This is a genomic window from Blastococcus sp. SYSU D00669 (assembly GCF_054050715.1).
Genome location: NZ_JBJGZV010000023.1, coordinates 1 through 56408 on the forward strand (window position 1 = coordinate 1; position 56408 = coordinate 56408).

Annotated in this window: 55 protein-coding genes (1 of these 55 running past the window's edge); 29 read left to right on the top strand and 26 right to left on the bottom strand. The window is 74.8% G+C overall.

Features of this window, described 5'->3' with window-relative positions; genetic code table 11:
• Positions 1 to 87: 87 nt before the first annotated feature.
• The 5 genes from ACI8AF_RS16625 to ACI8AF_RS16645 form a co-directional block, all read right to left on the bottom strand.
• A complete protein-coding gene (locus tag ACI8AF_RS16625) occupies positions 88 to 1011 on the bottom strand; it encodes a GGDEF domain-containing protein (protein ID WP_456540843.1) in 924 nt (307 codons plus the stop codon).
• 114 nt (positions 1012 to 1125) lie between these two features.
• The gene (locus ACI8AF_RS16630) at positions 1126 to 2004 is read right to left on the bottom strand and encodes a GNAT family N-acetyltransferase (RefSeq protein WP_456540844.1); all 879 of its coding nucleotides are present in this window, start codon (positions 2002 to 2004) and stop codon (positions 1126 to 1128) included.
• Between the two features lie 62 nt (positions 2005 to 2066).
• Positions 2067 to 2540 carry an SRPBCC family protein gene (locus tag ACI8AF_RS16635; protein WP_456540845.1) on the bottom strand — a complete coding sequence of 158 codons (474 nt, stop codon included), beginning with the start codon at positions 2538 to 2540 and terminating at the stop codon, positions 2067 to 2069.
• A 23-nt stretch (positions 2541 to 2563) separates the two neighbouring features.
• Positions 2564 to 3517 carry a S1C family serine protease gene (locus ACI8AF_RS16640; RefSeq protein ID WP_456540846.1) on the bottom strand — a complete coding sequence of 318 codons (954 nt, stop codon included), beginning with the start codon at positions 3515 to 3517 and terminating at the stop codon, positions 2564 to 2566.
• Positions 3518 to 3609: 92 nt separating this feature from the next.
• Entirely contained in the window at positions 3610 to 4518 is a 909-nt protein-coding gene (locus tag ACI8AF_RS16645) for an alpha/beta hydrolase fold domain-containing protein (RefSeq protein ID WP_456540847.1), read from the bottom strand.
• Between the two features lie 80 nt (positions 4519 to 4598).
• Between ACI8AF_RS16645 and ACI8AF_RS16650 the strand changes: the two genes are divergently transcribed.
• A complete protein-coding gene (locus ACI8AF_RS16650; protein ID WP_456540848.1) occupies positions 4599 to 5174 on the top strand; it encodes a carboxymuconolactone decarboxylase family protein in 576 nt (191 codons plus the stop codon).
• 112 nt (positions 5175 to 5286) lie between these two features.
• A complete protein-coding gene (locus tag ACI8AF_RS16655; RefSeq protein ID WP_456540849.1) occupies positions 5287 to 7257 on the top strand; it encodes an amylosucrase in 1971 nt (656 codons plus the stop codon).
• A 9-nt stretch (positions 7258 to 7266) separates the two neighbouring features.
• On the opposite strand, the gene ACI8AF_RS16660 is transcribed toward ACI8AF_RS16655, so the two are convergent.
• On the bottom strand, positions 7267 to 7698 hold the full coding sequence (locus ACI8AF_RS16660; RefSeq protein ID WP_456540850.1) for an ester cyclase: 432 nt from the start codon (positions 7696 to 7698) through the stop codon (positions 7267 to 7269).
• Positions 7699 to 8005: 307 nt separating this feature from the next.
• On the opposite strand from ACI8AF_RS16660, the gene ACI8AF_RS16665 reads away from it, so the two are divergent.
• The 4 genes from ACI8AF_RS16665 to ACI8AF_RS16680 all read left to right on the top strand — a co-directional run bounded on the left by ACI8AF_RS16665 (position 8006) and on the right by ACI8AF_RS16680 (position 11994).
• Entirely contained in the window at positions 8006 to 9187 is a 1182-nt protein-coding gene (locus tag ACI8AF_RS16665) for a carboxylate-amine ligase (protein WP_456540851.1), read from the top strand.
• Position 9188: 1 nt separating this feature from the next.
• Entirely contained in the window at positions 9189 to 10457 is a 1269-nt protein-coding gene (locus ACI8AF_RS16670; protein ID WP_456540852.1) for an erythromycin esterase family protein, read from the top strand.
• A complete protein-coding gene (locus ACI8AF_RS16675; protein ID WP_456540853.1) occupies positions 10454 to 11143 on the top strand; it encodes an alpha/beta hydrolase in 690 nt (229 codons plus the stop codon). Before ACI8AF_RS16670 ends, ACI8AF_RS16675 begins: the two co-directional genes overlap by 4 nt.
• 74 nt (positions 11144 to 11217) lie before the next feature.
• Positions 11218 to 11994 (top strand): sporulation protein, encoded by a 777-nt coding sequence (locus tag ACI8AF_RS16680; protein ID WP_456540854.1) that lies wholly within the window; start codon positions 11218 to 11220, stop codon positions 11992 to 11994.
• An 18-nt stretch (positions 11995 to 12012) separates the two neighbouring features.
• On the opposite strand, the gene ACI8AF_RS16685 is transcribed toward ACI8AF_RS16680, so the two are convergent.
• Complete coding sequence (locus tag ACI8AF_RS16685) at positions 12013 to 13440, bottom strand: NAD(P)/FAD-dependent oxidoreductase (protein ID WP_456540855.1); 1428 nt, start codon at positions 13438 to 13440, stop codon at positions 12013 to 12015.
• Positions 13441 to 13576: 136 nt separating this feature from the next.
• Between ACI8AF_RS16685 and ACI8AF_RS16690 the strand changes: the two genes are divergently transcribed.
• The 7 genes from ACI8AF_RS16690 (at position 13577) to ACI8AF_RS16720 (ending at position 21695) form a co-directional block, all read left to right on the top strand.
• Positions 13577 to 14248 (top strand): alpha/beta fold hydrolase, encoded by a 672-nt coding sequence (locus ACI8AF_RS16690; protein WP_456540856.1) that lies wholly within the window; start codon positions 13577 to 13579, stop codon positions 14246 to 14248.
• A gap of 39 nt (positions 14249 to 14287) precedes the next feature.
• Positions 14288 to 15457 carry an ROK family protein gene (locus ACI8AF_RS16695; protein WP_456540857.1) on the top strand — a complete coding sequence of 390 codons (1170 nt, stop codon included), beginning with the start codon at positions 14288 to 14290 and terminating at the stop codon, positions 15455 to 15457.
• Between the two features lie 151 nt (positions 15458 to 15608).
• Positions 15609 to 17171 (top strand): sugar ABC transporter ATP-binding protein, encoded by a 1563-nt coding sequence (locus tag ACI8AF_RS16700; protein WP_456540858.1) that lies wholly within the window; start codon positions 15609 to 15611, stop codon positions 17169 to 17171.
• Positions 17168 to 18280, top strand: a complete 1113-nt coding sequence (locus ACI8AF_RS16705) for an ABC transporter permease (RefSeq protein ID WP_456540859.1) — start codon at positions 17168 to 17170, stop codon at positions 18278 to 18280. Before ACI8AF_RS16700 ends, ACI8AF_RS16705 begins: the two co-directional genes overlap by 4 nt.
• A 108-nt stretch (positions 18281 to 18388) precedes the next feature.
• Positions 18389 to 19444, top strand: a complete 1056-nt coding sequence (locus ACI8AF_RS16710; RefSeq protein ID WP_456540860.1) for a substrate-binding domain-containing protein — start codon at positions 18389 to 18391, stop codon at positions 19442 to 19444.
• Positions 19445 to 19512: 68 nt separating this feature from the next.
• Positions 19513 to 20676, top strand: coding sequence for a Gfo/Idh/MocA family protein (locus ACI8AF_RS16715; protein WP_456540861.1), 1164 nt, complete (start codon positions 19513 to 19515; stop codon positions 20674 to 20676).
• 11 nt (positions 20677 to 20687) lie between these two features.
• Positions 20688 to 21695 (top strand): sugar phosphate isomerase/epimerase family protein, encoded by a 1008-nt coding sequence (locus tag ACI8AF_RS16720; RefSeq protein WP_456540862.1) that lies wholly within the window; start codon positions 20688 to 20690, stop codon positions 21693 to 21695.
• Between the two features lie 101 nt (positions 21696 to 21796).
• Here the strand turns inward: ACI8AF_RS16720 and ACI8AF_RS16725 are convergent, their stop codons facing one another.
• The 4 genes from ACI8AF_RS16725 to ACI8AF_RS16740 all read right to left on the bottom strand — a co-directional run bounded on the left by ACI8AF_RS16725 (position 21797) and on the right by ACI8AF_RS16740 (position 24150).
• The gene (locus ACI8AF_RS16725; RefSeq protein WP_456540863.1) at positions 21797 to 22216 is read right to left on the bottom strand and encodes a hypothetical protein; all 420 of its coding nucleotides are present in this window, start codon (positions 22214 to 22216) and stop codon (positions 21797 to 21799) included.
• Positions 22217 to 22235: 19 nt separating this feature from the next.
• Positions 22236 to 22709: a cupredoxin domain-containing protein gene (locus ACI8AF_RS16730; RefSeq protein WP_456540864.1), complete on the bottom strand. Its 474-nt coding sequence runs from the start codon at positions 22707 to 22709 to the stop codon at positions 22236 to 22238.
• 177 nt (positions 22710 to 22886) lie between these two features.
• On the bottom strand, positions 22887 to 23807 hold the full coding sequence (locus ACI8AF_RS16735; RefSeq protein ID WP_456540865.1) for an alpha/beta hydrolase family protein: 921 nt from the start codon (positions 23805 to 23807) through the stop codon (positions 22887 to 22889).
• 1 nt (position 23808) lies between these two features.
• Complete coding sequence (locus ACI8AF_RS16740; RefSeq protein ID WP_456540866.1) at positions 23809 to 24150, bottom strand: hypothetical protein; 342 nt, start codon at positions 24148 to 24150, stop codon at positions 23809 to 23811.
• A gap of 56 nt (positions 24151 to 24206) precedes the next feature.
• On the opposite strand from ACI8AF_RS16740, the gene ACI8AF_RS16745 reads away from it, so the two are divergent.
• Positions 24207 to 24737 (top strand): helix-turn-helix domain-containing protein, encoded by a 531-nt coding sequence (locus ACI8AF_RS16745; RefSeq protein ID WP_456540867.1) that lies wholly within the window; start codon positions 24207 to 24209, stop codon positions 24735 to 24737.
• A gap of 2 nt (positions 24738 to 24739) precedes the next feature.
• On the opposite strand, the gene ACI8AF_RS16750 is transcribed toward ACI8AF_RS16745, so the two are convergent.
• The 3 genes from ACI8AF_RS16750 to ACI8AF_RS16760 all read right to left on the bottom strand — a co-directional run bounded on the left by ACI8AF_RS16750 (position 24740) and on the right by ACI8AF_RS16760 (position 28014).
• A complete protein-coding gene (locus ACI8AF_RS16750; RefSeq protein ID WP_456540868.1) occupies positions 24740 to 25246 on the bottom strand; it encodes a hypothetical protein in 507 nt (168 codons plus the stop codon).
• A gap of 40 nt (positions 25247 to 25286) precedes the next feature.
• Positions 25287 to 26828, bottom strand: a complete 1542-nt coding sequence (locus ACI8AF_RS16755) for a DEAD/DEAH box helicase (RefSeq protein ID WP_456540869.1) — start codon at positions 26826 to 26828, stop codon at positions 25287 to 25289.
• A 178-nt stretch (positions 26829 to 27006) separates the two neighbouring features.
• The gene (locus ACI8AF_RS16760; RefSeq protein ID WP_456540870.1) at positions 27007 to 28014 is read right to left on the bottom strand and encodes a GlxA family transcriptional regulator; all 1008 of its coding nucleotides are present in this window, start codon (positions 28012 to 28014) and stop codon (positions 27007 to 27009) included.
• A gap of 72 nt (positions 28015 to 28086) precedes the next feature.
• Between ACI8AF_RS16760 and ACI8AF_RS16765 the strand changes: the two genes are divergently transcribed.
• A complete protein-coding gene (locus ACI8AF_RS16765; RefSeq protein ID WP_456540871.1) occupies positions 28087 to 29403 on the top strand; it encodes an MFS transporter in 1317 nt (438 codons plus the stop codon).
• On the opposite strand, the gene ACI8AF_RS16770 is transcribed toward ACI8AF_RS16765, so the two are convergent.
• Both ACI8AF_RS16770 and ACI8AF_RS16775 read right to left on the bottom strand, forming a co-directional pair.
• Positions 29365 to 29574 carry a response regulator transcription factor gene (locus tag ACI8AF_RS16770; RefSeq protein WP_456540872.1) on the bottom strand — a complete coding sequence of 70 codons (210 nt, stop codon included), beginning with the start codon at positions 29572 to 29574 and terminating at the stop codon, positions 29365 to 29367. The genes ACI8AF_RS16765 and ACI8AF_RS16770 overlap by 39 nt on opposite strands.
• Positions 29575 to 29591: 17 nt before the next feature.
• Complete coding sequence (locus ACI8AF_RS16775) at positions 29592 to 29969, bottom strand: hypothetical protein (protein ID WP_456540873.1); 378 nt, start codon at positions 29967 to 29969, stop codon at positions 29592 to 29594.
• On the opposite strand from ACI8AF_RS16775, the gene ACI8AF_RS16780 reads away from it, so the two are divergent.
• Positions 29940 to 30164: a hypothetical protein gene (locus tag ACI8AF_RS16780; protein ID WP_456540874.1), complete on the top strand. Its 225-nt coding sequence runs from the start codon at positions 29940 to 29942 to the stop codon at positions 30162 to 30164. The two genes, ACI8AF_RS16775 and ACI8AF_RS16780, sit on opposite strands and share 30 nt — an antisense overlap.
• A 28-nt stretch (positions 30165 to 30192) precedes the next feature.
• On the opposite strand, the gene ACI8AF_RS16785 is transcribed toward ACI8AF_RS16780, so the two are convergent.
• The 3 genes from ACI8AF_RS16785 to ppk2 are packed head-to-tail and all read right to left on the bottom strand — an operon-like array spanning position 30193 to position 34337.
• Positions 30193 to 31797, bottom strand: a complete 1605-nt coding sequence (locus ACI8AF_RS16785) for a GMC family oxidoreductase (protein ID WP_456540875.1) — start codon at positions 31795 to 31797, stop codon at positions 30193 to 30195.
• Positions 31797 to 33335 carry an aldehyde dehydrogenase family protein gene (locus tag ACI8AF_RS16790; RefSeq protein ID WP_456540876.1) on the bottom strand — a complete coding sequence of 513 codons (1539 nt, stop codon included), beginning with the start codon at positions 33333 to 33335 and terminating at the stop codon, positions 31797 to 31799. The genes ACI8AF_RS16785 and ACI8AF_RS16790 overlap by 1 nt, the downstream gene beginning before the upstream one ends.
• Before the next feature lie 54 nt (positions 33336 to 33389).
• Positions 33390 to 34337, bottom strand: coding sequence for a polyphosphate kinase 2 (gene ppk2, locus ACI8AF_RS16795; protein ID WP_456540877.1), 948 nt, complete (start codon positions 34335 to 34337; stop codon positions 33390 to 33392).
• A gap of 42 nt (positions 34338 to 34379) precedes the next feature.
• Here ppk2 and ACI8AF_RS16800 point away from each other — a divergent pair, with 42 nt between their 5' ends.
• Positions 34380 to 37361 (top strand): sacsin N-terminal ATP-binding-like domain-containing protein, encoded by a 2982-nt coding sequence (locus ACI8AF_RS16800; RefSeq protein ID WP_456540878.1) that lies wholly within the window; start codon positions 34380 to 34382, stop codon positions 37359 to 37361.
• A 3-nt stretch (positions 37362 to 37364) separates the two neighbouring features.
• Here ACI8AF_RS16800 and ACI8AF_RS16805 read toward each other — a convergent pair whose 3' ends face one another.
• Together ACI8AF_RS16805 and ACI8AF_RS16810 are read right to left on the bottom strand one after the other, a co-directional pair.
• The gene (locus ACI8AF_RS16805) at positions 37365 to 37733 is read right to left on the bottom strand and encodes a hypothetical protein (protein WP_456540879.1); all 369 of its coding nucleotides are present in this window, start codon (positions 37731 to 37733) and stop codon (positions 37365 to 37367) included.
• Positions 37734 to 37943: 210 nt separating this feature from the next.
• Positions 37944 to 38225 (bottom strand): hypothetical protein, encoded by a 282-nt coding sequence (locus tag ACI8AF_RS16810; protein WP_456540880.1) that lies wholly within the window; start codon positions 38223 to 38225, stop codon positions 37944 to 37946.
• 205 nt (positions 38226 to 38430) lie between these two features.
• Here ACI8AF_RS16810 and ACI8AF_RS16815 point away from each other — a divergent pair, with 205 nt between their 5' ends.
• On the top strand, positions 38431 to 38775 hold the full coding sequence (locus ACI8AF_RS16815) for an STAS domain-containing protein (RefSeq protein ID WP_456540881.1): 345 nt from the start codon (positions 38431 to 38433) through the stop codon (positions 38773 to 38775).
• A gap of 3 nt (positions 38776 to 38778) precedes the next feature.
• On the opposite strand, the gene ACI8AF_RS16820 is transcribed toward ACI8AF_RS16815, so the two are convergent.
• A complete protein-coding gene (locus ACI8AF_RS16820) occupies positions 38779 to 40323 on the bottom strand; it encodes an acyl-CoA synthetase (protein ID WP_456540882.1) in 1545 nt (514 codons plus the stop codon).
• Between the two features lie 173 nt (positions 40324 to 40496).
• Between ACI8AF_RS16820 and ACI8AF_RS16825 the strand changes: the two genes are divergently transcribed.
• The 10 genes from ACI8AF_RS16825 to ACI8AF_RS16870 all read left to right on the top strand — a co-directional run bounded on the left by ACI8AF_RS16825 (position 40497) and on the right by ACI8AF_RS16870 (position 52086).
• Positions 40497 to 41282, top strand: coding sequence for an ABC transporter ATP-binding protein (locus ACI8AF_RS16825; protein ID WP_456540883.1), 786 nt, complete (start codon positions 40497 to 40499; stop codon positions 41280 to 41282).
• Positions 41283 to 41358: 76 nt separating this feature from the next.
• Positions 41359 to 42180, top strand: coding sequence for an ABC transporter ATP-binding protein (locus ACI8AF_RS16830; RefSeq protein WP_456540884.1), 822 nt, complete (start codon positions 41359 to 41361; stop codon positions 42178 to 42180).
• A complete protein-coding gene (locus ACI8AF_RS16835; RefSeq protein WP_456540885.1) occupies positions 42177 to 44054 on the top strand; it encodes an AMP-dependent synthetase/ligase in 1878 nt (625 codons plus the stop codon). The genes ACI8AF_RS16830 and ACI8AF_RS16835 overlap by 4 nt, the downstream gene beginning before the upstream one ends.
• Positions 44054 to 44941, top strand: a complete 888-nt coding sequence (locus tag ACI8AF_RS16840) for a branched-chain amino acid ABC transporter permease (RefSeq protein WP_456540886.1) — start codon at positions 44054 to 44056, stop codon at positions 44939 to 44941. The genes ACI8AF_RS16835 and ACI8AF_RS16840 overlap by 1 nt, the downstream gene beginning before the upstream one ends.
• 28 nt (positions 44942 to 44969) lie before the next feature.
• Entirely contained in the window at positions 44970 to 46145 is a 1176-nt protein-coding gene (locus ACI8AF_RS16845; RefSeq protein ID WP_456540887.1) for a branched-chain amino acid ABC transporter permease, read from the top strand.
• A gap of 75 nt (positions 46146 to 46220) precedes the next feature.
• Positions 46221 to 47546, top strand: coding sequence for an ABC transporter substrate-binding protein (locus ACI8AF_RS16850; protein WP_456540888.1), 1326 nt, complete (start codon positions 46221 to 46223; stop codon positions 47544 to 47546).
• A gap of 234 nt (positions 47547 to 47780) precedes the next feature.
• Entirely contained in the window at positions 47781 to 48998 is a 1218-nt protein-coding gene (locus ACI8AF_RS16855; RefSeq protein ID WP_456540889.1) for an acetyl-CoA C-acetyltransferase, read from the top strand.
• Positions 48995 to 49756, top strand: a complete 762-nt coding sequence (fabG, locus tag ACI8AF_RS16860; protein WP_456540890.1) for a 3-oxoacyl-ACP reductase FabG — start codon at positions 48995 to 48997, stop codon at positions 49754 to 49756. Before ACI8AF_RS16855 ends, fabG begins: the two co-directional genes overlap by 4 nt.
• An 89-nt stretch (positions 49757 to 49845) precedes the next feature.
• A complete protein-coding gene (locus ACI8AF_RS16865) occupies positions 49846 to 50232 on the top strand; it encodes a DUF6394 family protein (protein ID WP_456540891.1) in 387 nt (128 codons plus the stop codon).
• A gap of 12 nt (positions 50233 to 50244) precedes the next feature.
• Positions 50245 to 52086, top strand: coding sequence for a potassium channel family protein (locus ACI8AF_RS16870; RefSeq protein ID WP_456540892.1), 1842 nt, complete (start codon positions 50245 to 50247; stop codon positions 52084 to 52086).
• Here the strand turns inward: ACI8AF_RS16870 and ACI8AF_RS16875 are convergent.
• A complete protein-coding gene (locus ACI8AF_RS16875) occupies positions 52068 to 52910 on the bottom strand; it encodes a DUF1206 domain-containing protein (protein ID WP_456540893.1) in 843 nt (280 codons plus the stop codon). The two genes, ACI8AF_RS16870 and ACI8AF_RS16875, sit on opposite strands and share 19 nt — an antisense overlap.
• 122 nt (positions 52911 to 53032) lie before the next feature.
• On the opposite strand from ACI8AF_RS16875, the gene ACI8AF_RS16880 reads away from it, so the two are divergent.
• Positions 53033 to 53677 (top strand): hypothetical protein, encoded by a 645-nt coding sequence (locus tag ACI8AF_RS16880; RefSeq protein WP_456540894.1) that lies wholly within the window; start codon positions 53033 to 53035, stop codon positions 53675 to 53677.
• A 5-nt stretch (positions 53678 to 53682) separates the two neighbouring features.
• Here ACI8AF_RS16880 and ACI8AF_RS16885 read toward each other — a convergent pair whose 3' ends face one another.
• The 3 genes in view from ACI8AF_RS16885 to ACI8AF_RS16895 are tightly spaced (at most 11 nt apart) and all read right to left on the bottom strand, a layout consistent with a single transcriptional unit that may run on beyond the window.
• The gene (locus tag ACI8AF_RS16885; protein WP_456540895.1) at positions 53683 to 54816 is read right to left on the bottom strand and encodes a hypothetical protein; all 1134 of its coding nucleotides are present in this window, start codon (positions 54814 to 54816) and stop codon (positions 53683 to 53685) included.
• Entirely contained in the window at positions 54813 to 55943 is a 1131-nt protein-coding gene (locus ACI8AF_RS16890) for a hypothetical protein (protein ID WP_456540896.1), read from the bottom strand. The genes ACI8AF_RS16885 and ACI8AF_RS16890 overlap by 4 nt, the downstream gene beginning before the upstream one ends.
• Before the next feature lie 11 nt (positions 55944 to 55954).
• Positions 55955 to 56408 carry the end of a hypothetical protein gene (locus ACI8AF_RS16895; RefSeq protein ID WP_456540897.1) on the bottom strand. 653 nt of this gene lie beyond the right edge of the window, so only the last 454 of its 1107 coding nucleotides appear in the window; the start codon falls outside the window, past its right edge; the stop codon is at positions 55955 to 55957.

Below are 56408 nucleotides of genomic sequence, written 5' to 3' on the forward strand. Positions count from 1 at the left end.
CCCCCCCCCCCCCCCCCCCCCCCCCCCCCCCCCCCCCCCCCCCCCCCCCCCCCCCCCCCCCCCCCCCCCCCACCGCGGAGGGGGCCGTCAGCGGTGGCTGCGCTTGTGGCGGTAGAGGTCGGCGTCGGCGCGGGCGAGCACGCTGCCCAGGGTGTCCCCGGGGCGGACGCCGGCTACCCCGACCGACCAGCCGAAGTCGTGGCTGGCGTCGAGCCGCTCGAGGATCTCGGTGGCGCCGGCGGTGTCGGTGCCCGGCAGGCACAGCACGAACTCGTCACCGCCGTAGCGGCCGAGGAGGTCGGCGCGGCGCAGCTGCCCGCTCCACCGGTGCGCCAGGTCGCGCAGCAGCGCGTCCCCGGCGCCGTGCCCCTCGGTGTCGTTGACCTCCTTGAAGGCGTCGAGGTCGAGGATCGCGACGGTGAGCGGCTCGCCGGTGCGGCTGGCGTGGGCCAGGTTGCGCTCGGCCTCCAGCTCCCAGGCGCGCCGGTTGGCCACGCCGGTGAGCGGGTCGGTGGTCGCGGCGGAGCGCAGCGAGGCGGCCAGCCGGGCCAGCACCTCGGTGAGCACGAGGGTGGCGACCACGACCGGCACCCAGGCCGAGGCGAACCCGCCGGGCCGGGCGGCGACCGCGCCGGCGGTCGCGGCCACGACGACCAGCAGCACGTGCACGCGGGCGGGGCCGAGCCGGAAGAACCAGGCGGCGTACGTGCCGAGGGCGATGAGGACGGGACCGAGGCCGACGATGCCCACGGCGGTCGCCGAGCGCCAGGCCAGCAGCCCGATGAGCACGGCCATGCCGGCCGCCAGCACGTGCTGCGCGGCGGGTCCGACGCGCCGGCCGGCCAGCCACACCGCCGTCCCGGTCCCGAGCCCGACGGCGCCGAGCACCCACAGGAGGGTCACCGGGGTGCGCGCGTCCATCGGCCGCGCCGCGCCCGCCAGGCACAGCGCACCGCTGAGCGCGTACAGCAGCGACAGCATCCGCGTCGCCGCCGGTCGACCGGCGTGCATGACATCCCTCCCTCGCCGCGACCATCGGCACGTGGAGGGGGGTGGGTGCAGGACGGCGGCGCCCGTCACCCCCGGGAGGGGGAGACCGGCCGCTCCCACCGCGGGTGGTGCGGGTCAGCACGCGGAAGCCGGCGTGCTCGAGGAAGGCGCGGTAGGCCGCCTCCTCGGGGGCGCGGTAGTCGAGCAGCCGGTCGACGCGCCCAGCCGCAGCCACTCCGCGGCCTCGCCCAGCAGCCACGTGGCCAGCCCGCGGCGCCGGTGGGCCTCGGCGACGTGCAGGTTGCCGACGTCGGCCCAGCCGCGCTGCTGCACGATCCGGCCGGTGTCGCCGCCGCGGTCCTCCACCTCCACGTGGCCGACCTCCGCGCCGTCGAGCAGCCCGGTGAAGCGGGTGCTGTTGACCCCGAGCGTGCGGCGGGTGGTCAGGCCGGGGAGCGGGGGCGCCGGGCGCGGGAGGACGGCGACGTCGGCCAGGTACACGTCCTCGGTGCGGGAGCCGGGCCGGAACCCGGCGTCGCGCAGGATGCGCCGCACGTGCGGCCACTGCTCCGGCAGCCCGTAGAGGCCCGGTGCCGGGAGGGCGCCGTCGGCGTACTGCCGCCGGACCCCGGACCGGGTCAACCACGCGACCGCGGCGGCCGCCAGCGTGTCCCCGGCCCGCGCCGCGTCGGGCCAGAACGGCGCCTCGGGCCAGCAGACCGGCCAGCGGACCTCCCCGGCGTCGCGGTGGCCCTCGCCCACACCGGCGGTGCCGGCGTAGCGCACCAGGTGCGCGGCGGCGACGACCCGCCCGCGCTGCTCGGCGACGAGGGTGTGCCGCTCGGCCACCCAGGGGTCGACGATGAACTCGCCGGGCTCCGACTCGAGCCGGCTGAGCAGGGTGTTGACCGGGACGGCGAGGCCCGGCACCACCGTCGCCACGTGGGCGTTCACCAGGTCTGCCAGTTGATCGCGGTCGGCGCGCCGGAAGGGCCGCACCTCGACGGACGTCATGACCGGCCTCCGGAGGGCATGGGAACCGGGGGAGGCCGCTACCGGTGCGGGACGCCCGGACCCTACTGCGCCGCGGCGCCCTCCGCGATCCGCTTGATCGCGGCGAGCGTCGCCGGGATGCCCTCGTGCGCGGCCCGGGTGCGTTCGGCGATCTGGGCGTCGGCGTCGGCCCCGTAGCGCTCGGCGAACAGCGCGAGCCCGGCGGGCAGGAACTCCCACGACTCGGTCAGCTCGGTGCCCCCCTCGACCGGCCGGAAGGTGTAGCGCCACCGCACCAGGGAGCCGCCGACGACGAAGGCGAACTCGCGGCCGCGGTCGGCGGCCACCACCTGGCTGCGCGTCTCCCAGGTGCGCGCCGGCGTCTCGTTGCGGCCGGTGAACCAGTCGCCGACCCGGCCCGAGGCGCCGTCGTCCCACCAGCACGCGACGCAGACCGGGCTCCACTCGCCGGTGCGGGTCACGTCCGCGACGAGGTCGTAGAGCTCCTCCGGCGGGACGGCGACGACGGTCGATCCCTGGTGCGTCAGGCTGGGCACGCCCGCAGTCTGGCAGGCGGGGCTCAGCCGCCGGTCAGCTCGGTGGGCACGGTGATGACGTCGACCATCGCCCCGCGCCGGTACACGGTCACCGGCAGCGGCTGCCCGATCGCGTCGGCGAACAGCAGCCGCTGCAGGCTCTGCGCCTCGGCCACGGGCCGCCGGCCGGCCTCGAGCACCAGGTCGCCGGACTTCAGCCCCGCCCGGTCGGCCGGGGAGCCGGCCACGACGTCGACGATCCGCAGGCCCAGCCGCCGGCCGGTGCGCTCGGCCAGCTGGGCGGGCAGCGGCGCCGGCGTGCTGACCAGGCCCAGGTACGCCCGGCGCACCCGCCCGTCGGTGATCAGCGAGCCGACGATCCGCCGGGTGGTGTCGTTGATCGGCACCGCGAGGCCCAGGCCCCACCCGGCGACGGCGGTGTTGATGCCGACGACGCGGCTGGCGGAGTCGGCCAGCGCGCCGCCCGAGTTGCCCGGGTTGAGCGCGGCGTCGGTCTGGATGACGTCCTCGACCACGCGCGCGGTGCGGCCGTCGCGGGTGGGCAGCGACCGGCCGAGGCCGCTCACCACGCCCGCGGTCACCGAGCCGGCCAGCCCCAGGGGGTTGCCGACGGCGACCACCAGCTGGCCCACCCGCAGGGAGCCCGCGTCGCCCAGCTCGGCCGGGGGAGGGGTCGCCGTCCGCGCGCGGACGACGGCCAGGTCGGACAGGGGGTCGGCGCCGACGACGTCGACGTCGGCCTCGGTGCCGTCGCTGAACACGGCCCGGCCCCGCTTGGACCGCGCGACCACGTGCGCGTTGGTGAGCAGCAGGCCGTCGGGGGTGAAGACGACGGCCGACCCGGCCCCGGCGCGGCCGTCGGCGCCCGTGACCTGCAGGGCGGCGACGTGCGGCGTGAGGTCGGCGGCGACGGCGGTGACGATGCGGGAGTAGGCGTCCAGGGCCGCTTCGGTCCCGGGCTCGGGCAGGACGCTCATCGGGCGCCCCCTTCCGACGTGATTACGGGATTACACGACCAGTGAACGCCGCCGATCGCGTCCGCGGCACCCGTTCCGCTCCGGGTGAACAGTCACCCGAGCGCGACCCGCAGGAAGCGCTCGATCGCGTCCAGCGTCGGCCGCGTCTCCTCCCCGGTGCCGCGGGGCGACGTCGAGCGCACCACGGCCTCCGGGGTGCCGGGCGAGACGATCTCCTTGTCGTGCCCGACCCCCGGCACGGAGAAGAACGTCACCTCGGCGCCGGCTGCCGCCAACGCCGCGAACAGCAGCTCGCTCTGGTGGTGCGGCACGAGGGCGTCCAGCTGCCCGTGCGCGATGAGGAACGGCGGGGCGTCCGGCCGGGCGTAGGCGCAGGGATCGGCCGCACGGACGTCGTCCGGCCGGGTGCGGATCGGGAAGCCCATCAGCCGCGACTCGGGGGACCTCGGGTCGTCGTGGCACTCGGTGAGCCCCATGAGCTCGTTGAACGACCCGCAGGCACCGGGCAGCATGTGCGCGTCCATCTGCAGGAAGTCGGTCGGCCCGTAGAGGTCGACGACGGCCTGGACCGCGCTGGAGGCGCCGGTCTCCCCGAGCGAGCCCTCCAGGGGGTCGCCGGCCAGGCCGGCCATGGCGGCGGTCCAGCCGCCCGACGAGTCGCCCATGACGGCGAACCGGTCGGGATCGAGACCGTGCTCGCCGGCGTGCGCGCGCAGCCAGCGGATCGCGGCCTTCACGTCGTGCACCTGCGCCGGGAAACGAGCCTGGCCGCTCGACCGGGTGCACACCCCGGCGACCGCGAACCCCGCATCGGTGAACCACGGTGCGAGCTCCGCCGCGTAGCAGGAGCCGGCGTCGTCCAGGAACGCGCTGCCACCCATGGCGATCAGCAGCGGCCAGGGCCCCTCCCCCTCGGGCAGGTGCAGGTCCAGCCGGTGTCCGCGGCTGCCCGGCGGATCGGCCGGTGCGTAGTCGATGCCGGGCAGCACGCGCGGTGACATGGCCGGGATCCTCCCCGATGTCACATCCCGGCGGGGGCGGCCGTCTCCATGTCGCGAACTCATCGAACGGAGGAGGAGACGTGACCACGACGAGGATCCCGCCAGCCGAGGTGACCGGCATCTACGGCGCCCTGGTGACGCGCATGTCCCGCAAGATGCTCGGGCAGGTGCCCGACGCGGTCGGCGTGATGTGGCACAACCGCAAGGTGCTCAACTTCGGCTTCGGCCTCGGCCGCAAGACGCAGAAGTGGGACGCCTGCGACCTGCACCTGAAGTCCTTCGCCCACATGGCGGTCGCCAGCCTCCTCGGCTGCAGCTTCTGCCTCGACCTCGGCTACTTCCAGGCCGCCAACGAGGGCCTCGACCTGGACAAGGCGCGCGAGGTGCCCCGCTGGCGCGTCTCCGACGTGTTCACACCGCTCGAGCGCGACGTGATGGAGTACGCCGAGGCCATGAGCCGGACGCCGATCGAGGTGACCGACGAGCTGTCCGCGCGGCTGCTCGAACAGCTCGGGGCACCGGCGCTGCTGGAGCTGACCGCGTTCATCGCGCTGGCCAACTTCTACACCCGCAGCAACGTCGCCATGGGCATCGAGGCGGCCGGTCTCGCGGCGTCCTGCCAGCTCCGGCCGCTCGCCGAGCGCGTGCCGGCCTGACGAGCGGGCGGAGGGCGCGGCGGCGGCCGCGTCCTCCGCCCGGCGCGCGCTCCCCGTCGGCCCGGCAGCATGATCCCCGCAGGACAGCCGACCTCGACGGAGAGGGCAGCGCATGACGGTCTCGGACGCCACCCGCCGAGCAGCGGCGGAGACGGCCTGGCGCACGCTGCGCCCCGCCCTGGCCGGCGAGGCGCACGCCGCGCTCGGCGCCGAGGGCGACGCCTTCCTCGCCCGCGCCGAGCTGGCCCTGTTCGACGTCCACGAGCCGCTGGCCGTGCTCTACGGCGAGCGGGCCGACGACCTCTTCGCCCGCGCGCTGCGGCTCGCCCTGGCCGCCGCGGCCGAGCGCCCGGCGCCGCTGCGCCGGCTCGACCGGCGGCGCGAGATCGACCCCGGCTGGTTCCAGCGGGCCCGCGTGCAGGGCTACGTCTGCTACGTCGACCGGTTCTGCGGCACCCTGGCCGAGCTGCCGTCGAGGCTCGACCACCTCGCGGAGCTGGGCACCACCTACCTGCACCTCATGCCGCTGCTGCGGCCGCGGGAGGGCGAGAACGACGGCGGCTACGCGGTCGCCGACTACCGCGCCGTCGACCCGCGGCTGGGCACGATGGCCGACCTGGAGGGGGTGGCCACGGCACTGCACGAGCGCGACATGAGCCTGTGCATCGACCTGGTGCTCAACCACACCGCGCGCGAGCACCCGTGGGCGCAGCGCTGGCTGGCCGGCGACCCCGCGTTCGCCGGCTTCTACACCGCCTTCCCCGACCGCGAGCTGCCCGACGCGTACGACGCCACCATCCCGGAGGTCTTCCCCGACCGGGCGCCGGGGTCGTTCAGCTGGGTGCCGGAGGCCTGCGGCGGCGCCGGCGGCTGGGTCTGGACGACGTTCTGGCCCTACCAGTGGGACCTCGACTACACCAACCCCGAGGTCGCCCTGGCGATGCTCGGCGAGATCACCTGGCTGGCCAACCGCGGGATCGACGTCTTCCGCATGGACGCCGTCCCGTTCATGTGGAAGCGGCTGGGCACCACCTGCCAGAACCAGCCCGAGGGCCACACCCTGCTGCAGCTGCTGCACGCCGTCACCCGGCTGGCCGCACCCGGCGTGGTCTTCAAGGCCGAGGCCATCGTGTCCCCCGACGACCTGGTGCCCTACCTCGGCGGGCACGAGCGGTACCGCCCCGAGTGCGAGCTGGCCTACCACAACCAGCTCATGGTGCTGCTGTGGAGCAGCCTGGCCACGCAGGACGCCCGGCTCGCCCGGCAGTCCCTGCGCCGCATGAAGCCGATCCCGCCGGGGACGTCGTGGGTCACCTACGTCCGCGGGCACGACGACATCGGCTGGGCGGTCTCCGACGAGGACGCCGCCGCGGTCGGGGCCGACGGCTTCGCCCACCGGCGCTTCCTCAACGACTTCTACTCCGGCCGCTACCCCGGCTCGTTCGCCCGCGGCGCGCTCTTCCAGGAGAACGAGGCCACCGGCGACGCGCGCATCTCGGGCTCCGCGGCGTCGCTGTGCGGCATCGAGGCGGCGCTGGCGGACGGCGACGAGGACGCGCTGGAGGCCGGGATCCGCCGGCTGGAGCTGCTGTACTCCGTCGCCTACGCCTGGGGCGGGGTCCCGCTGCTCTACATGGGCGACGAGCTGGCCCTGCGCAACGACCGCGGCTACCTGGCCGACCCCGAGCGCGCGCCGGACAACCGCTGGCTGCACCGGCCGCCGATGGACTGGGCCGCCGCCGCGCGCCGGGCCGAGCCCGCGACGCTCGAGGGCCGGGTGTTCGCCCGGATCCGCCGGCTGGGCGAGGTGCGCCGGTCGCTGCTCGCGCTGCGCGGCGGCACGGGGTCGGAGGTGCTCGACGTCGGCAGCGAGGCGGTGCTGGCCTGGCGCCGGAGGCACCCGCGCAGCGGCGTCTTCGTCGGACTGGCCAACTTCTCGCCGGCGCCGCAGCACGTCGACGCCGACACCGTCACCGGCTTCGGCACCTACGTGCCGGTGCTCAGCAGCGACGGCCCGCCCCGGGTGGCGCGCGGCAGGCTCCTGCTGCCGGGCCTCGGCTTCGCCTGGTTCGCCGAACCGTGACCGGCCCGGTCAGCCGGCCCAGCCGAGTTCCTCCAGGGCGTGGCCGGAGTTCCAGATCTTGGTCATCCCGCTGATCCTGCCGCCGTCGAACTCCAGCCCGTAGACGTGGTCGCTGGTCGTGCGCCGCCCCGTCGGCGGCACGGGTCCGCCGTCCCCGGTGTGGGTGCCGGTGAACACCGCGTACACGCAGACGGCGTCCCGCGCCGGGTCCGTGGCGAGCGCCCGGACCTCGTACCGACCGTCCGGGAGCACGGTCAGCAGGCCCTTCATCCACTCCGTGCAGTCCCGCACCGTGCGGGCGTCGGCCAGCGGTGCCGCCTGTGCCGAGAAGCCCGCGTCCGGGTGGCAGTAGCCGCTGCACCCCTCCCAGCCGCGGCCCGTCTCGCAGGCGTCGACGAAGGCCTGGGCCACGTCCGTGATCGTCGCGGTGTCACTGGTCACCGGGATCCCCCTCGCGTCGGCGGTCCCGGCGGTCCCGGCGGTGCCGGGCGGGCCGCCCGGGCGGCGGCCGCGGGACCGTGGAGGAGTCAACGCCCGCCGCGGCGGGCGGGCCACGGCCGAACGGCCGTGCGGCCGCGTGCGGGACGTGGACCCCATCCGGTCCCGATCCGTCCATCTGAGGGGGTGCGCCCGTTCACCCGGAGGCCGTACCGTTCCGGCACGGCAGAGGTTCGTGCCGTCCCCGCGTCCGGTTCCCCCGGCGGCGCCGCCGGACGGCGTCCCGCCCCTCAGTGCAGAGGAGCGCGCGATGGAACGTCCCTCCGGTGCGCCGCTGCCGGTCCCGCCCGATCTCGGCGGCCCCGCGCTCGCGCCCGGGCCGGTGCCGCAGGCCGGCGCCACCTTCGGCGTCGAGGAGGAGTTCCACCTCGTCGACCCGGAGACCCTGGCGCTCGCGCCGGCGCCCGAGCTGTCGGCGTCGGCGATGTCCGGCCGGGCCGGGCGGCACCTGCACGCCGAGATCACCACGACGCAGCTGGAGACCGCGACCGGCGTCTGCGCCTCGATGGACGACCTGCACGCCGAGCTGAGCGCGACCCGCGCGGAGGCGGCGGCCGCGGCGGCCTCGGCCGGGCGGGCGGTCCTCGCCGCGTCCACGCACCCGTTCGGCTCGTGGCGCGACCTCGAGCTCACCGCCGCGCCCCGGTACGAGGCGATGGTGGAGCGGTGGGCGGTGCTCGCGCTGCAGCAGGACATCTGCGGCTGCCACGTGCACGTCGGCGTCCCCGACGTCGACACGGCGGTGGCGGTCATGGACCGCGTCCGCCCGTACCTGCCGGTGCTGCTGGCGATGACCGGGAGCTCGCCGTTCCACGACGGGCAGGACACCGGCTACGACAGCTACCGCACGCAGTGGTGGTCGCGCTGGCCCAACAGCGGCCCGCCCGAGTACCTGGGCGGCGCCGACCGGTTCGCCGAGGTGGTCGCCGGCCTCGTCGCCTCCGGTGTCGTCGAGGACTCCTCCAACCTGTACTGGGACGTGCGCCCCTCCTACCACCTGCCCACGCTCGAGTTCCGCATCGGCGACGTGTGCACCAGGGTCGACGACGCCGTCCTGCACGCCGCCCTGGCCCGCTCGCTGGTGCGGGTGCTGGCCGGCCGCGCGGAGCGGGGCGAGCCCTGTCCCGACGTGCGCCCCGAGCTGCTGCGGGCCGCCCGCTGGCGGGCCGCGCGGCACGGCCTGTGCGGGGAGCTGTTCGACCCGGTGCTCGGCACGCTCGTCGACGCCCGCCTGGCGGTCCGCCGGCTGCTGACCGAGCTGGAGGACGACCTGCGGGCCGCCGGCGAGTGGGAGCAGGTGGGCGAGCTGGTTGGCGGGCTGCTCTCGCGGGGTACGTCGGCGGCGCGGCAGCGGAGGACCTGGCTGCGCACGCGGGATCCCCGCGCGGTCGCGGCGGCCGTCGTGCGGGAGGGGAGCACCGGAGGCGGCTGACGTGGTGGGTGTCCGTGCGCTGGCCGGCCCGGCCGACCTCGACCCGCTGCTGGAGCGCGTCGGCGACGCGCGGGTGGTGGCGATCGGCGAGGCCAGCCACGGCACCCACGAGTACTACGCCTGGCGGGCCGCGCTGACCCGCCGGCTGGTCGCCGAGCGCGGGTTCGGCCTCGTCGCCGTCGAGGGCGACTGGCCCGACTGCTACCGGGTGAACCGGAGCGTGCGCGCGCGGCCCGGCGCCGCCGACGACCCGCACGACGAGCTCGACGCCTTCACCCGGTGGCCGACCTGGATGTGGGCCAACGACGAGGTCGTCGACTTCTGCCGGTGGCTGCGGGCGTTCAACGCCGGCCGCCCCGACGACGACCGGGTCGGCTTCTACGGGCTCGACGTCTACAGCCTCTGGGACTCCATGCACGAGCTCGTCGGGTGGCTGCGCGAGCACGAGCCCGGTTCGGTGGAGACCGCGGTCCGCGCGCTCCGCTGCTTCGAACCGTTCGGCGAGGACGGCGCGGAGTACGCCTTCGCCAGCCGGGTCGCGCCGTCGACGTGCGAGCAGGCGGTCGTCGACCTGCTGCGCCACCTGTGCGAGGAGCGCGGGCGGGCCGGGTCGGCGACCGATGCCGAGGGCCGGTTCGCCGCCGAGCAGAACGCCGCGGTCGTCGTCGACGCCGAGCGCTACTACCGGGCCATGGTCCGCGGCTCTGCCGAGTCGTGGAACGTCCGCGACGTGCACATGGCCGACGCCCTCGACCGGCTCCTCGAGCACACCGCCGGCAAGGCGGTCGTCTGGGAGCACAACACGCACATCGGCGACGCCCGCCACACCGACATGGCCGCCGCCGGGATGGTCAACCTCGGCCAGCTGCTCCGCGAGCGGCACGGCCGGGACCGGGTGGTGCTCGTCGGCGCGGGCGGCCACCGCGGGGGAGTGGTCGCCGCCGAGGCGTGGGGCGCGCAGATGCAGCGCATGCCGGTGCCGCCGGCCCGCGCCGGCAGCCTCGAGGCCCTGCTGCACGAGGAGGTCGGCCGCGACGCGCTGCTCGTCTGGGACGGCGGCCACCGGCCCGCCTGGCTGGACCGGCGGCTGGACCACCGCGCCATCGGCGTCGTCTACCGGCCGGAGCGGGAGCGCTGGGGCAACTACGTGCCCACCGTGCTCGGCGAGCGCTACGACGCCTTCCTCTGGTTCGAGGACACGCGCCCGCTGCAGCCGCTGCACCTGGAGCGGGCCGACGAGCACGTGCCGCCGCTGGCGCACGCGACGTGACCGGCGCCGCCCCGCGCCGGGCCGCCGACGGCCGGCTGGACGCCCGCCCGACGGCGGCGGAGCCGCGGCGGCCGCTCGGCGCCGGCCTGCACGAGCTGGACCTCGGACCGGGCGTGGAGGCGGTGCTCGCCGTCCCACCGGGGGAGCCCGCGCCGCGGCCGCTGCTGGTGTTCTTCCACGGGGCCGGCGGCACGGCCGCGCAGGGCCTCGCCGCGCTCGGTGGCGTCGCCGGGGAGCGCGGCGTCCTGGTGCTCGCGCCCACGTCCGCCGCCGGCACGTGGGACCTGCTCACCGGCGGCTGGGGTCGCGACGTCGCCGCGCTCGACGCGGCGCTCGACGCCGTGGACGACGCCTGCGCCGTCGCCCGCGTCGCCTTCGCCGGCTTCTCCGACGGCGCCTCGTACGCCCTCTCGCTGGGCCTCGGCAACGGCGACCTCGTCGAGGCGGTGCTCGCGTTCTCGCCCGGGTTCGTCGCGCCGTCGGCGGTGCGCGGGCGGCCGCGCGTGTGGATCTCGCACGGCACGGGCGACCGGGTGCTGCCCGTCGAGGTCTGCGGCCGGCGGGTCGCGCGGGCGCTGCGCGACGAGGGCTACGACGTCACCTACGAGGAGTTCGACGGCGGGCACGTGGTGCCGCCCGACCTCGTGCGCCGGGCCCTCGCCTGGTGGCCGGCCGGCGGAACCTGACGGGGAGCCGGGGACGTTGCCCGGGCACGCGGGCTGCCGGCCGGGCAGCTCCCGCCCACGACAGGAGTGCAGCGATGGCCTTCCGCAACCTCATGGCCCGCCTCGGCGCCGGCGGCGCCGACGTCGAGACGGTGCTCGACTCCGCCGACACCACGCCCGGGGGCACCGTGTCGGGGACGGCGACGGTGACCGGCGGCAAGCTGGCGCAGGACGTCGACGAGATCCGGGTCGAGCTGGTCGCCACCGTCGAGGTCGAGGGGCAGGACGGCGAGTGGCGGGAGGACGTCGTCTTCGGCGCCGGCGCCATCGCCGGGGCGACGCGCATCGAGCCGGGGGAGCGCCGCAGCGTCCCGTTCCGCTTCGCCGTCCCGCTGCAGTGCCCGTTCACCACCCTGGACGGCTGGCACCTGCGGGGCATGAAGGTCGGCCTGCGCACCCGCGTGGACATCTCCGGCGCCGTCGACCCCGGCGACCTCGACGCCATCGCCGTCCACCCGCTGCCGGTGCAGCGCACCGTGCTGCAGGCGCTGGGTCAGCGCGGCTTCCGGTTCGTCGGCGCCGACGTGGAGAAGGGCCGGCTGCGCGGCAGCGACCTGCCCTTCTACCAGGAGGTCGAGTTCGCCCCGCCGCCCGACCTGCGCGGTCGCGTCAACGAGCTCGAGGTGACCTTCCTGGCCGACCCGCAGGGCGTCGAGGTGGTGCTCGAGGTCGACCGCCGCGGTGGGCTGCTCACCGACGGGTACGACGCCGCCGGACGGCTGTACCTCCCGCACCACACCGACCTGGCGGCGGCCGCCGCGCAGCTCGACGACGCCGTCCGCCGGCTCGGCGCCCGGCGCGGCTGGCTCTAGGGGCGGCGGGGTCCTCGTTCAGGCCGTGCGCCGCCCGGTGAGGTCGCCGCGGACCTCGTCGCCGTCGGTGAGCCCGCCGGTCTTCGACTGCTCGAAGCCGGGGCCGAGGTGCTCCAGGGCCAGCCGCCCGTAGACCTGCTGCTGGGTGGCGACGCGCTGCGAGCGGCCGCGGCCGAGGAAGCTCACCGCCCAGTGCAGCACGGTGGTGACCCGGCTCTTGAAGCCCACGATGTAGAAGAGGTGGACGACCAGCCACAGGACCCAGGCGATGAAGCCCTGGAACTTGAAGTTGCCGATGTCGGCGACCGCGGAGAACCGGGAGATCGTCGCCATCGAGCCCTTGTCGAAGTAGTGGAAGGGCTTGGCGGGGGCCTTGCCGGCGATCCGCCGCTTGATGGCGTCGGCGGCGTACTTGCCGCCCTGGATCGCCACCTGCGCGACGCCCGGCAGCTTGTCCAGGCTCATCATGTCGCCGACCACGTGCACCTCGGGGTGCCCGGGCAGCGTGAGGTCGGGCAGGACCGACACCCGGCCGGCCCGGTCGATGTCGGCGCCGGACTGCTCGGCCAGCTGCCGGCCCAGCGAGGAGGCCTGCACTCCCGCGGCCCAGATCTTGGTGGCCGCGTTGATCCGGCGGACCTGGCCGTCGGCGTCCTTGACCTCGATGCCGTTCTCGTCGACGTTGGTCACCATCGCGCCGAGCTGGACCTCGACGCCGATGTCGTTGAGCTGCCGGCGGGCGCGGCCGCCGAGCCGCTCGCCGAACGAGGGCAGCACCATGGGCGCGGCGTCGAGCAGGATGATCCGCGACGTCGTCGGGTCGATGTTGCGGAAGTCCTTGCGCAGCGTGCGGTGGGCGAGCTCGGCGATCTGGCCGGCCATCTCCACACCGGTGGGGCCGGCGCCGACGACGACGAAGGTCATCAGCCGGTCGATCTCGGCCTGGTCGGTGGCCAGCTCGGCGAGCTCGAAGGCGCCGAAGATGCGCCCGCGCAGCTCGAGGGCGTCGTCGATGCTCTTCATGCCCGGGGCGAACTCGGCGAACTGGTCGTTGCCGAAGTACGACTGCCCGGCGCCGGCGGCGACGATCAGCTCGTCGTAGGGGTGCACGGTCGTGCGGCCCAGCACGGTCGAGGTGACCGTGCGGCCGGCCAGGTCGATGTCGGTGACCTCGCCGAGCACCACCCGGGCGTTCTGCTGCCGACGCAGGATCTCCCGCGTGGCCGGGGCGATCTCGCCCTCCGACAGGATACCCGTGGCCACCTGGTAGAGCAGCGGCTGGAACAGGTGGTGGGCGGTCTTGCCGATGATCGTGACGTCGACATCAGCGCGCTTGAGCGCCTGCGCGGCGAACAGCCCCCCGAAGCCGGTCCCCACGATGACCACGCGCGGCCGGCCGGTCGCGGAGCCGCTGCCTGTCTGAACGCCCGCTGGTGATGTCGTCATGATGAATCAGTCTCCCACTCCGGGGGTCTCCGGCCACGACGGGCCCGAGGCGATCCGGGACACAGTCTCCCTGCCCACCGGTCGCTCAGGCCAATCGAGTCTTTCCGCACAGGTCAACGCCGGGTAGGGGGCCGTTATGCCGCCGGAAGGGCCCCGCGCCGTCCTCGTCCCGGGCCTCGGACTCGACGCCCGCTCGTGGGCGCGGGTGCGCCGGCGCGTGCCCGCCGACGTCGTCCCGCTGCCCGGGATGGGGCGGCGCGAGCCGGTGCCCCCGGTCGACGCGCTCGCCGCGGTGCTGCGCGCCCGGCTGGGCGAGGGGCCGGTGGTGCTGGTCGGGCACTCGCAGGGCTGCCAGGTGGTCGCCGCGGCGGCGGACGACGCACGGGTCGTGGCCGTCGTGCTGCTCGGGCCGACCACCGACCCGCGGCTGCGCTCGCCGGGGGGGCTGGCCGGGCGCTGGCTGGCGACGGCGCTGCGCGAGCCGCCGTGGCAGTACCCGCTCGTGCTGGCCCAGTGGCTGCGCACCGGGCCGCGGGCGATGGCGGCGCTGTGGCGCTCGGCCGCGCCGGACCGCACCGACCTCCGGCTGCGCCGCGTGCGCGTGCCGGTCACCGTGGTCCGCGGCACGCGGGACGCGCTGTGCCCCGCGGAGTGGGCCCGCACCGTGGCGACCGCGGCGCCGCGCGGACGGCTGGTGGAGCTGGCCGGGGCCGCGCACATGACGCCGCTGACCCGCCCCGACGCGGTCGCCGGCCTCCTCCGGTCGGCGGAGGAAGCGCCACCCGCTCGGGTCGCGCCGGGCGGCTGACCGCCCGGCGGGGGCGCCCCGACGTGCCACTATGACGCCGTGGGGTCCACCTCTGCTTCGGCCGGCGCGCTGCTGCGGCACGTGCGGACCGGCCGCGCCCGCAGCCGGGCGGACCTCGTCGCGCTCACCGGCGCCTCGCGGAACACGGTCAGCGCGCGGGTCGACCAGCTCATCGCGGCCAACCTCCTGGAGGAGGGCGGCCGGGGCTGGAGCACCGGCGGCCGCCCGCCGACGATCCTGCGCTTCAACAGCCGCGCCGGCTGCGTGCTCGCCGTCGACCTCGGCGTCACCAGCGTCGACGTCGCCGTCACCGACCTGTCCGCGCAGATCCTCGCCACCGCCGGGCACCCGATCGACATCGCCGAGGGCCCCGGCCCGGTGCTCGCCGAGGCCGACCGGCTGGCGCAGAAGGTGCTCGCCGAGGCGGGGTTGACGCCGGACGACGTCCGCGCGGTCGGCGTCGGGGTGCCCGGGCCGGTGGAGTTCTCGACCGGGCGGCCGTCGCACCCGCCGATCATGCCCGGCTGGCACGACTTCCCGATCCCGGGCGCCTTCGGCCGCTACGAGTGCCCGGTCTACGTCGACAACGACGTCAACGTGATGGCGCTGGGCGAGATGGGCGTCGCCGGGTCGCTGCAGGACGTGCTCGTCGTGAAGGTCGGCACCGGCATCGGCTGCGGCGTGATCGTCGAGGGGCGGGTCTACCGCGGCGCCCAGGGCAGCGCGGGCGACATCGGGCACATCTACGTCTCCCAGCCCGACGGCCGCACCGTCACCTGCCGGTGCGGCAACGAGAACTGCCTCGAGGCGTTCGCCGGCGGCGGGGCGCTGCTGCGCGACGCGCTGGCGGCCGGGCTGCCGGTGACCAGCACGCGCGACGTCGTCGAGCTCGCGGTGCACGGCGACGGCGCGGCCCTCGAGCTGGTGCGCGAAGCCGGCCGGACGATCGGCACGGTCCTGGCCGCGCTGGTCAACTTCTTCAACCCGCACCGCATCGTGATGACCGGCGGCGTGGCCCAGGCAGGCCTGCCGCTCCTGGCCGGCATCCGCGAGACCGTCTACCGGCGCTCGATGCCGCTGGCCGCGCGGTCGCTGGAGATCACCGTCAGCGACGCCCCCGACCGCTCCGGCCGGGTCGGTGCCGCCCTCATGGCGATCGAGGGGTTCCTCGACGAGGCCGCCGTCCACCAGGCCCTCGCCGCCCGCTGAACCGGGCCGCCTAGGCTGCGTGACGGCGGTCACCTTTCATCTCAGTTCGGTGAACACCGCCCTGTGGCCTTGACCACCCCTCTGCACCCCCTTATGTTCTCCGCCGAGCCGACTAATGGTCAACGCTGAGCAGAAGTCCGGGGGTGGATCGGTGGACGAGGCGTCCCGAGCGGGTGCACCGCTGCTGGAGATGCACGGGATCGTGAAGGCGTTCCCGGGTGTGCGCGCGCTGGACGGCGTGGACCTCGACGTCCGCGCCGGCGAGGTGCACTGCCTGCTCGGCCAGAACGGCGCGGGCAAGTCGACGCTGATCAAGGTGCTGGCCGGGGCCCACCAGCCCGACGCCGGGCAGATCACGTGGCGCGGCGAGCACGTGCGGCTGGGCAACCCGCAGGCGGCGATGAGCCTCGGGATCGCGACGATCTACCAGGAGCTCGACCTGGTCTCCGGCCTCACCGTGGCCGACAACGTCTTCCTGGGCCGGGAGCGCTCGCGGTTCGGCCTCTCGCGCCCGGCGCAGGCCAACCGGGAGGCCGCCGAGCTGCTCACGCGGCTCGGCCACCCCGAGATCCGCCCGACCGCCGAGGTCGGCTCCCTGCCGGCGGCCGCCCAGCAGGTGGTCAGCATGGCGCGGGCGCTGTCGCAGAACGCGCAGCTGATCATCATGGACGAGCCGTCGGCCGTGCTGGACAACGAGGAGGTCCAGCGGCTGTTCAGGGTCATCCGCGACCTCACCGCCCACGACGTCGCCGTCGTCTACATCTCCCACCGGCTGGAGGAGATCCGCGCGATCGGCGACCGGATCACCGTCCTCAAGGACGGCCGGACGGTCGCCACCGGCCTGCCGGTCCGCGAGACCCCCACCCGCCAGGTCATCACGCTGATGACCGGCCGTGACATCGAGTACGTCTTCCCCGAGCGGCGGACCGACGTGGCGGCCGACCAGGCGCCGGTGCTCGAGGTGGAGGGCCTGTCGCTGACCGGGCACTTCGCCGACGTCTCGTTCACCGTCCGCCCCGGCGAGATCGTCGGCCTGGCCGGCCTGGTCGGCTCGGGCCGGTCGGAGATCCTGGAGACCGTCTACGGCGCCCGCCGGGCCAGCGCCGGCTCGGTCCGGGTCGCCGGCAAGCGGCTGCGGTCGGGGGACGTCGGCTCGGCGGTGGCCGCCGGCATCGGCCTGGCGCCGGAGGAGCGCAAGAGCCAGGCGCTGCTGCTCGGCGAGGCGGTCTACCGCAACATCAGCATCTCGAGCCTGGCGCGCTTCGCCCGCACCGGCTTCCTCGCCCGCGGCGCCGAGCGGGCCGCGGCCCGCGAGCAGGTGACCGCGCTGGAGGTCCGGCCTGCCGACGTCGAGCGCGAGGTGCGCACCCTCTCCGGCGGCAACCAGCAGAAGGTCGTCCTGGCCCGCTGGCTGCTGCGCGACTGCAAGGTGCTGCTGCTCGACGAGCCCACCCGCGGCGTCGACGTCGGCGCGCGGTCGGAGATCTACGCCCTGATCCGCACCCTCGCCGACCGCGGGGTGGCGGTCGTCGTGGTCTCCAGCGAGATCCCCGAGGTCCTCGGTCTGGCCGACCGGGTCCTCGTCGTCTCGGACGGCGCCGTCGTGGCCGAACGGCCGGCCGGCGCCCTCGACGAGCACGCGGTGCTCGACATGGTCATGGAGGGGACGGTCGACGTCCCCGCAGGTACCCGGCACGGAGGGGACGCAGCATGAGCGCGCCGACCAGCACGACCACGGGTGGGTCGACCACCGCGACGGGCCCGAGCCGCGGCCCGGGGCTGATGGCCGGCCCGTTCGGCCGGCTGCTCGGCCTCGTCGTCGCCCTCGTGATCCTCTGCGTCGTCGGCGTCATCACCGCCGGCGACCGGTTCGCCGACGTCGACAACGTGCTCACGATCCTGCGGCTGGCCGCGGTCATCGGCGTGGTCAGCGTGGGCATGACCTTCGTGATCATCGGCGGCGGCATCGACCTGTCGGTGGGCGCCATCGTGGCGCTGTCCTCGGTCTGGGCCACCACGCTGGCCACGCAGACCATGGCCGAGGACTTCCACTGGATCGTCATGGTCTTCACCGCGATCGCGGTGGGCGCCGGCTGCGGGTTGGTCAACGGCGTGGTCATCGCGTACGGCAAGCTCGCCGCGTTCATCGCGACGCTGGCCATGCTGGCCGCCGCCCGCGGCCTGGCCGAGATCCTGAGCAACCGGCGCACGCAGATCGTCCGCGACGAGGACTTCCTCGACTTCTTCAACGCCAGCGTGCTCGGCGTCCCGGCCCTGGTGATCATCTTCGCCCTGGTCGCGGCGATCGGCTGGGTGCTGCTCAACCGGACCACCTTCGGCCGGCGCACCTTCGCCGTCGGCGGCAACGCCGAGGCCGCCCGCCTGGCCGGCATCCGGGTGCAGCGGCACACCGTCTGGCTCTACGTGCTCTCCGGCGTCACCTGCGGCATCGCCGCGGTCATGCTCATGGCCCGGACGACGACCGGCAGCTCCACCCACGGCACGCTCTACGAGCTCGACGCGATCGCCGCCGTCGTCATCGGCGGGACGCTGCTCATCGGCGGCCGCGGCACGATCGTCGGCACCGTCCTGGGCGTGCTGCTCTTCACCACGCTGGGCAACGTCTTCACCCTGAACAACCTGTCCAGCTCCGCCCAGAACGTCGCCCGCGGCGTGATCATCGTGCTCGCCGTCCTGCTGCAGCAGCGGCTGGCCAGCCGCGAGGGCCGGCTGCGGTCCGCGCGCGCCCCCGGTGGACCCGGCGGCGTCGTCTCCGGGGGATCGGCCGCCCCGCCGGCCGCCCCCACCACCCCCACGACCTGACCCGGCGCGGAGTCCCGCGCCCGGTCGGCACGACCCCGGTGGACCACCCGGTCCACCGGACCAGGACCGGCTCTGCGTCGCAGAGCCCGTTCAACCGAGGAGAGATCGATGTCTGCAGTGCGGCAGCGCCGGTTCCGGCGCCTGATGCCCACGGCCGTGGGCCTGATCGCAGCCGGCGCGCTCGTGGCCGGCTGCACCAGCAACACCCCCGAGGAGGAGTCCGGGGACGGCGGCGGCTCCAACGCCGCCAGCTCGAACGACGAGGAGGGCGAGACCGTCACCATCGGTTTCTCGGCCCCCGCCGCCGACCACGGCTGGATGGCCGGCATCACCGAGGCCGCCCGCGCCGCGGCCGAGGAGTACGGCGACGTCGAGCTGCAGGTCGCCGAGGGCACCAACGACGTCAGCACGCAGATCAGCCAGGTCGAGACCTTCATCAACGAGGGCGTCGACGTGATCGTGCTGCTGCCGTTCGACGGCGACGCGATGACCCCGGTCGCGCTGCAGGCGATGGAGGCCGGCATCCCGGTCATCAACGTCGACCGCGAGTTCAACAGCCCGTTCGCCGCCCGCGCCACGATCCTCGGCGACAACTACGGCATGGGCGTCTCCGCCGGCACGTACATCTGCGAGCAGGTGGGCGACAACCCCGACGCGATCGTCGCCGAGATCGCCGGCATCGACTCGCTGCCGCTGACCCAGGACCGCAGCCAGGGCTTCGCCGACGCGCTGTCCGACTGCGGTCTCGAGGTGAGCAACCGGGTGGCGGCGGACTTCACCGTCGAGGGCGGCGAGGAGGCCGCGGCGAACCTGCTCCAGGCCGCGCCGCAGATCGACGCGCTGTGGAACCACGACGACGACCAGGGCGTCGGCGTCCTGGCCGCCATCGAGGCCGCCGGCCGCGACGAGTTCATCATGGTCGGCGGCGCCGGCTCGGCGAACGCGATGCGGGAGATCCAGTCCGGTGACTCCGTGCTGCAGGCGACCGTCATCTACCCGCACACGCAGGCCGCCGACGGCATCCGCCTGGCCCGCCTGATCGCCCAGGAGAAGTCGCTGTCCGACCTCATCTCCCCGGAGGTCCCGCGCACGATCGTGCTGAACGCCCCCGTCGTCACGGCGGAGAACGTCGACCAGTACATCGACCGCGCCTTCGAGTCCTGACCCACCCAGCGGTGCCGCCGGGGAGCTCCCGCTCCCCGGCGGCACCGCACCTCCCGGGAGACCCGCACATGCCCCCCACCCTCGGTGTCGGCCTGATCGGCTACGCCTTCATGGGCGCCGCGCACTCGCAGGCCTGGCGCACCGCCCCGCACTTCTTCGACCTCCCGCTGCAGCCGGAGCTGCGCGTGCTCGTCGGCCGCGACAAGGCCCGGCTCGAGGACGCCGCCGCCCGCCTCGGCTGGCAGGAGACCGAGACCGACTGGCGCCGGTTGCTCGAGCGCGACGACGTCGACCTCGTCGACGTCTGCACGCCCGGCGACACGCACGCCGAGATCGCCATCGCGGCGCTCGAGGCCGGCAAGCACGTGCTCTGCGAGAAGCCGCTGGCCAACACCGTGGCCGAGGGCGAGGCGATGGCCGAGGCCGCCGCCCGCGCCGCGGCCCGCGGCGTCCGCTCCATGGTCGGCTTCACCTACCGCCGGGTGCCGGCGATCGGCCTGGCCCGGCAGCTGGTCGCGGAGGGCCGGCTCGGCGAGATCCGGCACGTGCGCGCGCAGTACCTGCAGGACTGGATCGCCGACCCGTCGGCGCCGATGTCGTGGCGGCTGGAGAAGGACAAGGCCGGCTCCGGCGCGCTCGGCGACATCGGGGCGCACATCATCGACCTGGCGCAGTACATCACCGGCCAGGCGATCACCGGGGTCAGCGGCATGCTGGAGACGTTCGTCAAGGAGCGGCCGCTGGCCGCCGCCGGCGGCGCGCTCTCCGGCGTCGGCGGCGAGGGCGTCGGCCAGGTCACGGTCGACGACGCCGCCGCGTTCCTGGCGCGCTTCGACGGCGGCGCCTTCGGCGTCTTCGAGGCCACCCGGTTCGCCACCGGCCGCAAGAACGCCATCCGGATCGAGATCAACGGCTCGGAAGGCAGCGTCGCGTTCGACTTCGAGGACATGAACGTCCTGCACTTCCTCGACGCGACCGGGCCGGCCGCGACCGCCGGGTTCCGGCGCATCGTCGTCACCGAGCCCGACCACCCCTACGTCGCCGCCTGGTGGCCGGCCGGGCACGGCCTGGGGTACGAGCACGGCTTCACCCACCAGGTCGTCGACCTGCTGACCGCCATCGCCGCGGGCGAGGACCCCACGCCGTCGTTCGCCGACGGGCTGCAGGTGCAGCGGGTGCTCGCGGCGGTGGAGCGCAGCGCCGCCGACCACTCGACCTTCACCGCGATCTGAGGGAGTTCCGCATGCCCCGTCCCATCACGCTGTTCACCGGCCAGTGGGCCGACCTGCCGTTCGAGGAGGTGGCCCGGCTCGCCTCCGAGTGGGGCTACGACGGCCTGGAGATCGCCTGCTGGGGCGACCACCTCGACGTCGAGCGCGCCGCGAACGACGACGCCTACGTGCAGGAGCGCCTCGCGCTGCTGGACAAGTACGGCCTCAAGGTGTGGGCCATCTCCAACCACCTCAACGGCCAGGCGGTCTGCGACGACCCGATCGACGAGCGGCACCGCGACATCGTCAACAAGCGCGTCTGGGGCGACGGCGACCCCGAGGGCGTGCGCCGGCGGGCCGCCGAGGAGATGAAGCTGACCGCCCGCGCGGCGGCCAAGCTCGGGGTGAAGACCGTCGTCGGGTTCACCGGGTCGAAGATCTGGAAGACCGTGGCGATGTTCCCGCCGGTGCCCGAGTCGATGGTCGAGGACGGCTACGCCGACTTCGCCGCCCGCTGGAACCCGATCCTCGACGTCTTCGACGAGGTCGGCGTCCGGTTCGCGCACGAGGTGCACCCGTCGGAGATCGCCTACGACTACTGGACGACGGTCCGCACCATGGAGGCCATCGGCCACCGCGAGGCGTTCGGCCTCAACTGGGACCCGAGCCACTTCGTCTGGCAGGACCTGGACCCGGTCTCGTTCATCTGGGACTTCAAGGACCGGATCTACCACGTCGACTGCAAGGACGCGAAGCGCCAGGTGGGCAACGGCCGCAACGGCCGCATGGGCTCCCACCTGCCGTGGGCCGACCCGCGGCGCGGCTGGGACTTCGTCTCCACCGGCCACGGCGACGTCCCGTGGGAGGCGTGCTTCCGGATGCTCAACACGATCGGCTACGACGGGCCGATCTCGGTGGAGTGGGAGGACGCCGGCATGGACCGGCTCGTCGGCGCCCCCGAGGCGCTGGCGTTCGTCCGGCGGCTGGCCTTCGACCCGCCGGCGGCCGCCTTCGACGCCGCCTTCTCCAGCGGCAACTAGGAGCATCGCGCCCCTGATGTGCCGAGATCGCGTGATCTCGGCACGTCAGGGGCGCTGAGCTGCCGAGATCACGCGATCTCGGCAGAAGTCGGGCGCCGGCGTCAGGTGCGTCGGCGGCGGGCGGCGACCACGGCCAGCACCGCCAGGACGACGAAGCCCGCCGCCTCCACCCAGAACGACTCCCACCACAGCTCCGCCGCCGTCGACTCCTTGAAGCCGAACAGGCCGACGGTCGTGGAGACGATCAGCGCCCCGAGCGTGCCCAGGCACAGCAGCGCCCCGAGCACCGCCGCGACCGGCAGCCAGCGCAGCGGGGTGACCAGGACCAGCAGCGCACCGCCGATCCCCAGGACGACGCTGGCGAGGAACGACGGGCCGATGACGTCGATCGAGTCGTAGCCCTGCTGCCACAGGTACCAGTGGATCCAGGCCAGCCCGACCAGGGCGGCGGCGCCGAGCAGGCGCAGCACCCAGATCAGGGCCCCGGACCCGGTGCGGGCCGGTGCGGTCGCCGTGGTCATCGCGGACACCTCTTCCTGGTCAGGAGACGGTGACGTCGACCTCCATGCCCATCTGCCGGTGGTTGCCGATGGAGCAGTAGAAGGCGTACGAGCCGGGCTCGAGGGTGACGGTGAAGGTGCTGGACTCGCCAGGGCCGATCTGCTCGCTGGCCGCGACGTCGGAGCCGTCGCGCTCGACGACGAGGTCGTGGGTGGCGTCCCCGTTGTTGGTCAGCGTGATCTCGTACTCGCCGGCGGCCAGCTGGGTGCTGTCCATCTCGAAGTCGAAGTCGACCGAGCTCACGGCCAGGGCCTGGGTCTCCGCCGGGGCGCTCGAGCTGGTCTCGGCGGCGCTGGTCTCGGCGGGCGCGCTGGACGTGGCGCTGCTGCTGCTGGTCGTGGTCGTACCCGAGGCGGCGTCGCCGCCCTCGTCGTCGCCGCCCCCGCACGCGGTGAGGGCGCCGAGCGCGACGGCGAGCACCACGGCGGCGGAACGTCGGCGGGCATGGAACACGGTGCCTCCTCACGGACCGGCGGCCGGCGCCCCGGACGGCGCGCGATCCCGCTGGCCAGATACTGCAACCTTGTAGGAACTCCCGGAACCCTCCGCTGCCTGTGAAGACCGTGTGAGTCCTCCGGGTGCGGGCGACTCTGCCCGGTTCCGCAACCGGGGACCAGACCTTCGCGCGCGCTAGGCGCTCGCCCCGAGCGCCGTCACCGCACGGCACCACCCCGCCACCAGGTCGAGCACCTCCGCGTCGACCGGCTCGCGCAGCTCACGGCGGTAGGCGGAGAGCGACGGCGCCCCGGGCTGCCGGCGCAGGGTGTGCGTCAGGTCGGGGACGCGGTGCACGGTGACCGGGCCGGGCACGGTCGCGGCGACGACGTCGAGGTCTGCGGGGTCGACCTGCAGGTCCTTGGCGCCGGTCACCGCCAGCACCGGGACGGTGATGCGACGGAGGTCGGCGCGCGGGTCGTGGTCGAGGAACTCGCGGGTCCACCGGGCGTTGAGCCGCGCCCCGTCGATGCGGGCGACGTCGGTGGTGGTCGCGCGGATCTTCTCGTGGTTGCGCGCGACCCTCGCCTCCAGATCGGTGCGCAGCAGCCGCAGCAGCCCGCGGACCGGCGCGGGCAGCGTGGGCGCGATCTGCCTCGCCTGCCAGCGCAGCAGCTCGTCGCCGGGGGTGGCCGACGACGACAGCAGGACGACGCCGGCGACCGGTGCCCCGCGGGCGGCCAGGGCCGCGGCGAGCAGCGCACCCTCGCTGTGGCCGGCGAGCAGCAGGCGGCCGGGGTCGACCTCCGGGCGGGCGGCGAGCGCGTCGAGGACCTCGCCGAGGTCGTCGACGTTCTGCAGCAGGCCGACGCGGCGCCAGTCGCCGGGGCTCTCGCCGACGCCGCGCTTGTCGTAGCGCAGCGAGGCCAGCCCCGCGTCGGCGAGGGCGTGCGCCAGCTGGCGGGCGACGTCGAACCGGGCCCGCTTGTGGTTGCTGTCGCGGTCGAGCGGCCCCGAGCCCGAGGCGATCAGGACCGCCGGCACCGGACCGGGCGCCTCGGGGAGCGCGAGGGTGCCGGCCAGGCCGCCGGGGGTGACGAGGCGGATCTCGCGCACGTCAGCCGCCGAGCTCGGCGGCGAGCGCCGCGGCGTCGTCCGCCCCGATGAGCAGGGTGTCGTAGCGCTGGCCGGAGAGGTCGACCCGGACGGCGGGCTGGTGCCGCCGGATGCTGACCAGCGTGCGGGTGCCCCGCCGGCGCCAGGTGCCGATCTTGCGGACACCGGGCACCCCCAGGCCGGGCGCGCGCAGGCCCCGCAGGTCGGCGAGGGGGTCGGTCACGAGAGCGACGCCGGTGACCGCGCTGCGGGGGACCTCGAGGTCTCGTACGAGGCCGCCCAGCTTCTCGGCGGGGGTGAAGGAGACGCGGACGGTGTCAGCGGTGCGTTGCAGGGTGGCCATGCCTCGATTATTCTCATCGCTGCGACCGATGTCAAACATGAGAACGGTGGAGTCGGATGGTGACCGCGGACCTGCTCCTGCACCCCGTCCGGCTGCGCGTCGTCCAGACGTTCCTCGGCGGCCGGACGCTGACCACGGCCGACCTGCGGGCCGAGCTGTCCGACGTGCCCGCGGCCACGCTGTACCGGCACGTCGGCGTCCTCGCCGAGGCCGGCGTGCTGGAGGTGGTGGGCGAGCGCCGGGTCCGCGGCGCCACCGAGCGCAGCTACCGGCTGGTGGACCGGGCGGCGTCACCGAGTGCCGCCGAGCTCGCCTCCCTGTCCGGGGAGGAGCACCGGAACGCGTTCGGCACCTTCGTCGCCGGTGTCCTCGCGGACTTCGACCGCTACCTCGACGGCGCCGGTGAGCCTCCCGACCTCGCGGGTGACGGCGTCGGCTACCGCACGGTCGCCCTGTGGCAGACCGACGAGGAGTTCTCCTCGTTCGTGCTCGCGCTGCGCGCCCTGCTGCTGGAGCGGATGGCGGCCGGCCCGGGGGAGGGCCGGCGCCGCCGGATCGTGCACGTCGTCCAACTGCCCGGCAGCTGACCTCAGGACGTGCGCGCGGCCTTGCGGGCCTCGCGGCGGCCGGCCTTCTCGGCCCGGCGCGCCCGCTTCTCGGCCTTGCGCACCGAGACGCTCGGCCCGCTGAGCCCGCGCAGCACGATCGACAGGCCGATGCCGGCGAGCCAGGCGTCCTTGGCCAGCGCCAGCCCCTCCTGGGTCGGTGCCAGGCTGCCCTCCTTACGCATGCCGGGCGTGCGCAGGTAGAGCCCGAGCAGACCTCCGGAGAAGGCGGTCAGCGCCGTGCCGGCCACGACGGTCGGCACGAACGGCGTCAGCAGGGCGGCCCCGAGCACGATCTCGGTGGTCGAGAGGTACTTCAGGAACTGCTGCGGCGGCACCGATCCGAGGAACGGGTACGTGCCGACGGCGAAGCCGTGCATGCCGGCGGCGGTCGCCTCGTCGGCGCCGCGCTTGCCGAGGCCGCTGTTGAGGATGAACGCGCCGGCCGAGACGCGGGCCGGGATCTCGGAGAGGGTGATGGGCAGGGCCATGCGCGGACAGTGCCCACCACCCGGCCGGTCAACCGCCCGGTCAGCGACCCCGGCGGGAGCGGGCGCTGAACGAGGCGGCCGACATCGTCCCGGCCCGCGCGGCCAGCTCGGCGCGCGTGCGGGCCGGTCCGGTCGGGCGGCCGGTCGCCCCCGCCGATCCGGCCGTCGCGGGCTTCCCCGACGAACCGCCGCGGCGACGACGGCCACCGCCGGCGGCCTGCGGCTGCGCGGTCGGCGCGGGCGCCGGCTCGACGTACGGCGCGGCCGGGCCGGAGAGCGCGGTGATCTCCGCGGCCCCGGGCCGGACGGCGGTGACGGTCGGGCGGATGCCGGCCTGGCGGGCCAGCGTGCGCACCTCGCCGGCCTGGTCGGGCGTGCAGACGGTCACCACGGTGCCGCCGGCGCCGGCGCGGGCGGTGCGCCCGGAGCGGTGCAGGTAGGCCTTGTGCTCGGCCGGCGGGTCGACGTGCACGACGAGCGAGACGTCGTCGACGTGGATGCCGCGGGCGGCGATGTCGGTGGCGCACAGGACGCGCGTGCTGCCGGTGCTGAACGCCTCGAGGTTGCGCTCGCGGGCGTTCTGGCTGAGGTTGCCGTGCAGGTCGACGGCGGGCACACCGGCCGCGGTCAGCTGCTTGGCCAGCTTCTTCGCCTGGTGCTTGGTGCGCGTGAACAGCACGCTGCGGCCGAGGCCGGAGGCGAGCTGGCGGACCACCTCGGCCTTGTCGGCGGCGGCCACCTGGAAGACGTGGTGGGTCATCGTCGCGACGGGGGCGACCGCGGGGTCGACCGAGTGCGTCGTCGGGGCGGTGAGGTAGCGCTTCACCAGGACGTCGACGCCGTTGTCCAGCGTCGCCGAGAACAGCAGCCGCTGGCCACCCTTCGGCGTGCGGTCCAGCAGCCGTTTGACGCCGGGCAGGAAACCGAGGTCGGCCATGTGGTCGGCCTCGTCGAGCACGGTGATCTCGACGGCGGAGAGGTCGGCGTGCCCCTGGCCGATGAGGTCCTCGAGCCGGCCGGGGCAGGCGATGACGACGTCCACGCCGCGGGCCAGAGCCTGCACCTGCGGGTTCTGGCCGACGCCGCCGAAGATCGTCGTCGCGCTCATGCCGAGCGCGCGGGCCAGCGGCTCGACGACGGCGAGGACCTGGTTGGCCAGCTCGCGGGTGGGCACGAGGACGAGCGCGCGGGGCCTCCGCGGCGTCCGGCGGCTGTCGGAGGCGGCCAGCCGGGCGACCAGCGGCAAGCCGAACGCCAGCGTCTTGCCCGAGCCGGTGCGACCGCGGCCGAGCACGTCCCGGCCGGCGAGGCTGTCGGGCAGCGTGGCGACCTGGATCGGGAACGGTGCGGTAATGCCGCTGGCGGCGAGCACCTCGACGAGCGGGGCGGGGACGCCCAGGGCCTCGAACGTGGTGTCGGTCGGCAGGACGGTGGCCTCGGCGCCGACCGGGAGGACCGGGGCCTCGACGGCCGTCTCGACCGGGGCGGGCAGGGTGGCGGGGCGGCTGCCGCGACCGCGGCCACCGCGGCGGCGGCGGGTGCGGGTGGGCGTGCTGTCGGACTGCGGAGCAGGGCGGGTCACGGACTTCCTCGACGTCTCTGGTGGCCGTCGTCGTCCGCAGCGCAGCGGGGAACGCGCGCCGGCGGGGGACGTCGAACGGCCTGGCGCGCCTCGGTGGCGCTGCCCGGGCCCGACGTCGAGTCCTGCTCGGGATGAGCGAGGGCGGCGCCGGTACCCCCCACTCAACCAGACGCGGGGCTCAGGCGGGTCGTGCGACCGACGAGTGCCCGGTCACACCGGTGCCCCGGTAGGTGCGCCGGTAGGCCTGCGGGGAGACGCCGAGCGCCGCCCGCAGGTGCGCGCGCAGCGAGGCGGGCGTGCCGAAGCCGGCCTGCGCGGCGACGCTGTCGACCGAGGCGTCGGTCGACTCCAGCAGGTGCCGGGCCAGCGAGATCCGCTGGGCCGCCAGCCAGCGCAGCGGCGAGTCGCCGGTCTCCTCGCGGAAGCGGCGGGTGAAGGTGCGCACGCTCATGTGCGCGTGCCCGGCGAGGTCGGCCAGCGTCAGCGGCTCGCCGAGCCGGTCGAGCGCCCAGATGCGGGTGGCCGCCGTCCCGCTGCCGCCGTCCTCGGGCACGGGGCGCTCGACGAACTGCGCCTGCCCGCCGTCCCGCCACGGGGCGACGACGTTGCGCCGGGCGACCCGGTTGGCCACCTCGCTGCCGTGGTCGCGCCGCACCAGGTGCAGCAGCAGGTCGATGCCGGCGGCGACCCCGGCCGAGGTGAGCACGTCGCCGTCGTCGACGAAGAGGACGTCGGGGTCGAGGTGCACGGCCGGGAACACCCGGCGGAACTGCTCGGTGTCGCGCCAGTGGGTGGCCGCCGGCCGGCCGTCGAGCAGCCCGGCCGCGGCGAGCACGGAGGCGCCGGTGCAGAGGGAGACCAGCCGGGCGCGCCCGCCGGCCGCGCGCAGGGCGGTGCGCAGCGCGTCGGGGATCTCGCCCCGCTCGAGCGCCGGGCCGCCCTCCATCCCGGGGATGACGACGGTCTGCGCGCCGTCCAGCAGGGAGAGGTCGTGGTCGGGCTGGACGGTGAAGCCGTCCGACGTCCGCACCGGTCCGCCGTCGACGCTGCCGACGCGGGCCCGGTACAGCGGGTTGCCGGAGCCGTCCTCGGCGAGGCCGAGCAGGCGGTGGGGGAGGCCGAGCTCCCAGGCGACCACCCGGTCGAGCGCCACGACGGCCACCTCGTGCGGTGCGGACGGCGTCATGGCCGGATCCTTGCACATGTTGACCGTCCGGCCACTCGTCGCACCGGGAGCCGTCCGGCATCCTCGACCGTCGTGACGAGCACCGCTGCGCCGGCCCGCCGGATCCACCCCGCCTGGTGGGTGGCCGCGGTGACCTTCCTGGCCCTCGTCGGCGCGGCCGCGTTCCGCGCCGTCCCCGGCGTGCTCATCGACCCGCTGCACGCCGAGTTCGGCTGGTCGGTCTCCACGATCTCGGCCGCCGTCGCCGTCAACATGGCCCTCTACGGGCTGACCGCGCCGTTCGCCGCCGCGCTCATGGAGCGCTTCGGGATCCGCCGGGTGGTGATGGCGGCGCTGCTGCTCACCGCGCTCGGCAGCGGCCTGACCGTGTTCATGACGGCGAGCTGGCAGCTCATCGTCCTCTGGGGCCTGCTGGTCGGCCTGGGCACGGGCTCGATGGCGCTGGCCCTCGTGGCGACCGTGACCGGCCGCTGGTTCGTGGCCCGCCGCGGCCTGGTCAGCGGCATCCTCACCGCGGGCGGCGCGGCCGGGCAGCTGGTGTTCCTCCCGCTGGTCGCGTGGGCCGACGCGCGCTGGGGGTGGCGGACGGCGGCGCTGGGCACCACCGCGGCCGCCCTGGCCGTCGTCCCGCTGGTGGCGTGGCTGCTGCGCGACCGGCCGCGCGACGTGGGCGTCGTCCCCTACGGCGGCACCGCCGCCGACGACGTCGACCCGGTGCGCACCGGCGCGGCGCGCACCGCGCTGCGCGGCCTGGCCGACGCCGCGCGCAGCCGGGTCTTCTGGGTGCTGGCCGTGAGCTTCATGGTCTGCGGCGCCTCGACCAACGGCCTGGTCCAGCCGCACTTCATCCCGGCGGCGCACGACCACGGCATGCCGGTCACCACCGCCGCGGGCCTGCTCGCCGTGGTCGGGATCTTCGACATCGCCGGCACGATCTTCTCCGGCTGGCTGACCGACCGCTACGACCCGCGGCTGCTGCTGCTCACCTACTACCTGTTCCGCGGGCTGTCGCTGTTCCTGCTGCCCTCGCTGTTCGCGCCGGGCGTGGGGCTGTCGATGGTGGCGTTCATCGTCTTCTACGGGCTGGACTGGGTGGCCACCGTGCCGCCGACCCTGGCGCTGTGCCGCGAGTACTTCGGCGCCCGCGCGCCGGTGGTGTTCGGCTGGGTCTTCGCCGCCCACCAGGTCGGCTCGGCGATCGCCGCGTTCGGCGGCGGCGTCGTCCGCGACCTCACCGGCTCCTACAACCCGGCCTGGTACGCCGCCGGGCTGCTCTGCCTGCTGGCCTCGGCGCTGTCGATCTCGGTCCGCCGCGGCCCGCGGGACGGCTCGTCCGCCGGGCTGCCGCCGTCACCGGTGCAGGCCGCCGCCGCCTCGACCCACGGCTGACGCGGCGGCCCGGGGGGCGTGCGGCATCGCCACGGCGGACGCCGCGGCGATGCTGTGCACGCCGAGCCGCTCCCGGACGTGCTCCATGTGCTTGCGCACCGTGCCGACCGACAGGAACAGCTGCGCGGCGATCTCGGCGTAGGACCAGCCGGCCGCCGCCAGCGCCAGCACTTCCCTCTCCCGCGGCGTCAGCCGCGGGAGAGGATGCGTCGCGCCTCGCCCGGGGGCGCGGGCAGGGTCAGGACCATCTCGTGGTGGATGCCCGGGAGGAGGTCGGTCATCGGGTCGGCCCCCCGCTCGCGGTCCGAGGCGTAGGCGTCCCCGCTGTGGACGACGCTCATGTCGCCCGTGCGCTGGGCCCACGAGCACACGCCCCGCCAGGACAGCGGCCAGAACGGGTGCTCCGGTGTCGGCGGGTCCGGACCGACGGGCCCGAAGCGGTCACCGGCGAGCTCGACACCCTGCATGAGCAGCGTCCGGCGGTGCCGGTAGTCGTGGTGCTGGTAGCTGATGTCGTAGTCGCACGGGATCAGCTGGTGCAGGCCCGCGAGGAGCGCCCACGGCATCGCCGGGCCGGGCTCGTCGGCCCGGGCCTCGGCGAGGACGCGGAGCTCGCCCTCGCCGCCGTCGTCCTCGCCGTCGCCGTGACGGTGACCGTCGTCCTGCTCGCCTCCGGCCGGGCCGACCCCGCCACCGGCACGGGGGACCTGCCCGTCGTCGACGACCTCTGCGCCGAGGTCGACCTCGGTCTGCCCTGCTGACCGCTGCCGCTCCCGGCGCCGGGAGCGGTCAGGAAGCGGCGGTCAGGGCGGGGTCGACGCTGCGGCCGCGGATCAGGTCCGCGGCCCGCTCGGCGATCATGATCGTCGGCGCGTTGGTGTTGCCGCGGACCAGCGTCGGCATCACCGAGGCGTCCACCACCCGCAGGCCCTCGAGGCCGTGCACCTTCAGCTGGGGGTCGACGACGGCGAGGTCGTCGACGCCCATCCGGCAGGAGCTCACCGGGTGGTAGAGCGACTCGAGGGTGGCGCGGACCTTCGCCCGCAGCGCCTCCCGTCCCGACACCGTTCCGCCCGGCGACCACTCCTCGGCGAGCACGGGGGCCAGCGGCGCCGTCTGCGCGATCTCCCGGGCCTTGCCCACGCCGGCGACCAGGGCGTCGAGGTCGCGCTCGTCGGTGAGGTAGCCGGCGTCAATCGCCGGCGCCCACGACGGGTCGGCCGAGCGCAGCCGCACCGAGCCGCGCGAGTGCACGTGCACCAGCACGGTGGCGGCGGTGAAGGCGTCGACGTCCGGGTCGACCTCGGCCTGCCGCCAGAACTTGACCGGCAGGAAGTGGAACTGCAGGTCGGGCTCGGCGAGGTCGTCGCGGGAGCGGGTGAACAGCCCCGCCTCGGCCAGGTTCGACGTCAGCGGGCCGCGGCGGGCGCCGAACCACTGCGCATAGCCCGACGGCGACTCGGCCCGGAACAGCGACCTGCCGCTGCGCACGTGCCAGATGACCGGCACCAGCGGGTGGTCCTGCAGCCCCTGGCCGACGCCGGGCAGGTCGTGGACGACGTCCACGCCGACCTCGCGCAGGTGCTCGGCCGGGCCGATGCCCGAGAGCAGGAGCAGCTGCGGCGAGTTGATCGCGCCGCCGGCGAGCACCACCTCGGCCGCGGCGCGGACGGTGTGCAGCGCGCCGCCGTGGCGGTACTCGACGCCGGTGGCGCGGCCGCCCTCGACCAGCACCCGGGTCGCGTGCGCCCCGGTGAGCACCGTCAGGTTCGGCCGGTCCAGCGCCGGCCGCAGGTAGGCGTCGGCGACCGACCAGCGCCGGCCCCGCCGCTGGGTGACCTGGTAGAAGCCGACTCCCTCCTGGGTGGGCCCGTTGAAGTCCTCGTTGCGCGGGTAGCCGGCCGCCACCGCGGCCTGGACGACGGCGCGGCTCCACCGGTGCGGCGAGCGGAGGTCCTCCACCCGCAGCGGGCCGCCGACGCCGTGGTGGTCGCCGGCGCCGCGGGCGTTGTCCTCCATGCGCGTGAACAGCGGCAGCACGTGGTCGTAGGACCAGGAGTCGTCGCCGGTGAGCTTGGCCCACTCGTCGTAGTCGGCCGCCGCGCCGCGGACGTAGATCATCGCGTTGAACGACGACGAGCCGCCGAGCATCTTGCCGCGCGGCCAGAACAGCCGGCGGCCGTCGAGGCCGGGCTGCGGCTCGGTGGTGTAGTTCCAGTCCCGGCGGGTGCGCCACAGCTTGTACAGCGCCGCGGGGACCTTGACCTCGAGGACGTCGTCGGAGCCGCCGGCCTCGAGCAGGAGCACCTGCAGCGACGGGTCCTCCGACAGCCGCCCGGCCAGTGCGGCACCGGCCGAGCCCGCCCCGACGACGACGACGTCGTACGCCGCCATCAGCGGTGCCGCCCGTGCACGAGGCCCATCACCCGGGCGAGGGCGTCGGCGGCCTGCGCCGGCCGGCCGAAGCTCATCAGGTCGACCGGGAGGGGGAACTTCCTCCGGGTGATCGCCTTGGCCCGGGTGAACTCCTTGAGGCCGTCCTCGCCGTGGATGCGGCCGAAGCCGCTGTCGCCCACGCCGCCGAAGGGCAGCGCCGGCACCGAGGCGAAGGTGAGCACCGAGTTGACCGACGTCATCCCGCTGCGCATGCGCCGGGCGAGGTCCATCGCCTTGTCCTTGGACCGCGAGAACACCGCGCCGGCCAGGCCGTAGGTCGTGGCGTTGGTCCGCTCGAGCGCCTCCTCGGCGTCGCGCACCTTCGTGATGGTCAGCGTCGGGCCGAAGGTCTCCTCGCGGACGGCGGCGGAGGTCTCGGGCACGCCGACCAGCACGGTCGGGGCGATGAACCCGCCGTCCACGGTGCCGCCGACCAGCGCCCGCCCGCCGTTCGCCGTCGCGTCCTCGAGGTGGCGGCGCACCACGTCGGCCTGCGACGCCATGGTCATGGGCCCGTAGGCGGCGTCGTCGTCCGACCCCGGCCGCAGCCCCTCGACCTTGCGGCGCACCTCGGCGACGAAGGCGTCGTAGACCTTCTCGGTGGCGTACACGCGCTCGATGCCGATGCAGGTCTGCCCGGCGTTGCTCAGCCCGCCCCACACCGCCGCGTCGGCGGCCGCGGCGACGTCGGCGTCGTCGTCGACGATCATCGCGTCCTTGCCGCCGAGCTCCATGAGCACGGGCACCAGGTTCTCCGCGCAGGCGGCCATGACCTTCTTGCCGGTCGGCGCCGAGCCGGTGAACGCCACCTTGTCGACGCCGGCGCGGCACAGCGCGCCGCCGGTCTCGCCGGAGCCGGTGACCACCTGGAAGGCGTCGGCCGCGTCGGGGACGGCGGCCCGCCAGGCGGCGGCCAGCCACGCGCCGACGGCGGGGGTGTGCTCCGACGGCTTGAACACGACCGCGTTGCCGGCGGCCAGCGCGTAGGCGATCGAGCCCATCGGCGTGAACACCGGGTAGTTCCACGGGCCGATGACGCCGATGACGCCGAGCGGCTGGTACTCCAGGTACGCGGCGTGGTTGGCGGCGAGCAGGCCGGCGCTCACCCGGCGCGGGCCGAGGGTCGTGCGGGCGTGCCCGCCGGCCCACGCGAGGTGGTCGACGGCCAGGGTGATCTCGAGGATGGCGTCGGCGTGCGGCTTGCCGTTCTCGCGGTGCACCAGGTCGGCCAGCTCGTGCATCCGCCGGGCGAGGTAGCCGCGGTAGGCGGCCAGCCGCTGCTTGCGGCCGTCGTACCCGAGGGCCTGCCAGGCCTCGGCGGCCGGGCGGGCCTTCTCGACCGTCTCGCGGACGGCGTCGGCGTCGTGCACGGGGAAGACGCCGACGACGGCGCCGGTGGCCGGATCGGTGGACTCGAACGTCTCGGTGGTGGCGTGCCGGTCGACCGTGCCCGCGGCGGCAGCGGTGACCGTGTCCATCTCTTCGGCGAGCGACATGTGGCGGAGGTTACCTCGCAAGTTACCGGCGCGTAGGGTCGGTGTCGGGCGTCGTCAGGACGCCTGCGCCGTCTCCAGCGCCTCCCGGTCGGACTCCAGGACGTCGGCGGCGGCGACGACGATGTTCGGGTCGGGGCGGCCGACCACGCGCTCGTCCTTGCCGTCGTACTCCGACCGGCACAGCAGGTACCGCATCGCCTCGATGCGGGCCCGCTTCTTGTCGTTGCTCTTGATGACCGTCCACGGCGCCCAGGGGGTGTCGGTGGCGGCGAACATCGCCTCCTTGGCCGCGGTGTAGTCGTCCCAGCGGTCCAGCGAGGCGAGGTCGGTCGGGGAGAGCTTCCACTGCCGGACCGGGTCGAGCTGCCGGACGATGAACCGGGTGCGCTGCTCGCGGCGCGAGACCGAGAACCAGAACTTGACCAGGCAGATGCCGCTGTCGACGAGCATCCGCTCGAACTCCGGCGCCTGCCGGGTGAAGCGCTCGTACTGCTCGTCGGTGGCGTAGCCCATGACCCGTTCGACGCCGGCGCGGTTGTACCAGGACCGGTCGAACAGCACGATCTCCCCGGCGGCGGGCAGGTGCTGCACGTAGCGCTGGAAGTACCACTGGGTCTGCTCGCGCTCGCTGGGCTTGTCCAGGGCCACCACGCGGGCGCCGCGCGGGTTGAGGTGCTCGGTGAAGCGCTTGATCGTGCCGCCCTTGCCGGCGGCGTCGCGACCCTCGAAGAGGACGACGACCTGCTGGCCGCTCTCCTTGACCCAGCCCTGGAAGCGCAGCAGCTGGATCTGCAGGCGGCGCTTCTCCCGCTCGTACACCCGCCGCGGCAGCTTCTCGTCGTAGGGGTAGCCCTCGCGCCAGGTCTCGACCAGCTGCCCGTCGGGGCCGAACAGGGCGCCGTCGTCGTCCCAGTCCTCGTCGGAGTCCTCGTCGGGGAGCGCCTGGAGGCGGTACTGCGAGAGGTCGACGGTCGAGGCGAGGGGCGGGGCGTCGGTGCTCACACCGGCGCACTACCCGCCCGCGGGCGCTGCGATGCTGTCGGCGTGCCCGACCCCTTCGACACCGCGGGGATCCGGCGGCGGGTGCTCGCGGCGTGGGCCGACAGCCCGGCCCGGTTCCGGGAGGACGCCAACGCGGAGGAGGACCTGGTCCGCGGCGGCTACCGCGACCGGGTGCTGGTCGAGCTCGCGCAGAACGCCGCCGACGCCGCGGTGCGGGCCGGCGAGCACGGCGTGCTGCGGCTGGAGCTGCGCGCCGACGAGCTGCGGGCCGCCAACACCGGGGCGCCGCTGGACGCCGCGGGCGTGCAGGCGCTGGCGACCCTCCGGGCGTCGGCGAAGCGGGACGGGTCGACCGTGGGCCGGTTCGGCGTCGGGTTCGCCGCGGTGCTGGCGGTCAGCGACGAGCCGGCCGTCGTCTCGGCCTCCGGCGGCGTGGCGTTCAGCGCCGCGCGCACCCGCGCGGCGGTGGCCGCCGTCCCCTCCCTGGCCGGAGAGCTGGCCCGCCGGGACGGCGCGGTGCCGGTGCTGCGGCTGCCGTGGCCGGCGCCCGGCTCCCCGCCGGAGGGGTTCGCCACCGAGGTCGTGCTGCCGCTGCGGCCGGGCGCCCACGCGATCGTGCGGACCGCCCTCGGCGCCCTCGAGGCCGAGCTGCTGCTCGCCCTCCCCGGCCTGGGCCGGATCGACGTCGTCGTCGGCGACGCCGTCCGCACCCTGACCGTCGAACCGCTTTCCGCACCGAGAGCGGAACCGCTTTCGGTGCGGAAAGCGGTGTTGTCCGACGGTGGGCGAACGACGGTGTGGCAGGTGGCAGAACGGTCGGGGGAGCTGCCGGCCGAGTCGTTCGCCGAGCGGCCGGTCGAGGAGCGCGAGCGCCGCGGCTACACCGTCACCTGCGCCGTGCCCCTGGACGACGACGGCCGGTCCCGCCCGCTGCCGGTGCCGCAGGTCGTGCACGCGCCGACGCCGAGCGACGAGCCCCTGTCGCTGCCCGTCCGGCTGATCGCGCCGTTCCCGCTCGGGCCCGACCGGCGGCACGTGCTGCCCGGGCCGGTCACCGCCGCGCTGGCCGAGGTCGCCGCCGACGCCTGCGCCGACCTGGTCGCGGCGCTGCCCCGCGACGCCGCCGTCCTGGGCCTGGTGCCGCGGACCGGGCTGGCCGCCGCCGAGCTCGACGCCGTCCTCGGCGCCGCGGTGCTCGACCGGCTGCGCGCCGCCGCGTGGCTGCCCGTGGCCGGGGACGACGACGCGGTGCAGCCGCCCGGGCGCGCCGCGGTCCTCGACGACCCGACCGACGAGCGGGTGGCGACGCTGACCGGGGTCGTGCCGGGGCTGCTGCCGGCGAGCTGGTCGCGCCGCGCGGACGCACCGGCGCGGGCCGCGCTCGGCGTGCGGCGGGTCGGTCCGGCCGACGTGGTCGAGGCGGTCCGTGGCGTCGACCGGCCCCCGGCCTGGTGGGCCGGCCTCTACGCGGCGTTCGCCGACGCCGACCGCGAGGAGCTGGGCGCGCTGCCGGTCCCGCTCGCCGACGGCCGCACCGCGCACGGCGCTGCCGGCGTGCTGCTGCCCGAGCCCGGGCTGCCGGTGGAGCGGCTCGGCCCGCTCGGCCTGCGCGTCGCGCACCCGGAGGCCGTCGCGGGGCCGGATGCTCGGCGGTTGCTGGAGCGGCTGGGCGCGCGCCCGGCCACGGCGGCCGCGGTGCTGGCCGACCCCGCCGTGCGGGCCGCGGTCGAGGAGTCGGTGGACACCGTCGACGAGCTCGACGGGTCCGATCCGCGCGCGCTGGCCGACGCCGTGCTGGCGCTGGTGGCCGCCGCCCGCCCGGCGCCCGGGGAGCTGCCGTGGCTGGCCGAGCTCGCGCTCCCCGACGCCGACGGCGGGTGGGCGCCGGCCGGTGAGCTGGTGCTGCCCGGCTCGCCGCTGGCTGCCGTCCTGGCCGAGGGTGCGCTCGGGCTGCTCGACCTCGCGCTGGCCGGCGCCCCCGACGCGCTGCGCGCGGTCGGCGTCCTCGACACCTTCGCGCTGGTCACCGCCGAGGACCCGGACGGGCTCGACGTCGACGGCGCCGAGGACTGGGCCGACGCCGTCCTCGACCGGCTGCCGCCCGGTGCGCCGCCGCCCGCCTGGCCGGCGCTGACCGCCGTCCGCGACCTCGAGCTGGTCGTCGACTGGGCGGGCGCCCTCCCGCTGCTGGCCGCGCTGCCGGCCGCGGCGTGGGCCGACGTGCGGCTCGGCGAGGTCGCCGTCCCCTCGTACCTGCGGTGGTGGCTGTCGACCCACCCGGTCCTGGGGGGACGGCGACCCGACCGGCTGCGCGACCCCCGCGCCACCTCGTTGCAGGGACTGTACGAACCGGCCACCGCCGACCCGGCGCTGCTGGACCTGCTGCGGCCGCCGGCCGCGGTGGACGACGTCCTCGCCGACGTCGACGGCGCGCTCGACCTGCTCGAGCGGCTCGGCGACCGGGCCCGCACCGTGCGCCCCGAGGTGCTGCGCACGGTCTACGCGCGGCTGACCGCGGCGCTCGACGGGGTCGACGTCGCGCCGCCGGCCCGGATCCGGGTGGCGCCCGACCGCGTGGTCGAGGACGCCGTCGTGCTCGACGTGCCGTGGGTGCAGCCGCTGGTCGACGCGCCGCTGGTGCCCGCCGGCGGTGACCCCGAGGCGGTCGCCGACCTGCTCGACCTGCCGCTGGCGAGCGAGCTCGTGTCGGGTGCCCCGGACGGCACGCCGGAGCGGCGGCTGCCCTGGCGGGAGGTGCCGGGCGCCGCGCTGGCCGCGGCCCGGCTGGGCCTGGACGACCTGGACGGCGAGGTGGCCGTGCACGCCGCGCTCACCGTCGGCGGCCGGCGGGTGTCCTGGTGGCCCGGGGCAGACGTCGACGCCGTGGACGGGACGCCGGACGCCTGCGGCCGGGCGCTGGCCTGGCGGGCGGGCGCGTGGCCCCTCCGCCAGGCCGTGGCCGAGGCGTTCGCACACCCCGAGCGCGCCGACCAGCTGGCCGCCGAAGACGGCGTGACGGGCTGACCGTCAGTGCCAGCGCGGTGCCGCCATCGCGCCGGGGGCGTGGCCGTGACCGTTGGACGAGCGGCCGCGGGCGCCGCGGGACACCGGTGCCCCGGCCGCCGGCACCCGGCCGGACGTCGTCCAGACGCCGAACAGCGACAGCCACTGCTCGGCGGAGAGCGACGCCGGACGAGCGGTCGGCGCCACCCCCTGCGTGTGCAGCCAGCGGAAACCCGCCGGCCCGGGCAGGGCCGACCGGAGCGCCGGGCCGAGCGACGACGAGGCGAGCACGGCCGAGGTCAGCCGGTCGAACCGGGCGGCCTCGTCGGCGGGGAGGGCGGCGCGGGCGGTGGCGACCGCGCCGTCGGCGGGGGAGTGGGCAGGGCGTGACAAGGCGGTACCTCCTGCGGGCAGCGGGCGCCGACCCGGGGCGCGGAGCAGCCCGGGACGGGGAAGGGGAGAGGCGAGGGAGCCGGCGGTCAGCGGTGCCGGCGGGAGCGGCTCAGCAGGCCGCTCGGCGCGAGCCGTTCAGGAACGGCGCAGCCGCAGGGAGTTCCACACGCGCAGCACGTTAGACAGCGGCCGCGAGGGCCGTCGAACGATTTACCGGCCGCTCTTGCGCGCCTGGTGGGCCTCCCACAGCGCCCGGTCCCTGGCGCGGGCGTCCTTGGTCCGCTCCCGCTTGGCGGCGCGCCTGCGGGCGCGGTCGAGCTCGCGCTGCTCGAACGTCGGGTGGCGCTCCCAGTCACCCGCGACGGCCACCACCACGACCAGCGTCGCGGCGAAGATGCCCACGAAGGCGGCGAGGACGGGGTTGAGCAACCAGAACGCCAGGCCGGTGAGCACCGCCCAGACGGCACCTCCGAGAAGCCACCGTTTCGCCACGCATCCAGTATCCGCGACGACCGTGCGGAGCGGGATCGGTGGTGCACAACCTGTCCGGCCGCGGTGCCTTGCGGTGCGGTGATCGGCTCCGTACCGTCGGGGGCAGCGGTTCAACCACCAGCCGTGAACTGCCAGTGTCGAGTTGTCCGTCGTCCCCGACGCCGATCGCTCTCATTGGTCCGGACCTCGATGTGAAGAGGTGCTCGTGACCGCAACACTCGACCCTCCCTCCGGCGACCTCCTGACGCTGTCCGCGACCGTCGACGGCGCCACCGCCCGTGTCTCCACGGTCGGTGAGATCGACTCCTCGTCGGCGCCGGACCTGCGCGCCGAACTCGAGCGGCTGCTGGAAGCCGGTACCCGCGAACTCGTCGTCGACCTGACCGAGGTGACCTTCCTCGACTCCGCCGGCCTGTGCGTGCTCGCCGCGGTCCACCGGCGGGCCGTCGCCGAGGGCGTGCGCCTGCGCGTGCTCGCCTCCAGCCGCGCGGTGGTCCGCCCGCTGCAGATCACCGGGTTGTACGACCTGCTCCGCGTCGAGACCCCCTGACCACTAGGCGGACTGCACGTAGCGCCGCCGCAGCACGTGCTTGAGCAGCTTCCCCGTCGGCGTCCTCGGCAGCTCGTCGACGACGTCGATGCGGCGCGGGCACTTGAACCCGGCGAGCCGTGACCGGCACAGGTCGGCCAGCTCCCGCTCCAGCTCCGGCGTCCACGGGACCCCGGCGGCGGGCTGGACGACGGCCGTGACCGCCTCGCCCATCTCCTCGTCGGGCACGCCGATCACCGCGACGTCGTAGACCGCGGGGTGCTCGATGAGCACGTCCTCGATCTCCCGCGGGTAGATGTTCACCCCACCCGAGATGATCATGTGCGACTGCCGGTCGGTGAGGAACAGGAACCGGTCCCCGTCGAGGTAGCCCATGTCGCCGACCGTCGTCCAGGTGGGGTGGTCGGGGTGCTGCGCCGCGGCGGTCTTCTCCGGGTCGTTGAGGTAGCTGAAGGGCACCTCGTCGCGCTCGAAGTAGATGACGCCGCTCTCGCCGGGCGGGAGCTCGCGGCCGTCGTCGCCGACGACGTGCGCGATGCCCAGGACGCCGTCCCGGCCCACCGAGCCCGGCTTCTCCAGCCACTGCCGGCTGTCGATGAACGTGATGCCGAGCCCCTCGGTGGCGCTGTAGTACTCGTAGAGCACCGGGCCCCACCAGTCGATCATCGCCCGCTTCACCTCGACCGGGCACGGTGCCGCCGCGTGCACCGCCACCCGCAGGCTCGACACGTCGTAGCGGGCCCGCACCTCCTCGGGCAGCTTGAGCATGCGCACGAACATCGTCGGCACCCACTGGCTGTGCGTGACCCGGAACCGCTCGATCGCGGCGAGCGCGCCCTCGGCGTCGAACGACTCCATCATCACGACGGTGCCGCCGACCGAGTGGACGACGCCGACGAAGCGCAGCGGCGCGGCGTGGTAGATCGGTGCGGGGGACAGGTAGACGGTGTCCTCGCCGAACCCGTACATCGGCTGGAACACCGCGACGTAGGTGTCGCCGGGCTCGGTCACGTCCCGCTCCGGCAGCGCCGGCCTGATCCCCTTGGGCCGGCCGGTCGTGCCGGAGCTGTAGAGCATGTCGGCGCCGCGCGGCTGCTCGGCGGGAGGCACCGGTGAGGCCGCGGCGAGGGCGGCCTCGTAGTCGCCGAAGCCGTCGATCGCGCCGGCGAAGGCCAGCGCCTCGGTGATCGCGGGCGTGGCCGCGCGGACCTCGCGGGCCAGCTCGCCGAGCGCGGCGGAGGCGATGAGCACCCGGGCGCCGCAGTCGCCGACGATGTAGGCGGCCTCACCCGCCGTGAGGTGCCAGTTCACCGCGGTCACGTACAGCCCGGCGCGCTGGCAGGCCCAGTAGACCTCGCACGCCTGGGGCCGGTTGTCGGTGAGCAGCGCGACGACGTCCCCGGGGCGCAGGCCCAGGCGGCGCAGGTGGTCGGCCAGCCGCACCGAGCGCTCCTCGAGCTGCGCGTAGGTCAGCGTCTCGCCGGACCCGGCCATGACGACGGCGGGGCGGTCGGGCGCGGTGGTGGCGAAGACGCCGGGATAGGGCACGCAGGACCTCCGAGCGGGGAATCCATCACGGGCTCGTAACGAATCGACTCACTGGAGTGACCCCACCCTTCCAGCGCGCCGCATCGTCACCTTAGTGTCGCTGCTCACACCGAGTGAGTGACCAGGATCACTTTCGTTGCCGAGTGCAACGTGTTCAGACGAGGGGCGGTCGGTTGCTCGCAGTCCAGAACCTCGAGGTCGTCTACGACGACGTCGTCCTCGTGCTGCGCGGGGTGAGCATGGAGATCCCCGACAAGCAGATCGTCACGCTGCTCGGGGCCAACGGCTCCGGGAAGACGACGCTGCTGCGGGCGCTGTCCGGGCTGCTCGACATCCACCACGGGGAGGTCACCCGCGGCCGGATCACCCTGGACGGCGACCGGATCGACCACCTCGACCCGCAGCAGATCGTCGCCCGCGGCATCAGCCAGGTGCTGGAGGGCCGGCGGGTCTTCGCCGAGTTCAGCGTCGAGGAGAACCTGCGGATCGGCGCGCACACCAAGCCCAAGCAGCGCGCGGCGAACCTGGAGCGGGTCTTCGACCTGTTCCCGCGGCTGCTGGAGCGCCGCACCCAGACGGCCGGCTACCTCTCCGGCGGCGAGCAGCAGATGCTCGCCATGGGGCGGGCGCTGATGAGCAACCCCCGGTACCTGCTGCTGGACGAGCCGAGCCTCGGGCTGGCGCCGCAGCTGGTCGGCTCGATCCGCGACCTGATCACGGCGATCAACGAGCAGGGCACCACGGTGCTGCTGGTCGAGCAGAACGCGTCGATGGCGCTGTCGATCGCCGACCACGGCTACGTGCTGGAGAACGGCCGGGTCGTCATGGACAAGCCCGCCGCCGCGCTGCGCGACGACGAGGACATCCAGGAGTTCTACCTGGGCCTGGGCGCGGAGGGCGGGGAGCGGTCGTTCCGCGACGTCAAGCACTACCGGCGACGGAAGCGGTGGCTGTCGTGAGCGGACAGGGGCGTGAGCCTCGCAGCCAGGAACGAGCGAGGAGCGGAGCGCCCCGCGGTGGCGAACGGAGGGCGTCGTGACCGAGCCGGTCCTGGAGGTCAGCGACGTCACCCTGAAGTTCAAGGGCGTGACGGCGGTCAACGGGGTGTCGTTCACGGTGGGCCCGCAGGAGCTCTTCGCCGTCATCGGCCCGAACGGCGCCGGGAAGACGTCGATCTTCAACGTCCTGTCCGGGGTCTACCGGCCCCAGGAGGGCCGCGTCCGCTTCCTCGGCGAGGACGTCCTCGGGCTGCGGCCGCACACCATCGCCGCCCGGGGGCTGGCCCGCACCTTCCAGAACATCGAGCTGTTCGAGAACCTGACGGTGATCGACAACCTCATGCTGGGCCGGGCGCACACCGTGCGCTACGGGATGCTCGCCGCGGCCGGCTGGCTCGGCCCGGCGCGCAAGAGCGAGATCGCCGACCGGGCCGCCGTCGAGGAGATCGTCGACTTCCTCGAGCTGGCCTCCTACCGGGCGTTCCCCGTCGGGCTGCTGCCGTACGGCGTGCAGAAGCGGGTGGAGCTCGGCCGGGCGCTGGCCATGGGCCCACGGCTGCTGCTGCTCGACGAGCCGGTCGCCGGGATGAACCTCGAGGAGACCGAGGACACCGCCCGCTTCATCCTCGACATCCGCGACGAGCTGAAGATCCCGATGATCATGGTCGAGCACGACATGGGCCTGGTCATGGACCTCGCCGACCGCGTGATGGTCGTGGACTTCGGCGTCCCCATCACGACCGGGACGCCGCCCGAGGTGCAGCGCAACCCCGACGTCATCCGGGCCTACCTGGGCGAGGACCACGCGACCGGCGGACGCCGGTCGAAGGGCAGCACGGCAGCAGGAGGCGCTCCGTGACCACCACCGCCGACCCCCGCACCGGCGTCGCCTCGACCGCGACGACCACGGTCGTCACCCGCGTCCGCGACCGCGCGGTCGCCACCCCCACCGGGGTGGCGATGCGGTCGAAGGCGTTCGGCCTCTGGCGGGAGACCACCTGGGCCGCGTACTGGGAGGAGATCCAGGACGTCGGCCACGCGCTGCTGGCCCTCGGGGTGACCCGCGGCGGTCGCATCGCGATCCAGTCGGAGAACCGGCAGGAGTGGCTGACCGCCGACCTGGGCGCGGTGGCGATCGGCGCGGCCACCGTCGGCATCTACCCGACCAACCCGGCCGCCGAGGTGGTGCACCTGCTGCGCGACTCCGGGGCCACCGTCCTGGTCGCCGAGGACCAGGAGCAGGTGGACAAGGCGCTGGAGGTCACCGCCGAGACGCCGGAGCTCCGCACGATCGTCTACATCGAGCCGCGCGGCATCCGCGGCCGCTACGACGACCCGCGCCTGGTGCACTGGGACGACTTCCTCGCCCGCGGCCGCGAGCACCGCGCCGCGCACCCGGGCGCCGTCGAGGACGCCATGGCGCAGACGCAGCCCGGCGACCTGATGACGCTCATCTACACCTCGGGCACCACCGGCCTGCCCAAGGGCGCGATGCTCACCGTCGCCAACGTCGAGGCCACCATCGCCGCGCTCACCGGCCCCGGGCTGGTCGAGCCGCCGGCCGGCCCCAAGGACCTGGCGCTGTCCTACCTGCCGCTGTCCCACGTCGCCGAGCGCATCTTCACCACCTGGAACAACGCCGCGACCGGCATCCAGGTGAACTTCGCCGAGTCGATCGAGACCGTCCCGGAGAACCTCCGCGAGATCCAGCCGACCTTCTTCTTCGCCGTTCCCCGCATCTGGGAGAAGCTGCTGGCCACCGTCCAGGTCAAGCAGGCGGCGGCCAGCCCGCTCAAGGGCGCGCTCGGCCGGGCGGGGCTGTCGCTGGCCGCGGGCGTGGGGGAGACCCTCGCCCGCACCGGCGGCCGGCACACGGCGGGCTCCCGCCTGAAGTTCGCGCTGGCGTGGGTGCTCGTGGTCCGGGCGCTGCGCGAGCGGCTGGGCCTGCGGCGGGTGCGCTGGGCCGGCTGCGGTGCCGCGCCGGTCGCCCTCGACGTGCTCAAGTTCTTCCTCGGCCTCGGCATCCCGATCTACGAGCTCTACGGGATGACCGAGAACACCGCGTCGGCCACGGCCAACAAGCCGGGCCGCTGGAAGCTCGGCACGGTCGGCGTCCCCCACCCCGACGTGGAGCTGCGCATCGACGAGCACACCGGCGAGGTGCTGACCCGCGGGCCGGCCACCTTCCTCGGCTACTGGAACCGGCCCGAGGCGACCGCCTCCACCATCGACGACGACGGCTGGCTGCACACCGGCGACGTCGGGGTCGTCGACGAGGACGGCTTCCTGCGGATCACCGACCGCATGAAGGACATCATGATCACCGCGGGCGGCAAGAACATCGCGCCGTCGGAGATCGAGAACGCCCTCAAGGTCAGCCCGTACATCAAGGAAGCGGTGCTGATCGGCGACCGCCGTCCCTACCTGACCGCGCTGATCGGCATCGAGCCCGACACCGTCTCCGACTGGGCGCAGCAGAACCGGATCGCCTTCACCACCTACCGCGACCTCACGCAGAAGGAGGAGGTCAGGGACCTGGTGCAGGGGATCGTCACCGACGTCAACAAGAACCTCGCCACCGTCGAGCAGATCAAGTCGTTTCGGCTGCTGCCGAAGCTGCTCGACCACGAGGACGGCGAGCTGACCGCCACGCAGAAGGTGCGCCGGTCGGCCATGGCCGAGCGCTTCACCGACCTCGTCGAGTCGATGTACACCGGTGGGGGACGTCGCTGATGGCCGAGGTCGTCGCCACCTTCGTCCGCGGGCTCGGGTTCGGGTCGCTGTACGCCATGCTCGCGGTCAGCTTCGTGATCATCTACAAGTCGTCGAAGGTGATCAGCTTCGCGCAGCCGGCGCTCATGCTGGCCGGCGCGGTGCTGGTCAGCTACCTCGCCGGGCCGGTCGGCTTCTACCTCGCCGTCCCGCTGGCCGCGGTCGCCATGGCCCTCGTGGGGCTCGGCGTCGAGCGGACGACGATCCGCCCGATGATCGGCCGGCCGGTGTTCGTGGTCGCGATCATCACGCTCGGCCTCGACATCGCCATCCGGGTCGTGGTCAACGTCTTCATCGGGCCCAACGTGCGCCAGGTGGGGGACCCGTGGGGGCTGTCCACCGTCGACGTGGCCGGGATCCGGATCCAGCAGCGCTACATCGCGATGATCCTGGTGCTCGTCGTCGTGGTCGCCGCCCTGTTCGCCTTCTTCCGGTACAGCCGCTGGGGGCTGGCCATGCGCGCGGCCTCGCTCGACCAGGAGACGGCGCTGGTGCAGGGCGTCTCGGTCGGCGGCGTGATGGCGCTGTCGTGGGCGATGGCCGGCGGGCTGGCCGCGGTCGCCGGCGCGTTCGTCGGCACCGGCGGCGGCGTGGACCAGTCCACCTGGATCATCGCGCTCAAGGCGCTGCCGGCGATCATCATCGGCGGCCTGGACTCCATCGAGGGCGCCGTCATCGGCGGGCTCGCCGTCGGCGTCTTCGAGTCCTTCGTCGCCGCGTACCAGGACGACGTCGCCCCCTGGCTGGGGCAGAACTTCTCGCTCGTCTCGCCGTACGTGCTGCTGTTCATCGTGCTGCTCGTCAAGCCCTACGGACTCCTGGGCACGAGGGAAGTGGAACGGGTATGACCGGCTCCGCCAGGCGGGGGGACGTCCCGTGACGACCACCGAGCCCCGCACCGGGACGTCGACGCCGGAGCCGGCCCGCGGCCGCGGCCGTGCCCGGCGCCCGCGTGGCCGTCCGGCCATGTACACCGCGTACGCGCAGGACATGGCGCTGTTCAACACCGGCGCCAAGAAGGCCGGCGTCGCCGTGCTGCTGGTGTTCGCCGCGCTCGCGCCGTTCCTGTTCCAGGACGACATGCTGCGGCTGCTGGCCATCGGCTGCGTGACGTCGATCGGCGCGATCGGGCTGAACCTGGTCACCGGCTACGCGGGGCAGGTGTCGCTGGGGCACGCGTTCTTCATCGGGGTGGGCGCCTACACCGCCTCGGTGGTCTCCGGCGACCCGACCGACGAGGACGTCTGGGGCTTCGGCATCACGTTCCTGCCGGTCTGGCTGCTCGCCGCCGGCATCGTCGCGGCGCTGCTCGGGCTGCTCGTCTCGCCGCTGGCCAGCCGGCTGCGCGGGCTGTACCTCGCCATCGTCACCCTCGGCCTGGTCTTCATCGGCGAGCACCTCTTCCGGGAGTGGGACTCGCTCACCGGTGGCGTGGGCGTCGGCCGGCAGGGGCCCGACCCCGTGCTGTTCGGCACCGACCTCTCCCGGCGCACCGAGTCGTTCTCGGGCGACCAGCAGATGTACTGGCTGATGCTGGTGCTGCTGATCGTCTTCGCCGTCGTCGGCCGCAACATCGCCCGCTCGGCGATGGGCCGCAGCTTCGCCGCGGTGCGCGACCGCGACATCGCCGCGGAGATCACCGGGGTGGACGTGCGGCAGGCCAAGCGCCGGGCGTTCGTGGTGTCGAGCTTCTACGCCGGGTGCGCCGGGGCGCTGTGGTACTCGATCCTCGGCTACATCGACCCGGCGTCGTTCGGGCTGCTCGTCTCCGTGCAGTTCATCGCCATGGTGCTGATCGGCGGCGTCGCCACCATCTCCGGCTCGATCATGGGCGCCTTCTTCATCGCGCTGCTGCCGCGGCTGACCCGCGAGCTGCCGGCGTACCTGCCGTTCCTGTCCTCCTCGGCGACCGAGACGCCCAACGTCTTCCAGGTGGAGACCCTGCTCTACGGCCTGCTGATCGTGATCTTCCTGATCTTCGAGCCGCGGGGGTTGTTCGGGCTCTGGATCCGGTTCCGCAACTACTGGAAGGCCTGGCCCTTCAGCTACTAGGCCGTCCAGCCACCAGCCGCACCACCACGTCGTAGTCGTTCACCCGGCAGAGGTGCCGGTAGAAGGGAGCACCCCATGAGGAGCACGTCCCGGCGGAAGGTCGCTGCCGCCGCGCTGGCCGGAGTCGCCGTGCTGGCCGCCGGCTGCCGCGGTGGTGACGGCGGCGGCGGTGGCGGGGGCGGGGGCGAGGGTGGCGACATCGCCACCGACGTCGGTGTCACCAGCGAACCGTGTCCCGACGCGGTCAACGAGGACAACGGCTGCATCTACCTCGGCACCCTGTCCGACCTGACCGTCGGCCCGTTCGCCGCGGCCGGCCCCCTGATCATCGAGGGGCAGGAGGCGTTCTGGAACCGGGTCAACGAGGACGGCGGCATCGGTGGCTACGACATCAACGTCACCGAGTACGTCCGCGACAACCAGTACAACCCGCAGGTGACCAACCAGGTCTACCAGGAGATCAAGCCCGACATCCTGGCCCTGGCGCAGACGCTCGGCTCGCCGCCCACCGCCGCGATCGTCGACGACCTCGACGCCGAGGACATCGTCGCCGCCCCGGCCGGGTGGACCTCGCTCTACCTCTTCCAGGACGTGATCCTGGAGAGCGGCGCGACCTACTGCGCCGAGGCGATGAACGGCGTCGACTACGCCGTGGAGAACGGCGACGTCCAGTCGGTCATGGCGGTCCACTACGCCGGTGACTTCGGCGGCGACGCCGCGGCCGGCGCCAAGGTCGCCGCCGACGCCAACGGGCTCGAGTTCATCAACGTCGAGACGACGGCCGGTCCCGACAACCAGGCCGCCGCGGTCGCCGCCATCCTGGAGCAGCAGCCGGACCTGGTGGTCATCTCGGCCGGTCCCACCGACGTGGCCACCGTCGTCGGCCAGGCCGTCGCCGGCGGGTACCAGGGCCAGTTCATGGGGTCCTCGCCGACCTGGAACCCGGCGATCCTGCAGTCGCCGGCCGCGCCGGCGTTCCAGGCGTCGTTCCTGCACATGGGTCCGTGGGGTCCGTGGGACGCCGAGACCGACGCCCACGCCGCGGCGCGCGAGGCGCTCGGTGACGTCGAGCCGAACGAGTACTACCTGTCCGGCTGGTTCTGGTCCTACCCGCTCAAGGCCGCGCTCGAGGCGGCGGCCGAGAACGGCGACCTGACCCGCGCCGGCCTCCGCGAGGCGGCCGCCGGCCTGACCGAGGTCGACTTCGAGGGCGTCCTCCCCGAGGGCTCGGGCAACTACGAGGGCGGTGCGAACGACGCCGCGTCGCGGGCCACCTACATCAGCCAGATCGACCCGAACGCGAGCACAGGTCTGGCGCCGGTGGTCGAGGCGTACACCGGTCCCACCGCCGAGGGCTACGACTTCACCGGTCCCTGCTACGAGGAGGTCGACCTGGGCTGACCCGCCCCCGACCGACCGAGCGGCCGGCTCCCCGTCGAGGGGGCCGGCCGCTCGCCGTTCGGGCCAGGCCCCGACGCTGTGCGCGAACTGGCAGCTGGAGAGCCAGGAACTGCCAGTCCCTGCACACGATCGCGGCCCGTGCCCGGGAACCTGCTGCCCAGCACGCCGGGGGGTGGGAGCACACTCGGGGCAGGGCTGGTCTGACGTGGACGTCGACGAACGAGGAGGAGCACCGTGCGAGATGCGGTCATCTGCGAGCCGCTGCGGACCCCGGTGGGGGGTTTCGGCGGATCGCTGCGGGACGTGCCGGTGCAGGACCTGGCGTCCACGGTCATCAAGGCGCTGATGGAACGCACCGGCCTGCCGCCGGAGTCGGTCGACGACGTCCTGCTGGGCAACTGCTACCCGACGATGGAGTCGCCCGCGCTGGGCCGCATCGCCGCCCTGGACGCCGGGCTGCCGGTCACCGCCACCGGCCTGCAGATCGACCGCCGCTGCGGCTCGGGCCTGCAGGCGGTGCTCTACGCCGCGATGCAGGTGCAGAGCGGGGTCTCCGAGGTCGTCCTGGCCGGTGGCGCGGAGTCGATGAGCAACGCGCCGTTCTACTCGGTCGGGATGCGCTGGGGCGTCAAGGCCGGCCCGGGCGTGCTGCTGCAGGACGGCCTGTTCCGCGGCCGGGTCACCGCCGGCGGCAGGAACCACCCGGTGCCCGGCGGGATGATCGAGACCGCCGAGAACCTCCGGCGTGACTACAAGATCTCCCGCGAGGAGCAGGACGAGTTCTCGGTCCGCTCGCACCAGCGGGCGGCCGCGGCCACCGCGGAGGGCCGGTTCGCCGACGAGATCGTCCCGGTGACCATCTCGGGCCGGAAGGGCGACACGGTCGTCGAGCGCGACGAGCACATCCGCCCGGACTCGAACGTCGAGACCCTGGCCAAGCTGCGCCCGATCATGGGCAAGGACGACCCCGAGGCCACCGTCACCGCCGGCAACGCCAGCGGTCAGAACGACGGCGCCGCGGTCTGCGTCGTCACCTCGCCGGAGAAGGCGGCCGAGCTGGGCCTGCGCCCGCTGGCCCGGCTGGTCTCGTGGGGCGTCGGCGGCGTGCCCCCCAAGACCATGGGCATCGGCCCGGTGCCCGCCACGGCCAAGGCGCTCGAGCTGGCCGGCCTGAAGCTGTCGGACATCGACCTCATCGAGCTCAACGAGGCCTTCGCCTCCCAGGTGCTCGCGGTGACCCGCGAGTGGGGCTTCACCGAGTCCGACTTCGACCGGATGAACGTCAACGGCTCGGGCATCTCCCTCGGCCACCCGGTGGGCGCCACCGGCGGCCGCATCCTGGCCACGCTCACCCGCGAGATGGACCGGCGCGGGGCCCGCTACGGCCTGGAGACGATGTGCATCGGCGGCGGGCAGGGCCTGGCCGCGGTCTTCGAGCGGGTGGCGGCATGAGCGGGTCGACCCAGCGGGTCGCGATCGTCACCGGCGGCGCCCGCGGCATCGGCGCCGCCACCGCCCGGCGGCTGGCCGCCGACGGGTTCGCCGTCGCCGTCCTCGACCTCAAGGAGGACGACGCCCGCGACACCGTCTCGGCGATCGAGGCCGCCGGCGGCCGGGCGCTGGCCGTCGGCGCCGACGTCGGCGACGCAGAGCAGGTGCAGGCCGCGGTCGAGCGGATCGCCGCCGAGCTCGGCCCGCCGGTCGTCCTGGTGAACAACGCCGGGGTGACCAAGGACAACCTGCTGTTCAAGATGAGCGACGACGACTGGGACGTCGTCATGCACGTGCACCTGCGCGGCTCGTTCCTCATGACGCGGGCGACGCAGAAGTACATGACCGAGGCGAAGTGGGGCCGGATCGTCAACCTGTCGAGCACCTCGGCGCTCGGCAACCGCGGCCAGGCCAACTACTCGACGGCCAAGGCCGGCCTGCAGGGCTTCACCAAGACCCTCGCCATCGAGCTCGGCAAGTTCGGCGTCACCGCCAACGCGATCGCACCGGGCTTCATCGCCACCGACATGACCAAGGCGACCGCCGCCCGCATCGGCCGCGACTGGGACGAGTACGTCGCCGAGCGCGCCGCCGCGATCCCGGTGGCCCGCGCCGGGCAGCCGGAGGACATCGCGCACACCGTCTCGTTCCTGGTGAGCGAGGGCGCCGGCTTCGTCTCCGGCCAGGTCATCTACGTCGCCGGCGGCCCCAAGGCCTGACGCCACCGCTCTCGGCGCCGGAGCGCAAGTTCTGCGGCCTCCCGGTCCGTCCGTCATGATCACGACGAGCGGACCGGGAGGGAGGCCGGGTGAACCTCGAGAAGGTCGTCTTCGGCTTCTTCGTGGTGCTCGCCGCCACGCTGAACTTCGGGTTCTTCATCGGTGACATCTCCGACCCCGACCTGCACAACCCGTACGAGCTGTTCGCGGCGGTGATCGTCAACCTCATCGCCACGGTGCTGAAGTTCGGCGACCGCACGCAGATCGGGGCGGTGCACCTGGCCACCAGCCTGGTCGCCGACCTCCAGCTGATCGGCGCGGCGCTGATGTACGGCTACGCGGTCTACGTCTCCTCGGCCGGGCTCACCGAGGCCTGGACGGCCAGCGTCGTCTCGCTCTCCGGCGGCGCGCTGCTGGCCAACATCGTCTCGGTGGTGCTGCTGGTCGTCGAGACGGTGTCGTTCCACCGGAGCTGATCGGAGGCCGCCGTGGGCAACCCCTTGCTCACCTTCTGGACGCGGCTGTTCGGCCCCGACCAGGACGAGCGGCGGGTGCGCCGCGCCCCGGTCCGGGCCGCCGCCGCGTCGGCCGCGCGGGCGTCGGAGGCGGTCTTCCTCGTGATGCGGCGGATGCGCGCGCCGCTGATCGTGCTCATCGTCATCTTCGCCGTCAGCGTGCTCGGGCTGACGCTGATCCCCGGCGTCGACGCCGAGGGCCGGCCGTGGCGGATGGGCTTCTTCGACGCCTTCTACGTCATGAGCTACACGGCGACGACGATCGGGTTCGGCGAGATCCCGTACCCGTTCACCTACAACCAGCGGATGTGGGTCACCGTCTCGATCTACCTGACGGTGGTCGGCTGGGCGTACGCGATCGGCTCGCTGCTCGCGCTGCTGCAGGACCGGTCGTTCCGGCAGGCGCTGGCCCTTCAGCACTTCAGCCGCAAGGTCAGCCGGCTCGGCGAGCCGTTCGTGCTCGTCGCCGGGTACGGCCGCGCCGGCGAGCTGCTCGGCCACGCCCTGGACCGGCTGGGCCGGCGGTTCGTCGTCGTCGACGCGTCGGCCGAGCGGATCGAGGGCGTCGAGCTCGACGCCTTCCACGGCGACGTGCCGGGCCTGGCCGCCGACGCGCGCGACCCCGGCATCCTCGCCGTCGCCGGGCTGCGGCACCCGCGGTGCGAGGCCGTGGTGGCGCTCACCGACGACGAGGAGGTCAACCTCTCCGTCGTCCAGGCCGCCGCGCTGCTGCGCCCCGACCTGCCGGTGGTCGCCCGGGCCACCTCGCAGACCATGCAGGACCGGATGGAGGCGTTCGGCACCCCGAGCGTGGTCAACCCCTTCGACCGGTTCGGCGACCACCTGCGCCTGGCGCTGCGCTCGCCGGCCGGCTACCAGCTGCTGACCTGGCTGGAGAGCGGCCCGGGCGCGGCGCTCCCGCCGCGCGGCCGGCCGCCGCGCGACGGCCGCTGGGTGGTCTGCGGCTACGGCCGCCTCGGCCGGGAGATCACCGAGGACCTGCGCGCCGAGGGCATCGAGGTCACCGTCGTGGAGCCGCACCCCGACGGTGCACAGGGCCCGGACGACGGCATCGTGGTGGGGGACGGCGTCGAGCCGGAGGTGCTGGCCCGGACGCGGCTGGCCGACGCCGTCGGGTTCGTCGCCGGCACCGACAACGACACCACCAACCTGTCGCTGGTCGCCGCCGCCCGCCGGGTGAACCGGTCGCTGTTCGTGGCCGCCCGCCAGAACCGGCCGGCGAGCGCGCCGCTGTTCGGTGCGATGCGCATCGACGCGCTGCTCGTGCCCACCGAGGTGATCGCGCACGAGGTCTACGCCCAGCTGTCCACGCCGCTGCTGTGGCGGTTCCTGCGGGAGATGCCCGCCTTGGGGGAGAAGTGGGCGGCCGCCATCGTCGAGCGGCTGCGCGAGCTGTGCGGGCTGCGGCTGCAGGCGCTGTGGAAGGTCCGGGTCAACCACCAGGAGGCGCCCGCCCTGCACGCGCGGCTGGCCGAGGGCGGCGTGACCCTGGGCGAGCTGCTGCGCGACCCCGAGACGCGGGAGGACCCGCTGCACGCCGTCGCGCTGCTGGTGCTGCGCGGCGACGAGGCCCACCTGGCGCCGGACGCCGACTTCGTCCTCGCCCGCGACGACGAGGTCCTGCTCGCCGGCCGGCCCGGCGCGCGCCGCTCGCTGTCGACGATCCTCGTCGTCGACGCCGTCCTCGAGTACGTCGTCACCGGCCGGCGGGTGCCGTCCGGCTGGCTCTGGCGCAAGCTCTCCCGGACCCCCGAGCGCGAACCCGAGCCGGCCGGTCAGGTGCGCTCGGGGTAGCGCGCCCGCACGAGCAGGAAGGCGCCGAACGCGGCGATCCCGACCGCGACCAGCGTGAGCAGGACGGCGCCGAACGGGGCGTCGAGGATGGCGTGCATCGCGCCGTCGAGCCCCTGCGCCTTGGACGGGTCGAAGGTGATCGCCGCGTAGAGCAGCAGCCCGCCGACGACGGCCAGCGCCACGCCCTTGGCCGGGTAGCCGGCCTGGCCGAGCCGGGTGACCAGGCGGACCGCCTTCGGCGGCGCCTCCACCAGGTCGATCTCCTTGAGGAACGACTTCTTCACGCCCTTGACCACGTGGTGCACGCCGATGCCGACGAGCACCAGCGCCGCGATGCCGACGAGCCAGCGGCCGGCGGGCCAGCCGAAGACGCCGGCGGTGGTCTGCTGCTGGCTCTGCGAGCTGGACTGCCCGTTGCCGGTGGCGAACTTGATCGCGAGCACCGCCAGCGCGGCGTAGACGGCGGCCTTGGCCAGCGCCTTGGCCGACTTCCAGAGCGCCTTCTTGCGCAGCTGCCCGGACGCCGACCACCCGCTGCGCCAGCGCAGCACCTCCATCGCCTGCCAGGCGGCGAGCGCGACCAGGCCGACTGCGATCACCCACAGCAGCGGCTTGCCGACCGGCGACTCGGCCAGGGTGGACAGCGCCCCGGACTGGTCGGCCGACTCGCCCCCGCCACCGCCCCAGGCCAGCTGCAGGGCCAGCCAGGCGACCAGCAGGTGCACCACGCCGTAGGCCACCAGGCCGACGCGGGCCAGGTGTTCCAGGCCGTCGCTCGTGTCGACGCGTCCGGTAGAGCTCGTCGCCGTCCCCTGTGCGCTCATCCCGAGATCCTCTCCGGCACCCGCCCTCGGCTGGACGGCGCCGGCGGGCCATTACCCGTGACCGGGCGTGTCATGCCCGGGGCCCGGCGGGTCGCCCGGACGGGTGGGGGACACTGGGCGGCGTGGCGAGCGCAGCACCCGGCATCCTGACCGCGCAGGCGGACCCCGACGTCGCGAAGCGGGCGTGGCCCCGCTGGGTCGCGCTCGGCCTGGCGATGCTGGCCGTCGCCGCCGTCGGGCTGTCCTGGCCGGCGGCCGGCGGGCGCGTGCTGCTCGGCGCGGTCGGGCTGTTCCTCGTCGCCCGCGGGGTCGTGGTGCTGCGCGCCGGCGCGCTCGACGGCCCCGCCCGCCGGGTGGGGACGGCGGCCGCCGTCCTCGGCGTCGCGGCGGTCGCGGTCGCCGCGGTCTCCGCCACCGCGACCGGCTGGGTGCTCCTGGCCGCCGTCCCGGTGGTGCTCGTCGGCGGCGCGCTCGGCCTGGTCGGCCGGGGTGGCACGGCCCGCCGCGGCGGCTGGGCGCTGCTGGTCTGGGCGGTGCTGGTCACCGGCCTGCTCGCGGTCACGGGTGCGGCGCAGGGCTGGGCGCGCGCCGCCGAGGTCGGCACCGTGGTGTCGGCCGTCGCCGTCGCCGTCCTCGCGGTCCCCGTGCTCGTCGGGGCGGCCGGGTTGCGCGCCGCCGCGGCCCGTCCGGCCCCGCGCCCCGCGCCCGCCGGTGCCGGCTGCGCGGGCTGCGCCTGCGGCGCCGGCGGCTGCGGCGCCCTCGGCTGACGGTCTCAGTCGGACCCGTCGCCGGCCACGGTCCACAGCACCACCCCGCCGGCGCACTCGCCGAGGGCGTGCACGGTCCCGCCCGGTGCCAGCGCGAGCGCCTCGGACGACCGCGCGCCCGCGCCGCACAGCTCCGCGGTGGCGGTGACCGACCCGTCCGCGGGGTCGATCCGGGAGAGGGACGTCCCCGGCCCGAGCACCCACACCCCACGGTCGTCGACCGCGATCGCCACCGGGAGCTCGCCGGTCCCGTCGAGGTCGCGCAGGCGGTCGTCGCCCGGTCCGAGGACGGCGAGCCGGTCCGGCGCACCGCTCGGCGCGAGCCCGGCGTAGACGGTGCCGTCGTCGCCGACCGCCAGGCCGTGCAGGCCGGTGTGCGAGGTGCCGTCGCCCAGCGGCACCGGGGTTTCCACGGCACCGGTGCCGCGGTCGGCCCGGACGAGCACGGTCACCGTCTCCTCGGCACCGTCGAGGCCGTACAGGTGGACGGCGACGACCAGGTGCCCGCCGTCCGGGCTGACCACCAGCCGCTCCGGCTCGACGTGGCCCGCGTGCCCGGCCAGCCCGTCCAGCTCCAGGACCGCCGACCCCAGCAGCGCCCCGGTCGCCGGGTCCACGGTGTGCAGCACGGGCGGCGCCGGGGAGCCCGCCGTCCACAGCACGACCAGCGTGCCGTCCGCGGCGAACGCGGCGACGGTGCCGCCCTGGTCCGGGGGGACGGCGTCGACCGGTCGGTGCTCCAGCAGGGCCCCCGTCGCCGGGTTGACCACCCACACGCCGAACACCCACGGCGCCGAGGGGTCGGTGTGCCCGAAGCCGGCGAGCAGCACGACGTCCCCGTCGACCCGCGCGGCGTCGACCGCCAGGTCGAGGACCTGCGCCTCCGACCGCGGTCCGACGTCGCCGCCGGCCCCGTCCACCAGCGCCAGCCAGTCCGGTGCCCCCGGCTCGCCGAGGGAGCGGACCAGCACGTCGCCGTCCGCGGTGGGCACGACGTCGGCCGGCGTGAGCGGGTAGGGGGCCTCGATCTCGACGCTCGCGGGTGTGCCCAGCCGGTCCGGGGAGCCGGCGGAGGAGGTGGTGCAGGCCGACAGCGCGAGCGTCGCGGCGGCGGCCAGCAGGAGGGGGCGGGCGATCACCGCGGGGCCTCCTCGGGTGCCAGCACCCACAGGTGCGCGGCGCCCTCGCACACCGCGGCGGCGTACACGGTGCCGTCCGGGCCGGCAGCGAGGACGACGGGGGCCTCGGACTCCCCGGGGCACAGCTGAGCCGACCCCGTCACGGCACCGTCGGCCGCGTCGACCCGGAGCAGCTCGCCCTCCCGGTCGAGCACCCACAGCTCGGTGCCGCTGACGGCCACCGCGTCGGCGTCCCCGTCGAACTCTTCGAGCGTCCGGGTGGTGTCCCGGCCGCCGGGGCGGGTGACCAGGACGTCGGTCAGGTCGTCGCCGTCCTCGCGGGTCACCGCGGCGTGCACGGTGCCGTCGTCGGCGACCGCCGGGGGCCGGGCCAGCGACAGCTCGTGCCCGGTCCCCAGCGCCTGCGCCTCCGCCTGCCGGAGGTCGGCGTCGATCGGCACCACCAGGGGCACCTGCTCCGCGCGCTCGCGGTCGGAACCCACCAGCTCGACGGCGAGCCAGCGGCCGGTCGGGCTGACCGCGAGGGACCTGGGGAAGACGTACTCCAGCTCGGCGGCCCAGCGGCCGAGGTCCAGCTCGACCGAGCCGGTCACCGCGCCGGTGGCGGGGTCCACCGCGACGACCCTCGGCCCCTCCGGCGCGTAGCCGTCCAGGACGACGTACAGCGTGCCCTCGGGCGAGAAGACCGCCGCCGACTCGCTCCAGCCCGGCCCCACGGCGTCGACGACCCGCTGCTCGAGCACCCGGCCGGCGCCGTCGACCACCAGGACGACGAAGGCGTCGGGGGAGGGATCGCCCGGCAGCCAGCCGGCGACCAGGAAGGTGTCGCCCTCGGCGGTGGCGGCCTCGGGCAGGAAGCCGTCGAGCCGGACCTCCACCTGGTCGGCGCGGGGCGAGCCGGCCGGCACCACGGTGAGCAGGGCGCCGTCGCCGGACTCGTCGGTGGTCAGCAGCACCGCGTCGCCGTCGGCGGTGAACCCGAACGACCGCGGGGCCACCCCGGCGAAGCCGTCGGGCTGGTCGAGCCGCACGCCGGCGGGCACGTCGCGGTCGATGCCGCCGGCGCACGCCGCCAGCACCAGCAGCGCGACGGCCAGGAGGACGGCGGGCAGGGAACGGGTGCGCATCGCGGGTCTCCTCATGACCGGACCCACCAGAGGGGGACGTCGGTGTTGCAGCGGGCCAGCACGTACGCCGCGCCGTCGGGGGTGACCGCCAGCCCCACCGGACCACCGGGACGGTCGGTGCAGAGCTCGGTCGCGGCGAGGACCGATCCGTCGGTGGGGTCGACGCGACTGAGCGTCAGCTCGTAGCCGACGACCCACAGCTCCTCGCCCGCGACCTCGACGGCGAGGGGCAGGTCGGTGAACTCCTCCAGCGTCCGGGGCTCGCCGGCGCCGGGGTCGACGACGACCAACCGTCCGGGGGAGGTGGTGTCGTCGGCCAGCCCCGCGTAGACCCTGCCCTCGTCGGTGATCGCGACGTCGTGCACGAACGCGTCGGAGTCGACGGTGCCGAGGGCCACCGGCGGGCCGGCCGGCGACAGGTCGGCGTGCGTGCGGACCAGCACCGGGACGGGGTCCCCCGCGCCG

Excerpts from the sequence above, each read along its gene's own strand:
- ACI8AF_RS16625 (WP_456540843.1), bottom strand. The coding sequence starts at position 1,011 with ATGCACGCCGGTCGACCGGCGGCGACGCGGATGCTGTCGCTGCTGTAC.
- ACI8AF_RS16630 (WP_456540844.1), bottom strand. The coding sequence starts at position 2,004 with ATGACGTCCGTCGAGGTGCGGCCCTTCCGGCGCGCCGACCGCGATCAA.
- ACI8AF_RS16640 (WP_456540846.1), bottom strand. The coding sequence starts at position 3,517 with ATGAGCGTCCTGCCCGAGCCCGGGACCGAAGCGGCCCTGGACGCCTAC.
- ACI8AF_RS16645 (WP_456540847.1), bottom strand. The coding sequence starts at position 4,518 with ATGTCACCGCGCGTGCTGCCCGGCATCGACTACGCACCGGCCGATCCG.
- ACI8AF_RS16655 (WP_456540849.1), top strand. The coding sequence starts at position 5,287 with ATGACGGTCTCGGACGCCACCCGCCGAGCAGCGGCGGAGACGGCCTGG.
- ACI8AF_RS16665 (WP_456540851.1), top strand. The coding sequence starts at position 8,006 with ATGGAACGTCCCTCCGGTGCGCCGCTGCCGGTCCCGCCCGATCTCGGC.
- ACI8AF_RS16680 (WP_456540854.1), top strand. The coding sequence starts at position 11,218 with ATGGCCTTCCGCAACCTCATGGCCCGCCTCGGCGCCGGCGGCGCCGAC.
- ACI8AF_RS16685 (WP_456540855.1), bottom strand. The coding sequence starts at position 13,440 with ATGACGACATCACCAGCGGGCGTTCAGACAGGCAGCGGCTCCGCGACC.
- ACI8AF_RS16690 (WP_456540856.1), top strand. The coding sequence starts at position 13,577 with ATGCCGCCGGAAGGGCCCCGCGCCGTCCTCGTCCCGGGCCTCGGACTC.
- ACI8AF_RS16705 (WP_456540859.1), top strand. The coding sequence starts at position 17,168 with ATGAGCGCGCCGACCAGCACGACCACGGGTGGGTCGACCACCGCGACG.
- ACI8AF_RS16710 (WP_456540860.1), top strand. The coding sequence starts at position 18,389 with ATGTCTGCAGTGCGGCAGCGCCGGTTCCGGCGCCTGATGCCCACGGCC.
- ACI8AF_RS16715 (WP_456540861.1), top strand. The coding sequence starts at position 19,513 with ATGCCCCCCACCCTCGGTGTCGGCCTGATCGGCTACGCCTTCATGGGC.
- ACI8AF_RS16720 (WP_456540862.1), top strand. The coding sequence starts at position 20,688 with ATGCCCCGTCCCATCACGCTGTTCACCGGCCAGTGGGCCGACCTGCCG.
- ACI8AF_RS16725 (WP_456540863.1), bottom strand. The coding sequence starts at position 22,216 with ATGACCACGGCGACCGCACCGGCCCGCACCGGGTCCGGGGCCCTGATC.
- ACI8AF_RS16740 (WP_456540866.1), bottom strand. The coding sequence starts at position 24,150 with ATGGCCACCCTGCAACGCACCGCTGACACCGTCCGCGTCTCCTTCACC.
- ACI8AF_RS16745 (WP_456540867.1), top strand. The coding sequence starts at position 24,207 with ATGGTGACCGCGGACCTGCTCCTGCACCCCGTCCGGCTGCGCGTCGTC.
- ACI8AF_RS16750 (WP_456540868.1), bottom strand. The coding sequence starts at position 25,246 with ATGGCCCTGCCCATCACCCTCTCCGAGATCCCGGCCCGCGTCTCGGCC.
- ACI8AF_RS16760 (WP_456540870.1), bottom strand. The coding sequence starts at position 28,014 with ATGACGCCGTCCGCACCGCACGAGGTGGCCGTCGTGGCGCTCGACCGG.
- ACI8AF_RS16775 (WP_456540873.1), bottom strand. The coding sequence starts at position 29,969 with ATGCCGTGGGCGCTCCTCGCGGGCCTGCACCAGCTGATCCCGTGCGAC.
- ACI8AF_RS16785 (WP_456540875.1), bottom strand. The coding sequence starts at position 31,797 with ATGGCGGCGTACGACGTCGTCGTCGTCGGGGCGGGCTCGGCCGGTGCC.
- ACI8AF_RS16790 (WP_456540876.1), bottom strand. The coding sequence starts at position 33,335 with ATGTCGCTCGCCGAAGAGATGGACACGGTCACCGCTGCCGCCGCGGGC.
- ACI8AF_RS16840 (WP_456540886.1), top strand. The coding sequence starts at position 44,054 with ATGGCCGAGGTCGTCGCCACCTTCGTCCGCGGGCTCGGGTTCGGGTCG.
- ACI8AF_RS16850 (WP_456540888.1), top strand. The coding sequence starts at position 46,221 with ATGAGGAGCACGTCCCGGCGGAAGGTCGCTGCCGCCGCGCTGGCCGGA.
- fabG (WP_456540890.1), top strand. The coding sequence starts at position 48,995 with ATGAGCGGGTCGACCCAGCGGGTCGCGATCGTCACCGGCGGCGCCCGC.
- ACI8AF_RS16875 (WP_456540893.1), bottom strand. The coding sequence starts at position 52,910 with ATGAGCGCACAGGGGACGGCGACGAGCTCTACCGGACGCGTCGACACG.
- ACI8AF_RS16890 (WP_456540896.1), bottom strand. The coding sequence starts at position 55,943 with ATGCGCACCCGTTCCCTGCCCGCCGTCCTCCTGGCCGTCGCGCTGCTG.